Here is a 56612-nt window from a genome sequence, read left to right as displayed (position 1 = left end):
GCGATGCCACTCTTGTTCATGAAGGTCGCGGGCTTGAGCAGCCAGATGGTCTCGCCACCGAGGCGTAGCTTGCAGGTCTCGCCATGCAGCTTGCCGTCGAAGGTCCAACGCTCTCCCTGATCCATCGCCAGGGCGTCGACACACCAGAACCCGGCGTTATGCCGGGTCCTGACGTATTCGGCCCCGGGGTTACCGAGGCCGACGATGAGACGTAGTGTTGCCATTGCTTGAATCAGACTTGTGTGGGAGCCGCTTCAGCGGCGATGGGGCCTCCGGCTAAACCGCTCCGTTGGCTTTTCGCCGATGAATCGGCTCCTACAACAGCTTGATTACTTCTTGTCGGCCGACTTGTCGTCGGCGGCCGGCGCTTCAGCGCCCGCAGCCGGTTCCGGATCGACTTCTTCCTGGACCGAGGCGACGGTCACGACGGCGACGTCGTGTTCCTTACCAAGGCCGAGCTCCGGGATTTCCACACCGGCCGGCAGCTTGAGGTCGGACAGGTGGACGATGTCGCCGGCGGACAGCTTGGCGAGGTCGAGTTCGATGAACTCCGGGAGGTCCTTCGGCAGGCACGAGACGGTGACTTCCGTCAGGTTGTGCGAAATGACCAGACCGGCGGTCTTGCCGGCGGGCGACTTTTCCTGGTTCAGGAAGTGCACCGGAACGGCGACCTTCAGGACTTCGTTCTCGTTAACGCGCAGGAAGTCCATGTGCAGCATGAGCTGCTTGAACGGGTGCTTCTGCCAGTCCTTGATCAGGACCTTCTGCTTCTTGCCGTCGACGGTGAGGTCGATGACCGAGGAGTAGAACGACTCGAAACGCGAGCCGAGCAGGACGTCGTTGTGCAGGACCTGGATGGCCTGCGGCGCGTCGCCCGCGCCGTAGACGATACCCGGCACGTAACCGGCAAGACGCAGGCGGCGGCTCGCACCCTTCCCCTCGATCTTGCGGCTGGTAGCCGTGAGCTGATGATTCGTTGCCATTGGTGTTGCCTCAGTGTTGAAAGCCGCCTTCCGGCGACTGGTAAAGGGCTCCTCCGCGACCAGGGGAGCCCGAAAAGCGATACGTCAGTCGATGTAGAGCGAGCTCACCGACTCGCCAAAGGCGATGCGGCGGATCGTCTCCGCGAGCAGTTCCGCAACCGACAACTGGCGGATTTTCGCACAGTCGCGGGCGTTGTCGCGCAACGGCAGCGTATTGGTGACTACCAGCTGGTCGAGCTGGGAGCCTTCGATGTTCTGGATTGCGGCACCCGAAAGCACCGGATGGACGCAATACGCGACGACCTTGCGGGCGCCCTTTTCCTTCAGCGCCGCGGCGGCGGCGCAGAGCGTGCCAGCGGTGTCGACGATGTCGTCCACCAGCACGCAGGTCTTGCCTTCCACGTCGCCGATGATGTTCATGACCGTGGCCACGTTCGCCTTCGGGCGGCGCTTGTCGATGATCGCCAGGTCCGCGTCGTCGAGGCGCTTGGCCAGCGCGCGGGCGCGCACCACGCCACCGACGTCGGGGCTGACCACGATCAGGTCATCCATGCTGTGGTGACGCCAGATGTCGGCCAGGAGCACCGGCGAGGCGTACACGTTGTCGACCGGGATGTCGAAAAAGCCCTGGATCTGATCGGCGTGCAGATCGATCGTCAGGACGCGGTCGGCACCGGCCGTCGCGATCATCTTGGCGGCCAGCTTCGCCGTGATCGGCACACGCGCCGAGCGCGGGCGACGATCCTGGCGGGCATAGCCGAAATACGGCATCACCGCGGTCACACTGCCGGCCGATGCGCGCTTGAGCGCGTCGATCAGCACCAGCAGGTCGAACAGGTTCTCTGCGCTAGGGGCGCCCGTCGGCTGAATGACGAAGACCTCCTGCTTGCGAACATTTTCCTCGATCTCGATCTGGGCCTCGCCATCGCTGAACCGGCCGATGAGAGCCTTACCGAGCGGAATACCGAGGCGGGCGGCGACATCGTCGGCAAGCAGGCGGTGCGCATTGCCACTGAACAGCATCGGGGTGGACGTATCCACGTAGGAACTCCTGGCGTGAGAGAGGGATGGATCGGCTCTGCCACCGCGAACGGTGGCTGGGGCGGCAGGATTCGAACCTGCGTATGCGGGAATCAAAATCCCGTGCCTTAACCAGCTTGGCGACGCCCCAACAGTACATTTTGCCGCAGCCCGCGGCCCTTCCCGTCCTTTACGACACGATCCCCGAAGCTTCGAACCGTTGCCGCGCGACATGCAGCGGCGAGGGGTCGATACCCGCTGCCACATGGGCCCTGAAGCCCCTGGGACAGCGCGAGGCGACCGCAAGGGCCGCCTCGTGGGTTCTCGTTTCCAGAAAAATACAGCCACCGCTACCGGACAGGCGCGCCTGGCCGAAGCCACCTAGCCAGTCCAGTGCAGCCGCTACCTGCGGGTGACGCGCGCGAACCACAGGCTCGAAGGCGTTCTCCGCAGAATCCCCGGAAACAAAGGATGAAATTGTCGCCCGCGGGGCATTTCGTGTCAATTCGGTGGCTTTGAAAAGCGCCGCCGTAGGCACGTTTTCACGCGGGTCCACGACCACGTACCAGCGCCGGGGCAGGCGCATCGGGGTCAGTTGCTCCCCCACGCCCTCGGCCCAGGCGGACCGCCCACGGACGAAGACCGGCACATCGGCACCGAGCCGGAGGCCGAGGGCGGCCAGCGCGTCTTCGTCCAGGCCAGTGCGCCACAGCAGGTTCAGGCCGACCAGGACGGACGCGGCATCGGAGCTGCCGCCGCCCAGGCCACCCCCCATGGGAATGCGCTTGGCGACCGCGATGTCCGCACCCAGTTCGGTCCGTGTCTCAGCCGCAAGGAGACGCGCCGCCCGGATGGTCAGGTCGGCATCCTCGGGCACCCCGCTGATTGGGTTGGGCCGGGCAACGACACCGTCGCCACGAATCCGCAGGCGTACTTCGTCGCCCCAGTCGAGCAGGCGAAAAACGGTCTGCAGCTCGTGGTAACCATCGTCGCGACGCCCGACGATGCGAAGGAACAGGTTGAGCTTGGCCGGCGCGGGCCACACGGTCCAGTCGCCGTCCTCCAGCGGTGCCAGGGAACGGCTCATGAAGACGCGCAGGTGGTCGGGGAAGCCGTTTTCACGATCCCGCTCGAGGGCCCGGGCGAAGGCCGGCGCATGCTTATCGACCACGCTGAAGCCATGCTTTGCGTAGAACGGGGCGTTCCAGGGCACGTCGATCAGGGTGCCGAGGTCGACCCGGCGATACCCTGCTTCGCGCGCCCACTGGCAGGCATGCTCGAGCAGCGCGGCGCCGATGCCCTTGCCACCGAACGCTGGGAGAACGTCGATTTCGGCCACCCCGATCGCACCGGGCACGCCGTCCGTATCGAGGCAGACGAAGCCCACGATGTCATCGTCGACCGAGGCGACCCACACCAGCCCGCGGACAATCAGCCCACGGACGATATCGCTTGGCAGGGCCATCGATGAATAGGCACGCCACGCCTCGTGTCCGCGGAACAGTTCGACGGCCGCCCGCTCGATGGCGCAGAGGCGCTCGGCGTCATCCGCGTGGGCGCGGGAGATCTGGAAGTTCATCGGGGACCGGGGTGCCACAGAGGAGCGGAGTATAGCGGCGAGCTATCGCCCGAATGACCAGTTCTCGACGGAAAGCCTGACTTTGTAAGGCGCTTTCTCGGCGAAAACCCGTGTCGGCATCGCGGGTTGCCGTGTGACATCCCACTGCTTGTAGTCGACGGTCCAGCCATCCTGAACCAGGCGCGACGGTAGCCGGTCGGCACCGAACGCGATGTCCGCGGGCCCGGTGTCGGCACGCAGGCCAAGCGCCCAGCGCTTGAGCTCCGCGAGGGGAATCTGCCAGCCCACCGTGCTCGCCATCAGCGACTCCGCATCGGCGCCGTGACGCGGGCCGCCGTCCAGGCCTTCCAGTTCGGCACCGTTCGGACCACCGGTCAGCCGGAACGTACGGCCGGTGATCGGCCCGCGCACAGTGAATTCGTAACGGTCGCCGTCCTGCCGCCAGGTCAACGAGCCGGAGTTGTTGTCCTTGCCATCACTGACCGACAGCTTGCCTTCGAGGGTCCAGTGGTCGGTATCGGCGAGGCCGCGTTCGCGCTGTTCCTGCAGACCGAGGGTCGCGGCGTCGCCCTGCAGGCGCACCGGGGCCCGGGTCGTGGCGCAGCCGGCAAGCGCGAGGACAGCAAGGCCGATGGCGGCTTTTTGTAGGAGCCGATTCATCGGCGATCGCCACCTGACATGGCGCCCATAGCTGGCCTGCTCGCGAGCACCCATGGCCGATGAATCGGCTCCTACAACTGCGAAAGACGAGACACTGCCTGGGCGCATCAAGGCCTCAGCTTCCGCTCGGTCCGCTCCAGGGAAGCGTTCTTCGGATCGATGCGACGCACCTCGTTGAGAACCTTGCGGGCTTCGTCATGCTCGCCGCGATCCCAGAGCACTTCGGCGAGATGGACGCCGATGTCGGCATCCTTGCGCTTGAGCCAGGCGTTACGCAGGGTGCTTTCGGCCTGATCGAGCTGGCCCTGGCGGAATTTCAGCCAACCCCAGGAATCGGCCACGGACGGGTCGTCCGGGCGGGCACTGCGGGCCGCCTCGATCAGGTTTTGCGCCTCGCCGAGGTCGCGGTCGTTATCGGCCAGCGTGTAGCCGAGCGCATTGCTCGCCTCGATATCGCCCGGCTTGATCTCGAGCACCCGGCGGAAATCGGCGACCGAAAGATCGATCTTTCCGGCTTCCGCATAGGCAAGACCGCGCCCGTAGAGCATGTCGGTGTCGTCGGGCTTGACGCGTAGCGCCTTGTCATACGACGCAGCGGCGGCGTCGAATTGGTGGGCATCCATGTACAGCTCACCGTCGAGCGCGAAAGCCTTGAGCAACTGCTCGGGGCGATCGGCATAGGTGGTCTGCAGTTCGGCGACGATCTCGTGCGCGTCGTCGTCCTTGCCCTGCATGTGCAGCACGACCGCGCTGCGGACCGAGGCGTCGTAGATGTGTGGATCGTCATCGCCGACCGCGGCGTACCAGTCGAGTGCGTCTTCCTGCTTGCCGAGCAGCTCGGCCAGCTGACCCAGGGTGAAGGCGTTATCGGACTGGACCTCGTCGGAGCGGTGACGGATTTCGTCGTAGAGCCGCCCCACCGCCGCCTTGTCGTTGGCGCGGGCGGCAAGCGTCATCCGCATCGTATAGGTGTCGTTGTCCTGGGGGCCGGTCGCGAGCAGCTTCGCGGCGCTCTTCTCGTCGCCATCCTGCGCCAGCACGCTGGCGTAGGCCAGGCGCAGGCGGGTGTTCTTCGGATCCTTCGCGACGGCTTTGGCGAACAACGCCTTCGCCGCGGCCTTGTCGCCGGCGCGAAACTTCTGCTGGGCCGCCCAGGCGTAGGTCGTGCCATCGTGAAAGCGCGCCATGGCGCCGTCGCCGACGGTTTTGGCGTAGTCGTGGCGCCCCAGGTTCTCGCCAAGCTCACTCATGGCCAGCCACGCGCTGGAATCGTTGGGCAGACGCTGCGGCGTGGCGATCTTCTCCAGCAGCACACCGGCCTGGGCCGCATCGCGCGCGCTCATCAGGGTGCGGCCGATCTCACGCCAGGCGTCCGGGTCGCCGGTGGCGATCATGGCATCGAGCTGGCGCTCGGCTTCCACCGTGTCGCCGCGATCCAGCGCCGCCCGCGCCCTGGCTTCGGCCAACTCGAGCGGCTTGCCATGAAGCACCGCCCAGCGGTCGATGGCCCGGGTAGTGGCCGCCTGGTCATGCACGGCCAGGGCGAGCTCGGTCGCCCGCCCGGCCACGCGGGGGTCGTCGCTGAGCTGGGCCGCCTGGCCATAAGCCGTGGCGGCAGCCTTGAGATCGTTGCCGGCCAACGCAAAGTCACCTGCCATGAGCTGGGCCTGGACATCGCGCTCGGGCGGCAAGATAGCCACCTGGAGCCGGTCGAGGGGCTGGACGCCGGTTCGGGTCGCCTTGGGTGCCTCGTGAGGTGCTACGGCGCACCCGGTCGCGGCGGCCATCAGACTGGCCAGGACCACAAAATGCCGCAGTTGCTTGAACTTGGACCGACCGCTCAGCACACTAGTCTCCGTCATAATCGATAGGGCGCTGCAAGAGCCACACGCCTTGTTAGCGCACAATGCGCCCTTAGCTTAGCCGACGCCACCGAAGCCGACTCACGCCCGTCATGCCACTCATCGCCCTCGGGCTCAATCACCTCACCGCGCCGGTCAGCCTGCGCGAACAGGTGGCATTCGATGCCGCGGTGGCGCCGCAGGCGCTGGACGACCTTGTCCGTCAGCCGGGTGTCGAAGAGGCCATGATCCTCTCCACCTGCAATCGCACCGAGCTCTACTGCAGCGTCACGGAAGGTTTCGAGGCCATACCGGGCCAGTGGTTGTCGCGTCAGCACCGATTGACCCCACAACGGCTGGACGAGTTCCTTTACCGGCACGATGAGCAGGACGCCGTGCGCCACATGTTCCGCGTCGCCACGGGCCTGGATTCCATGGTGCTGGGCGAGCCGCAGATCCTCGGCCAGGTGAAGGACGCCTACCAGCAGGCCCGTTCGGCGCAGAGCCTGCGCGCGCCGATGGAACGCCTGCTCCAGCATACGTTCGCCGTGGCCAAGCGGGTCCGCACCGACACCCGCATCGGCGCGCATACGGTGTCCGTGGCCTATACCGCGGTGCGGCTGGCCGAGCAGGTCTTTACCGACCTGCGCCAGGCCTGCGTCCTGCTGATCGGTGCCGGCGAGACGATCGAACTGGCGGCCCGGCACCTGACCGACAAGAAAGTGCGCCGCCTGATCGTGGCCAATCGCACCCTCGAAAACGCGCAGGAGCTGGCCGTCCGCCACGGCGGCTATGCCATCGCGCTGGCCGACCTGCCCCGGCACCTCGCCGAAGCGGACATCGTGATCACCTCCACGGCCTCGCGCCTGCCCGTGGTCACGAAACAGATGGTGGCCGACGCCATCGCCGCCCGTCGCCGCCGCCCGATGTTCATGGTGGACATCGCCGTGCCGCGCGATATCGAGCCCGAGGTGGCCCATCTCGACGACGTGTACCTCTATGGTATCGACGACCTCAAGCAGGTGATCGACGAGAACCGCCGCTCACGCGAGCTGGCCGCCCGCGAAGCCGATGCCATCATCGATCTCCAGGTGGATCGCTACATGGCGTGGCGCCGGGCGCTGAGCCTGCGCAACCCCGCCGTAGACATGCGCGTGGCCGCCGAGGCGCAACGCGACGAGGTGCTGGCCAAGGCCCAGGCCATGGTGGCCAAGGGAAGATCGGCTGACGAAGCGCTCGCCTTCCTCGCCAATACGCTGACCAACAAGCTGCTTCACGCACCCAGTGCACGCTTGCGGGATGCCGCGCTATCGGGTGATCTCGACCTCCTCCACGCGGCCGGCCGGCTTTACGGACTGGACCCGGACGACGACGTTTCCGCATGATGTGCGGCTCCTGCCACACCTCGTGCCCCGAATGACCCCCTCGATCCGCCGCAAACTCGAAGCCCTGGCCGAACGGCACGAAGAAATCGGCCTGCTGCTCGCCCAGCCGGACGTTCTCGCCGACGGCCAGCGTTTCCGCGACCTCTCGCGCGAATACGCGCAGCTGGAACCGGTGACGCTGTCTTTGAAGGAACACGACACGGCCGAGCGCGAACTGGCCGAGTCCAAGGCCATGCTCGACGACGCCGAGATGCGCGAGATGGCCGCCGACGACATCGCCCGGATCGAAAGCCGCCTACGCGATCTGGATGCCGACCTGCAGGTGCTGCTGCTACCTACGGATCCACGCGACGAGGGCAATCTCTTCCTCGAAGTCCGCGCGGGAACGGGCGGTGACGAGGCGGCGATCTTCGCCGGCGACCTTTTCCGCATGTACGCCCGCTACGCCGAGCGGCAGCGCTGGAACGTCGAGATCCTGCATGCCAACGAAGGCGAGCACGGTGGGTACAAGGAAGTGGTCGCCCGCGTCGAAGGCCGTGGCGCCTACTCCAAGCTGAAGTTCGAATCGGGCACGCACCGCGTGCAGCGCGTACCGGAAACCGAATCGCAGGGGCGCATCCACACCTCGGCGGCAACGGTCGCGATCCTGCCCGAGCAGGACGAGGTCGGGGACATCGAGATCCGCGACGGCGACCTCAAGGTCGACACCTTCCGTGCCTCCGGCGCCGGCGGCCAGCACGTGAACAAGACGGACTCGGCGATTCGCATCACCCACTTGCCCACGGGCACCGTCGTGGAGTGCCAGGACGAGCGCAGCCAGCACAAGAATCGCGCCCGCGCGATGAGCCTGCTCAAGGCACGCCTGCTCGATGCGGAGCGCAGCAAGCAGAGCGCCGCCCAGGCCGAATCCCGTCGCCTGCAGGTGGGCTCGGGCGACCGCAGCCAGCGTATCCGCACGTACAGCTATCCGCAGGGCCGCATCACCGATCACCGCATCAACCTCACCCTCTACCGCCTCCTCGAGACGATGCAGGGCGACCTGGACGAGCTGATCGATACGCTGACCCGCGAACACCAGGCCGACGAGCTACAGAACCTGATCGGCGGCGGCTGAGAGCATCGCCGCTGAAGCGCCTCCCACAGGGATGCAAGATCTTGTAGGAGCCGATTCATCGGCGATGCGTGCTCGCACCAAACTGACATCTCCTGCCCCACAATGCCGGTCACCTCCCCGTAAAACGGACGCTAACCGATGGGCAAGAAAAAGAAGAAAGCCTACGAACACGATCTCGAGGCATTGCAGATCGAACTGGTCGGCCTCACGCGCTGGCTCCGCGCCACCGGTAAACGCATGCTGGTGATCCTCGAAGGACGCGATGCCGCCGGCAAGGGCGGCACCATCAAGGCCATCACCGACAAGCTCGACACCCGCGCCGCGCGCGTGGTCGCCCTGGGCAAGCCGTCGCACACCGAGGAAGGCCAGTGGTACTTCCAGCGCTACGTCACGCAGCTGCCGGCGGCTGGCGAGCTCGTGTTGTTCGATCGCAGCTGGTACAACCGGGCCGTGGTCGAGCCTGCGATGGGCTTCTGCACCGACGAACAGTACGACGCCTTCATGAAGGCGTGTCCGTCCTTCGAGAAACTGTTGACCGACGACGGCATCATCCTGGTCAAGTATTGGTTGTCGGTCGACCAGGAGCCGCAGGAAAAGCGCTTCGCCGAACGCGCGGCCGATCCCCTCAAACGATGGAAACTCTCGCCCGTCGACCTCAAGGCCCGCGAAAAGTACGCCGAGATGGGTGACTTGCGTGACGCGATGATCCAGCACACGCATACCGCCGATGCGCCGTGGTTCGTCGCCGACTTCAACGACCAGAAAGAAGGTCGTCTGAACCTTATCCGCCACCTGCTCGACCAGGTACCCGACAAGCTCACACCGGACAAGGAGTTCGACCTGCCCCCGCTGAAGGGCAAGCCGAAGAAGGACAAGGTCACCGCCAAGGCGGAGAAGGTGCCGAAGGTCTACTGACGCACGGCGGCACGTCGCACGGGCGCCCTGCGTGGCAGGCGCCCACTGCGCGACAGCCTCAGCCACTGGCGCAAGGCCAGCAGGCCACCGGCCGATTCGATCATCGCCGCCGGCACCCACATGATGACCCCACCGATGAGCTGGCCGGTGAGCACGTTGAGAGTGAAAGCGCGGCCGCATATCTCGAAGATGGGGTACAGGTCGGTCTTCGAGAACGTCACGATCGCGCCGGCCACGATCTGCGGCGTCATGGTGATCGCCGGAGACAGCACACGGATACCCGGCGACATCCTTCCCGGCGGTTTCGGCCGGTGGTCCAGCACGATCCACCAGTACGCGAGGCCCGAGAGCACCATCGACCAGTTCATCGCGCGATAGATCCGCCAGTCCAGCATCGCCATGGTCTGCATGTCGGGAATGAGCCAGACCAGGATCAGCGCGACGAAGAACAGGGTAACGAAGGCGGGGTTGAACAGGCATCCGGCGGCGATGCGCCACGCAAGCGACTGTCCTGCGCGTCGCAGGTGAACGCGCAGCCCCAGTGGCAGGCCCGCGCGCAACACCGTGCCCGGGTACGCCGCAATCAGCAGCAATGGCGCGAGGTGATGCAGCAACACCTGCTGGATGCGATGCATGAAGAACTCATGCTCGGCGTAGTAATCGAAATACGTATGCAGCGCGACATACACGATCGCCATGCCAGCCCAGAACGCGGCCTGGCGCAACGGCGTGACGCGCAGGCGCCGGGTCCCCGCGACGTACGCCGCCGCCGTGGCGAGAAAGACGATGAGGAACACCCAGGAGAACTCCCAGGGCACGATCCACTTCATGACGCCGGCACCCATCCGCTCAGACGACGCGACGGGCGCGACGCGTGCGCCGCCAGCCGTAGATCAGGCCGAGCAGGGCCACCAGGCCCGGCACCAGCACGATGTTGATGAACTTCAGACGCAGGCCCAGGGCATCGATCTCGGCATTGAGCTGGTGCTGTACCTCCCGCAGTTCCTTGCCGATGGCCAGCTTGCGCTGCAGGTACTGCTCCACTTCCCGGCGCTGCTCTGCCGTCGCGGTCGTCGGCGCCGCCGCGCCCTTCGCCGGCTGCAGTTCGGCGAGTCGCCGCTGGGTTTCGTAGAGCTCGTTCTCGAGCTCGCGCTTCTTGACCAGGAACTTGCGATCGGCCGCCGCCTGCAATGCCTTGACCCGCGTGAAGGGCCGCTGCGAGTTCACCCGCCCACGGATCGACAGCAGGGCCGACGAGCCACCCAGGTTATCGACGAGGTTGGCGACGAAGTCGCCGTTGTTGGCGAACGGCGTGAGTTGTTGCTGGCCAAGCAGGGGCTGCACGTCGATCCACAGGCGATCCGACAGCAGGTCCGTGTCGGCGACCAGCACCACTTCGCCCGGACCACTGGCAACGGCGAGGTGACCCTTCTCGCGACGCTCCGGGAACGCCGTATGGAAGGTGTCACGCAGGCGCGCAGCCAGCAGATAACGGTCGTGGGTCGGCTCGTAGTTCTCGAGCAGGCTGGTCGGATCGCTGGCCGAATCGCGCACGCGCTGCGCCGGCACGATGGCGGCCTCGTCCGACGTCTGCACCAACGGAATCAGGCGGGCTTTCGTATCCGGCGCGAGTTCGAAGAAGCCCGCCGTCGAAAAATTGATTCGCTGCAGGCTGGCCGTGACCACGTCGTCATGATTGAGGTCCTGTGCACCCAGACCGAGCATGGCCGGGTGGCCAATGCTGTTGCCGTTGAGCTCGATGGTCAGTGCCTGCGAGCGGTCGAGCACGACACGGGTCGGGTCGAACACCACGCCCCATGCCTGAAACAGCCGCGGCAGGTTCGAATCGTGATCGTCGACCGTGCCCTGCGAATCGATCAGTGGTGCCGTGTCCATCTCCGCATCGGGATCGACAAAGACGACCAGATGGCCCCCACGCAGGACGAACTGATCGATCGCGTACTGCGCATCCTCCGACAGGTGCTTCGGATGAATGAGGAGCAGTACGCTGATCGCCGGGTCGATATGGGTCACGCTGTCCGGGTCGATCGTGGTGACGTCGGCCAGCTGGTCCAGCTGCCGCATCAGCGTCCACGGCGCCTCGCCGATCACCAGGTTCCCCTCCAGTGGCAAGGAACTCATCACACCGAGTCGTGGCTTCTTCGGCATGCCCAGCTCGTACAGCAGCTTGGCGATGTCGTACTCGACGAAGGCCTCGCGTGCCGGATCGAAGAAGGGAATGGCCTGCGGTGCCGTGTCACCGGGACCCGCACTGCCGACCAGGCCGAAGAACACGCGCTCACCGTTGCTGCCACCACTGGCAGGCGTGAGCCCGTAACTTTCGGCGGCGTCCTCGTCATCCGAATAGGGCACGGGATCGATCACGCGAAGGCGGATCCGGCCATGGGCCCTTACGGCGATCTCTCGCAGCATCTCGTGTACGCGCTGCTCGTAACTACGCAGCTGTGCGAGGTCGCGCGTGGCGTGATCGGAGAAGTAGAGGGTCAGCGTGAGTGGCTTGCGCAGGCCATCGACGATATCCAGGGTGCCGGGTGTGAGGGTATAGATGCGATCCGACGTGAGATCGACGCGCGCCGTGCGCAGCGACAACGAGCTGATCGCGATCACCACCAGGAACAGGACGGCGATGCCGAGCAACGAGAGCCGCAGCAGGAAGGTACGGGACAGGTGCAGGTGACGCGAGATGCTCATCGCGTCCTCTTCAGGTCGAGGACCACGACACTGGCAGCCAGCCAGGCCACGATGGTGGCGAAGAAGTACACCAGGTCGCGAAGATCGAGCACGCCGCGCGCGATCGCGTTGGCGTGCCGGGCGATACTCAGCTGACCCAGCGCGCCGATGATCCTCGGCGGCACCGCATCCTGGAAGAAGTCCAGCACCTGGGGCTGGCCCGAGAGCAGCAGGAGGAAACACACGGCGGCCGTGAGGATGAACGCGATGATCTGGCTACGCGTCGCCGTGGACATGCATGTGCCGATGGCGATGAACGCGCCGGCCATCAACCAGCTGCCGACGTAGCCGGCAAGGATCACGCCGTTGTCCGGATCGCCGAGATAATTCACGGTGATCCAGATCGGGAAGGTCAGGCACAGACAGATGCCGATGAAGGCCCAGGCGGCGAGGAACTTGCCGAGCACGGCCTGCGAGATCGATACCGGCAGGGAAAACAGCAATTCCAGCGTGCCGGAGGCGCGCTCCTCGGCCCACATGGACATGGTCACGGCGGGGACCAGCACCAGGTAGAGCCAGGGATGCATGTCGAAGAACGGCTGGAGGTCGGCCAGGCCACGGTCGTAGAAGTCGCCCGAGTAGAACGTCAGCACGCCGGCCATGACCAGGAAGATCACCATGAAGACATAGGCCACGGGGGTGACGAAATAGCTCCACAACTCGCGACGCAGGATCGCCGTCACGCCGCTCATGCCTGGGCTCCGCGCGGCTGCGTGGTGATCTGGCGAAACACCTCGTCCAGGCGTCCCTGCTCGAGCTGGATCTCCGAGACCTCGAGGTTCTGCGTGCGCAAGAGGGCCTGTACCTCGTCGAGAATGGGCTGGCTGTTTCGCGGAAACACGGTGACGCGCCCGTCGAGCGGATCCACTTCCACCGACGCAACATGGGGAATACGCGCCAGCATCTCGCGCGACACACCACTACCCGGCGCACTGAACGACACCGCGCCGTGATAACGCGAGCGCGCCTCGAGCTCCGCGGGCGTCGCATCGGCAAGCAGGCGTCCGTTGGCGATGATCGCCACACGGTTGCAGAGCGCGTGCACTTCCTCGAGCAGGTGCGTCGAAATCAGGATCGTGCGTTCGCGCGCCATAGCGTCGATCAGCATGCGCACCGAGTGCTTCTGGTTCGGATCGAGGCCGTCCGTGGGCTCGTCGAGCATCAGCACGGGAGGATCGTGAAGGATCGCCTGCGCCAGGCCCACGCGCCGGCGCAGTCCTTTCGATAGCGTGCCGATGGTCTGCTCGAGCACGTCTTCCAGTTCGAGCCGCATCACGACTTCGTCGAATCGGCGGAAAGCGATGTCCCGGTCCAGGCCCCGCACGCGCACCATGAAGACGAGGAACTCCCGGATCGTCATCTCGCCGTAGCTGGGTGCCCCTTCCGGCAGGTAACCCAGGGCGCGCTTGGCGGCGAGCGGCTCCTTGCGCACGTCGTGGCCGCAGACCCGGGCCGTGCCCGAGGTGGGGGCAAGAAAGCCGGCGATCATGCGCATGGCCGTCGACTTGCCCGCGCCATTGGGCCCCAACAACCCAAGCACCTGCCCCGGCTCGGCGCGCAGGGTCAGGGCATCCACCGCGGTCAGCGGCCCATAACAACGAGTGAGTCGGTCGGTCTCGATCATTACTTCGCAGTGTAGCGAGGGGCTTCGGAAAAAGGCGGTGCGGTGAGGTGCGTCGCAAGAGCCGGCGGGTGCCACCCTCGGGGCCCCGAGGGCGATGCCCGCCGGCTCTTGCGACGCACATCGAGCGCAAAGCGAGGCCGCAGGCGAGCCCACCCAACAAAGCGCGCAAGAAAAAAGCCCCGCCGTTTCCGGCGGGGCTTTCGGGTATCGCTTTACGCGTGACTTACTTCGCGAGCGTCGGCGCGGAGGCCGCTTCGGCCGGAGCCGCGGCGGTGCCTGCCGGGGCCGGGGCCGTCGACGAACCGGCCGGGGCCGCGTCGTCCAGCGTCTGCGGCTTCAGGCCGGCTTCCTGCTCCGGGGTCTGCTCCGGGAGGTTGTCGCCCTGCAGCGGCAGGTAGATCTCGAACTTCTGCTCGTCGTAACCCTCGATGGTGCCGTGGTTATTGGTCGGAGCCTTGGTCTGGATGTCGTAAGCGCGGAACACCACGTCGTCGTACTTGTAGCCGTGGGTCTGCGAATACGCCTCGAGCATCTGACGCGTCTGCGGCAGGCCGGCACCCGTGCCGGCCCAGTCGGCCTTGAGGGCCTTGCCGCCGAAGGCCAGCACGGCCTTGACGTTGCCGTCGACGACCACGCGACCGAGCTTGTCCTTGCTGCCCGGTGCCGCGCTTTCGGCAGCAGCCGGCGCGGCCGCGGTCGAGGCTTCGGCCGGATCCAGCGAAGGACGCTGGGCAGCGGTGATCTCGACATCCTGGCCATTGATCTTCAGCGTGGTGGCATCGATCTCGGCGGCCACGTCGAAGGTGTAGTTCTGATCACCCCAGTTCGTGGTGATGGTGATGCGCGGGCTGGTGATGTTCACGCCCAGCTTCTTGGCGGTCGCCTGGATCTCGGCCATCGCCTTATCCGACGCGGTATCGACATCGTCGAGGGTGCGCGGGGCGGTGGTGGAGACGAACAGGATCGGCTTGGCCGGCTGCTCGACGATCGACGGAACCATCTTGCTGTAGTCGATGTTGGGGATCGACGCCATCAGGTTCTGCAGATTGGACAGGCTGAACTGGATCAGCGCGTCCGGATCGCCGTGGATGTAGAGGTTCGAGAAGCGGTTGACCAGGTTGAAACCGTACGAGACATCGTAGGCCCAGTTGACCTTGACCAGCTTCTGGCTGCGACCGGTGCGCTCCAGCGTGATCGTGAACTTCTTGTCGGTACCGCGCCAGCCGTTGTCCAGGTTCCAGACAATGGTGCCCTTGCCGGCATCGGAGATCTGGGCGAAGCCCGGATCGATAGAGGCGATCTCGAGGGCGCCATCGCCGACCTTCGGGTCGGAAGCCTTCCACGCGATCTTTGCACCCGGGCCGTACGCCTTGCCCGACAGCTCGAACTGCACCTTCGAATCGAAGGAGCGCAGCACGGTGTAGTCGGGGAAGCGACGGAAGTTGCTGAAAACGTCGTAAACCTGACGCAGATCCTTGCTGATCAGCATTTCGCGCTCAACGTGTCCAGTTGAGGGCATAGCAACGCCGACCACGACACCGAGTACGGCGACGATGACGAGGGCGACAATAAATTCTAACAGACGCGTCATTCCACGGTTCTCCGAACGTCTTACGAACGGGTTTTACGCACAGCTACGGACGCCGTACGCTCACCCCTGAAGAATCGGCCCGTGGCAGGGGTTCGCCCGCGCCGAAAGAGCCGATGGTACTTGCTCGCGGCGGGGAACGCCATTGGGTGCCCTGCCCTTTTTCGCAAGCGGGTACAAGGCGATTTTCGGCCGCCAGGGCCCAACCGGGCCTGGCGGTCAGCGCCGGGTCAGACGATACCCAGCTCCAGAGCCTTCAGGACGGCCCGCGTGCGGTCGCGCACGCCCAGTTTGGACAGGATGTTGGAGACGTGGTTTTTCACCGTGCCTTCGGCCACGCGCAGCGAATTGGCGATCTCCTTGTTGCTGTAGCCGCCCGAGAGCAGGCGCAGGATCTCGGTTTCACGCTCGGTGAGGGGATCGGGCTGCTCGAGGCTGGAAAACTGATTCTGGATGCGGCCCACGCCAGCCAGGAGCCGCTGGGTCACCATCGGGGCCACCAGCGAGCCGCCCGCGGCCACGGTGCGTACCGCTTCCACCAACTGGTCCAGCGAGACGTCCTTGAGCAGGTAACCGCGCGCGCCGGCCTTGAGTCCGGCCAGCACCAGTTGGTCGTCATCGAAGGTGGTCAGGATGATGGTGGGCGGTAGTTCGTTACGTCCGCCGAGGGCCTGGAGCACGTCCAGGCCGCTCATATTGGGCATCCGCAGGTCGAGCAGTACCACATCGGGGCGGATCTGCGGAATGGTCTGCACGGCCTGGGCGCCATCCGCGCACTCGGCAACGACGCGGATATCCCCCGCAAGGTCGAGCAGCGAGCGAATGCCCTGGCGAACCAGGTTCTGATCGTCAACGAGACAGACGGAGATCATGAATGACCCTCGGAAGGAAGAGGAATTGTGGCACGGGGCGTGAGGTCCGGATCGTCGACCAGCCCCTGTTCCAGCGCGGGACGCGCCGGCGCGTGGGCCAGGGTCGGCTCCTCGCCCAGTGGCAGCCGCGCGATCAGGGCGAAGCCGCCTTCTGCGCCGGTCCGGAAGGTTACGGTGCCACCGAACTCGGCGAGGCGCTCACGCATGCCATTGAGGCCGTTACCCGGGCGGACCGCGCCGCTGCCGTCGCCGCGACCGTCGTCGCGTGCCTCCAGGCAGAGCTCGTCAGGACCGGTGTGGCGGAAGGTCAGCCACAGGTTCCGGGCATGCGCGTGGCGCACCGTATTGGTAAGGATTTCCTGTACACAGCGCAGCAGCATCTGCGCCCGACGAGGGTCTTCGACGCCGAAGCGCGGCGGCACGCTCAACGCCACCTGAAGCCCCGGTACGCCCTCGATCAGGCTCCGCACCGCCTGCGTGAGGTCGATCGCATCGTCCTGGCGCAGCTCGCTGACCACCTCGCGCACGTCGGCCAGGAGTTGCTTGGCGGTGCGCTGGGCCTTGAGGACGTGCTCCCGGGCGGTGTCATTGGTGAGATGGCTGGCCACTTCCAGGTTGAGACTCAACGCCGTGAGGTGATGACCGACCAGATCGTGCAGATCGCGCGCGATGCGCATGCGCTCGGCGATGCGGGTCGATTCGGCCAGCAGGGCGCGTGTGGCACGTAGCTCGGAATTGAGTTGTCGCAGCTCTTCTCGCTCATCGGCCTGCTGGCTCGCCACCATCGAGGCGATGAAGACCAGGGCCGAGAAGCCGAAATACAGGCAGGCCTGCATCGTCGAGGCGATCAGGGTGAATGGAATCTCAAGGAACACCGGGATCAAGAGCAGATGGGCGAGCACCATCCAGGCGATGCCGATGGGCAAGGTGACCAGCCAGGGCACCACCGTCGCCACGATGATCAGCAGCAGCGCGGCGACGCCACTCTTGCTGAACACGCCCACCGCGAGCGCCGTACCGGTAAGGATGAGCAGCACCGCGATGCGGGTGAAGCCGTCTACGCGAAGGCCGAGATTGCGGGTGAGCAGCCAGTACACCAGGCCGAACACCAGGTAGCTACCCGTCCAGCCCAGTAATGCCATGTCCCCGATCGTTCCCGGGCCACCCCCCACCCGCTGCATGGAAAGAGGCAGGCCGACGCACAGGAAAACGAAGTACGTGGCGTACTTGAGGAGGCGGACATTATTGAACTGAACCTTCGACATGGCCGCATCATAGGGCTTCGCGCCCGCCGCACCACCTGATAGAAGTCACGCTCCGGCAACGCGGCAAGCGTCGGCTTTACAACGGTTTTACATACGCGATGGCGCGCCGTTGAGGTGGCCGGCATGCCATAATGCCGCGCATTCGGCGGCCCGGGGGTCGCCCGTTTCAGAACCCCTCATTCCAGAACCACAGCGGAGCAACGAATGGCCCTTGCCATCCGCGACGTGCGCGAGCACGACCTGGATGCCGTGCTGGCACTCAATAACGAGGCAGGCACCGGTATCCTCGCCACGGACCGCAGCCGCCTGCGCCACCTGTACGAGATCGCGCACTATTTTCGCGTCGCCGAACAGGATGGCCGGATCCTCGGCTTTCTTATCGCCATGCGCCCGGACGCCGAATACAGCAGTCCGAATTTCCGCTGGTTCCAGGCCCATTACGAAAGCTTCGTGTACATCGATCGCATCGTGATCGCGTCCGAATCGCGTGGCCACGGGCTGGGCCGAATCTTTTATTGCGATGTGCAGAGTTATGCCGAGGTACGCGTGCCGCTTTTGACCTGTGAAGTTTTTCTCGAACCACGTAACGACCAGACCGTGCTGTTCCACGGCACCATGGGCTTCCAGGAAGTCGGCCAGCAGACGATGGGCGAGACCGGCCCGAAGGTGAGCCTGCTCGCCCGTGAGTTGCCGAGCTTCCCGTTCGTGCGTGAGCGCTATATCGAGCAGGACGGCCTGCCTGCGGTGGCTTGGCTCAGCGAGCGTCAGCGCCCCATCGACGGCCCCAAGGTGAGCGCATGAACGCCCGCGCCGAACCCCTCGAAGCCGCCTGCGACCTCCGTTTCGGCCAGGTCGGCATTGCCTGCGTGCGCCTTCGCCGCGTGGACGCCGCCGCCCTTGTCGAGGAACTCGAGCGCCGCGTGCGCTCGGCACCGCAGATGTTCGCCCGTGCGGCGGTCGTGCTCGATCTCTCGCACCTGCCCAAGCTGCCCGACGACGGCATGGTCGATGCCTTGCTCGAAGCCATTCGCAGCGCCGGCATGCTGCCGGTCGGCATCGCCTATGGCACGCCGGAGACCGAAGCACTCGCCGAACGGATGAACCTGCCGCTGATCGCCAAGTTCCGCGCGCAGTACGAACCCGGCCAGGTCGCGACCGCGCCGGGTGCCGCTGCACCGGCGCGCAGCGAACCGGTGGCCGCGATGGCCCCGATGGACCAGGACCATGAACCGGGCAGCAGCACGACAGCCCAGCACCACACCGGCAGCGCCGTGCGCTCCGGCCAGCAGGTCTACGCGCGTGACCGCGACCTCGTCGTCACCGCCGCCGTCGCCAATGGCGCGGAAGTCATCGCCGATGGCTCGATCCACATCTACGGCAGCCTTCGCGGCCGCGCCATGGCTGGCGCGCAGGGCGACGAATCCGCACGCATCTTCTGCTCCGACTTCCGCGCCGAACTGGTCGCGATCGCCGGGCATTACCGCGTGTTCGAAGACATGCCAAAGGAATTCGAGGGCCAGGCCGTGCAATGCTGGCTCGATAATGGAAAACTCATGATCGCGCGCCTGTGACGCGCGGTCCCACGCTTATTCGCGGAGACATCTCTTGACAGAAATCATCGTCGTCACCTCCGGCAAGGGCGGAGTCGGCAAGACCACCACCAGCGCCTCCCTCGCCACCGGTCTTGCTCTCGAAGGCAAGAAAGTCGCCGTCATCGATTTCGACGTCGGCCTGCGCAACCTGGACCTCATCATGGGCTGCGAGCGGCGCGTGGTGTACGACTTCGTCAACGTCGTACATGGCGAAGCCACGCTCAAGCAGGCCCTGATCAAGGACAAGCGCCACGAGACGCTGTTCGTGCTCGCCGCGTCGCAGACGCGCGACAAGGACGCACTCACCCAGGAAGGTGTCGAGAAGGTCCTCGACGAGCTGACCAAGGAAGGCTTCGACTTCGTCGTCTGCGATTCGCCGGCCGGCATCGAGAAGGGTGCGCACCTGGCCATGTACTTCGCCGATCACGCCGTCGTCGTCGTCAACCCGGAAGTCTCGTCCGTGCGCGACTCCGACCGCATCCTCGGCCTGCTCGCCAGCAAGACCCGCCGCGCCGAAAAGGGCGAAACGCCGATCAAGCAGCACCTGCTGCTCACGCGCTACAACCCCAATCGCGTCGAAGCCGGCGAGATGCTCAGCGTCAAGGACGTCGAGGACATCCTCGGCATCAGCGTCGTCGGTGTGATTCCCGAATCGGAGAACGTGCTCGCGGCATCGAACGCCGGCGTTCCCGTGATCCTCAACGATGACTCCAACGCCGGTCTCGCCTACAAGGATACGGTCGCCCGCATCCTCGGTCGCGAGCTTCCGCTGCGTTTCATCGAGCCGGTCAAGAAGGGCTTCCTCAAGCGCGTCTTCGGAGGTTGAGCATGGGTATTCTCGATTTCCTGAAGCGCAAACCCGAAGCGAGTGCGGGCGTGGCCAAGGAACGGCTGCGCATCATCGTGGCCCAGGAGCGTTCGGCGCGCGGCGGCCCCGACTACCTGCCGCTGCTGCGTAACGAGCTGCTCGAAGTCATCCGCAAGTACGTCAACGTCGATGTCGACGCGGTGAACGTCACCCTCGACCGCGACAGCGGCCACGAAGTGCTCGAACTCTCGGTCGCCCTTCCCGACGGCAAGCCTGCTACCTCGGCATGAACGCACCCGATTCCGCCGACGCGGTCCTCCGCGTCGGCGCCATCGGCTTCGACGAACCGCGCACCCTCCTCGCCCGTTACGGCCTCACGCTCATCGAGGTCGCCGACGGCGAAGCCATTCCCGGTAGTTTCTGGGGCGACACCGAGGCCGGCATCATCGGCACGACGGTCTACGCCCGCGCCGACACGCCTGTGCACTCGCTGCTCCACGAAGCCTGCCACCTCATCGTGCTTCCCGAGGACAAGCGCGCGCTCGTACACACCGACGCTACCGATTCGATCGAGGAAGAAGACGCCACCTGCTACCTGCAGATCGTCCTCGCCGGCGAACTGCCGTCGGTCGGCTCTGCTCGCCTGATGGAGGACATGGACCGCTGGGGGTACACCTATCGCCTTGGCTCCACGCGTGCCTGGTTTGAACAGGATGCTCCGGAAGCGCAGGCTTTCCTGCGCGAGCGTGGATTGCCTATTGGCTGAGGCACGCGGTTCGGACTCGGGCCCGGGCTCGCCTCATCACTATCCGGCCTCACTCGTTTGCACGATGCCCTGAGGGTTCGCCGACACAGTCGGCTCCTACCCAAGATCTGCGTTGCGCCGGTGCGGGATCTGCATTGCGTGGGCGCGACATCTGCGTTGCACGCGAGCGTCGCGCTTGGCGCTCTACCGGCCATTCGCCTCACCGTGGGGAAGAGCCCAACGCGAGGCCGAAGGCGAGCCTCTATCCCGGCTCGTTGCGCTCGATCTGCGAGACGACGCTCGATGCGGCGGCGGCTTGCGTACGTGCCAGTCGACGGCGTTCGAGCGTGCCATAAGTCAGCCATGCGCCAAGGCCGATCAGGCACATCACGGTCGTGCCGATAGCCAGGGTGAGCATGCTGCCCGATAGCGCCGGCGAGAGTACGCCGGCGACGATGGCGGTGAAGATCAGGCTACCGAACGCCTGCACCGACGACACGCCGCCGCGCTGCTCGGGGAAACGATCGAGCAGGAGCAGGGTCAGGGTCGGGAAGGCCAGCTGGACGCCGCAGCCGTAAAGCGCCAGCGGCAGGGTCGACCAGGGCACGCGGGGATGATCCAGCGTCAGCGCGAGGATCAGGTTCAGGGCGCACGACGACAGCATCGCCGCGTAGCCCCAGTTCACCGTGCGCGCCGCACTCGCCCGACCGGCGACGCGGCCCGAAACGAAGGCACCGAAGACCATGCCGCTGACCACCGGCACGAACAGCCAAGGGAAACCGTCGGCGCCCAGGTGCAGTAGATCGCGGATGAGCTGCGGCGCCGAGGCGATATAAAGGAACAGGCCGGCGAAGTTGATCGAACTGGCGATCGCCAGCGGCCAGAACGGCAGGTCGCGCAGGATCGTCAGGTAACCGTGCATCAGCGGGCGGGGCCGGAAGACCGTGCGCTTTTCTTTCGGATGGGACTCGACCAGCAGCCGCGCCACGCTGACGGTGAGGGCTACCGTGAAAGCGGCCAGGGCCCAGAAGATGCCACGCCAGCCATCGATGCCGAGCAGCCATGCGCCGATGATCGGGGCGATGGCCGGCGCGATACCGAAGATCATCATGACCTTGGACATCATCCGCTGGGCTTCTTCGCCCTGCATCGTGTCGCGCACGACGGCGCGGCCGATGACGATGCCGGCACCGCCGCACATGCCCTGGACGATGCGACAGCCGAGCAGGAAGGCAAAGCTCGGTGCCATCGCGGCGCCTACCGAGGCGACGGCGTAGATCGCCATGCCCACCACGATGACCGGCTTGCGGCCATAAGCGTCCGACAATGCCCCGTGGAACAGGCTCATCACCGCATACGCCAGCAGGTAGACGCTGAGCAACTGCTGCAAGGCCACTTCGCCCACGCCGAAGTCATGCCCGATATCCGGAAAGCCCGGAAAGATGGCATCGATCGAAAACGGCCCGATCATGGACAGGGCCGCCAGCAGGTACGGCAGGTAGCGCCGCAGGTCGCGGGTCGCGGAGGTCATGGACCTTCAAGGCGTTGGCAAGGGAACTGAGCGAGTATAGCCACAAGGTTTCGGTCCATAATCGTGCCAACGAACCGCATGGGAGTTGTCGTGGGCTATACCGGTTTTGTGGCCGTCGGCGTGGGCGGTGTACTCGGGTGCTGGCTGCGCTGGTGGCTGGCGGTCGCTTTCAACCCGCTGTTCCCGAACCTGCCGCTGGGCACACTCGCCGCCAATCTCGTCGGTGGCCTGCTCATGGGCGTCGCCCTGGGTGTGTTCGACCACTTCACCACCTTGCCGGTGGAAGCGCGGCTGCTGGTCGCCACGGGATTCCTCGGCGGGTTGACCACCTTCTCGACCTTCTCGGCCGAGACCACCGGGCTGCTCCTCCGCGAACAGTACGGCTGGTTCGCCGCGCACGTCGGGTCGCACCTGGTCGGCTCCATCGTCATGACGATCGCCGGCCTGTTCATCACACGCGGAGTACTGAAGCATTTCTAAGCGCCACGCCGCGCGGGGCGGCGGAGGGATCACCAGGGGTCACGACGATGAGCCACGATTCTTCTTCTCTCAAGGCACGGGCACAGGCCCTGCTGGAACAGGCCGGCATCACCCTCGGCGGTAACCGGCCCACCGACCTGGTCGTGCACGACGAACGCACCTATCCCCGTGTCTTCGCCCACGGATCGCTTGGCCTGGGCGAGGCCTATATGGAAGGCTGGTGGGATGTCGGCGACCTGCCCGCCTTCTTCGCCCGCGTCCTCGCCTCCCATGTCGACGACTCGCTGCGCACGCTGGACACCCTCGTCGCGCACCTCAAGGCCCGCTTCCTCAACCTGCAACGCGGTGAGCACGCCTGGGACGTAGGCCGGCAACATTACGACCTGGGTAACGACCTGTTCGAGGCCATGCTCGGCAAGCGCCTGGTCTATTCCTGCGGCTACTGGGCCCAGGCGAGCAACCTGGACGATGCCCAGGAAGCCAAGCTCGACCTGATCTGCCGCAAGCTGCAGCTGCGGCCCGGCCAGCGCCTGCTCGACATTGGTTGCGGCTGGGGAGAGGCGCTGAAGTTCGCGGCGGAGCGCTACGGCGTGAGCGGCGTCGGCGTGACCATCTCCAAGGAACAGGCCGAGTACGCACGCGAGCTGTGCAAGGGCCTGCCGATCGAGATCCGCCTGCAGGATTACCGCGATCTCGACGAACGCTTCGACGCCATCCTTTCGGTCGGCATGTTCGAGCACGTGGGTGGCAAGAACTACCGCACCTGGTTCGAGGTGGCACGACGTTGCCTCGCGCCCCAGGGCCTCGCCGTCCTTCACACCATCGGCAGCAACGAGCAGCCGGGCCGGCCCGATCCCTGGATCGAGAAGTACATCTTTCCCAACTCGGTGATCCCCGCGATGAGCCAGGTGGCGACCGCCCTGGAAGGCTTGTTCGTGGTCGAGGACTGGCACAACTTCGGCACCGATTACGACCGGACGCTCACCGCGTGGCTGGCCAACTTCAACGAGGCGTGGCCCCACCTGGCCGGACGCTACGACGAACGCTTCCGGCGCATGTGGCAGTTCTACCTGGGCTGCTCGGCGGGCATCTTCCGTAGTCGTCGTGACCAGCTGTGGCAACTGACCCTGTCACCCAGAGGCGTGCCGGGCGGCGTTCGCGTGCCACGCTGACGCCGTGACGACTTCGTGCCCCGTACGGTCGGGGCATGAACGATCAGGCGAGGACCCGCGACGGCGTCGTTGAGACCGATGTACCAGCCCGACTGGACCGGCTGACCTGGGGCCGCTTCCACACGCTCGTCGCCGTGGCCCTCGGCATCACCTGGGTGCTCGACGGACTCGAGGTCACCATCACGGGCTCGATCGCCGGAGCGCTGAAGTCCAGTCCGGTATTGCATCTGAGCGACACCCAGGTCGGCCTGGCCGGCAGCCTGTACCTGGTCGGCGCCGTGGCAGGCGCCTTGTACTTCGGCTGGCTGACCGACCGCCTCGGCCGCAAGAAGCTCTTCACGATCACGCTCGGCCTGTACCTCGTCGCCACCGCGGCCACGGCGTTCTCGCCGAACTTCGTCACCTTCGTGCTGTTCCGCATGCTGACCGGCGCCGGCATCGGCGGCGAGTACGCGGCGATCAACTCGGCCATCCAGGAGCTGATCCCCGCCCGGTACCGCGGACACACCGATCTCGTCATCAACGGCAGCTTCTGGATCGGTGCGGCGATGGGCGCGCTCGGCGCCGTCGCCCTGCTCGACGGCGGCTGGGTCTCGGCCGAACTCGGCTGGCGGCTCACCTTCGGCCTGGGCGCCGTCCTCGGCCTGGGCGTGCTGGTGCTTCGACAGTGGATACCGGAAAGTCCACGCTGGTTGATGCTGCACGGACGCATCGACGAAGCCGAGGCCATCGTCGCCCAGATCGAACAACGGCTGGGCGTGCCGCCGCCGACGGAGCCCCTGCCACGGCTGCGGCTGCGACCGCGCCGACTCACGCTGGGTACCGTCGCCACCACACTGTTTCGCGACTATCCCAGGCGCACCCTGCTCGGCCTGATCCTCATGGCGACGCAGGCCTTTTTCTACAACGCGATCTTCTTCACCTATGCCCTGGTCCTCGGGCGCTTCTACGGCGTTTCCGACGCCGACGTCGGCTTCTACCTGCTGCCCTTCGCCGCCGGCAATTTCCTGGGCCCGCTCCTGCTCGGGCGCCTGTTCGACACGGTCGGGCGCAAGCCGATGATTGCGATCACCTATGCGATGTCCGGCCTGCTGCTGTTCGCCACGGCATGGCTGTTCGTCCACGGCATGCTCGACGCCCGCACGCAGACGGTTGCCTGGAGCATCGTGTTTTTCTTTGCTTCCGCCGCGGCGAGCTCGGCCTACCTGACGGTGAGCGAGAGCTTCCCGCTGGAACTTCGTGCCCTGGCCATCGCCTTGTTCTATGCCTTCGGCACGGCGCTCGGTGGCGTCGTCGGTCCCTGGCTGTTCGGTACGCTGATCGGCAGCGGCGAGCGCGCCGCCATCGGCTGGGGTTACGCGATCGGTGCCTGCCTCATGCTGTTGGGCGCTGCCGCCGCGCTAGGCCTTGGGATCGCCGCCGAGCGACGCCCCCTGGAGGACATCGCCGCGCCGCTCGGGCGCGCCGACTGAGCGCAGGAAGCGTTTGCGCGCGATGCCGCGCACGAAGCCCAGCGCGGGCCGTGGATCGTCCCAGCGAAAGGTGTGCAGTTGCGCCCTCGCCCACTGTGCCAGCACGGGCAACCACGGCAGCCGTTCGCGCTTGCGCAGGGCAAGTACGGTCGGGATATCGTGGTAGAGGTCGACGCACGCCACGCCTTCGGGATAGTCGCGCGCCGCACGCGTCACCGGCAGCCCCTGCGCGTCCTGCCAGGCCATCTCGCACACGTTCATGCCGCAGCGCGCAGCGAACTCCACCTAGGTCCAGGCGCGCGTGTTCACCTCGATGATGCGATACACGCCGTCGCGCGGATCGCGTTTGAATTCGGCGCTGAAAATGCCGCGGTAGTCCAGGCCATCCAGCAGGCGACGCAGATGGCGAACAGCCTCCGAAAGGATCGCCAGCGGCACCGAGTGACAGCATGAGCTGTTGCCGAAATCCGGTGGCGACATGCGCAGGCGCCGTCGCGCGAAGAGGCCGGCATACGCGCCGTTCCTGTCGCGAAAACCGTCGACGAAGAAATGCTCGCTGGCCGGACCCGGAACGTATTCCTGCGCCATGACGCTGAAGCCCTGCGCATGCAGGCGCGCCCACGTCTCGCGAAGCGCTTCCGGCCGGTCGACCCAGAGGCCCTTCACACCCGTGACGTCACTGAATCGCTGGGAGTTGACCGGCTTGACGAAGACGCGATCCATCGACGCGAACGGAATGGCGTCGATGTCTTCCCGGCAGGCGATGCGATACGTGCGCGGATGCGGAATATGCGCGGCCGCCAGGTAGCCGGCAAAGACGGCCTTGTCCTGCAGCAGTTCCTGAGCGTCTCGGCTCGATGTGCTGGCCAGGAAGCGATGGCCGAGATCGGACGACGGCAGGTCGGCCAGCCAGAGCGCGGCGTCGTCCGCGCCGGGAATGATGACCGCCCGGTCCAGGGGCATGGCGCGCAAGGCGGCAAGTGCCTGCTCGCCAGGTTGGCCGTCCCACGGGACGTTACCGGGCGCCGGCCGGTACCAGCGCGAATGGGTGACGATATCGCCCGGCGGGCATGCCACGTAGGCAGGAATGCCGGCGAGCTGAAGACTACGAAGGATACCCAGCGCGGTCGGTCCGCGCCCCATCACGATCGCGGGTACGCGCTCGTCGCCGCACCTAGCCATACCGCCCCCAGTGACGGGTTCCAACGCCGGAGTGGCGTTACCCTGCAAGGACAATGTGACATCGGTTCGGGCGACCGGCCAGATCGCCACACGGCCTATGCCCTATCGGGGATCGCCGCGTTGTTCGGCGAGGGCGGCATCGATGGCCGCGTCCATCGCCAGGGCGCTGGCGCGAAGCGATGCGCCATCGATCAGCTCGAGCACGTCGGCCACCCCGGTCGACGGCGGGGCGACGGCGCGGGGCACGGCATGTTCGTCGGCGGCTACCGGCGAGGGTGATCCCCCGAGGGCGTCCGCACTCATCTCCGTGGCGTACTTCACGATCTTCACCGGACGACCGTTGGCATCGAAGATCGGGTTGTAGGTCGCCTGGATCCAGACCACGACCTTGCCCTTGGCGACGCGCCGATAGAGCCCGGCGTCGTGAAGGCCCGACCGCAGGCGCCGCCAGAAACCGATATAGGCATCCGAACGACTTTCGTCCTGATCGACGAAAAGGCTGTGGTGCTTGCCGACGATCTCATCGAGACGGTAGCCGGTGAAGCCGAGGAAGACCTCGTTGGCGTCCAGGATCATCCCGTCGAGCGAGAACTCGACCACGCCCTGGGTGCGATCGGCGATATCGACACGCTGCTCGCGCAGGGCCACCGTCGCCCGTTCGTCGGAGATATCGCAGGCATAAAGGAGCACGGACGAGATCCTTCCTCCCCGGCCGGCCAGCGGAATGTAGACGGCCTGGAACCAGACCTCGCGACCGGGCGCGCCGGTGGCCCGGTACGTGCCGGCCACCTGCTCGCCACGGGCGAGAGCACGCCAGAGGTGTTCGGCGTCGTCGACGGGGAAGAACCGGCTATGGGGCTGGCCGACCACGGCCTCGGCACGGCAGCCAAGCGCCGCGAGAAAACGCTCGTTGACCGAGCGCACGACGCCGTCGATGCCGAACTCCACGACCGACTGGCTGCGCGAGAGCGCGGCGATGATCGCGCGCTCCGTGCGGGCGCTGCGCATGCCGCGCGCCCATCCGAACATACCCATCGTCGCGCCCCGTACTGCAATGTGATTCGAACTGGCTTATCGGCCGGAGGCGGTCCGGGCTTTAGGCGAACGATACCAGTTTCGTCAATTCACATCTGTCCGTCAGCCACGGCGAAAGGGACGACGCCGGGCTCGCGGGCTTCACCGGCCTGGCGGCGGCTCGGCGGTGCCGGACGCGGCACCGAGGGTGAGGTCCGCCCCAGGGTGATGTTCTTCGAGGCGCGGACTTCGCGGTTGGCGAAGGTCCATATCTCGCCGGTTTCCGTAACGAAAACCGTCCAGTACAGATCCGACTCGGGGCCGTAATCGATCAGGAAATGGGCGAAGCCTTCACCCTTGGGGGTGTTCATGGGCAGCGGCGGATTGAGTTGCAGCATGGCGTCCTCCTCGTGGCCCGATTAGCGCCAAAGCCACGTGCGGCCGGAGTGAACGTGCCGTCGATCACGCATCACCGGACACAGACACCACTTTTCGTCGCGGGTGGGTAACATGGCCTCATCCGGAACACGGTTCACCAGGGGATTCAGGGCGTGCAGGCACGTAATTTCGCGGTATCGGTTGTCCAGCCCGGTGGCAAGGTCGCCATCGAAATCGAATTCAACGAAAAAATCCACGGGCTTTCCGGCGACACGCTGTGGCTGTCCCTGGAGGACGATGCCAGCCTGGCAGACGCGGAGGCGCTACGTGCGCTGCTCGAGCGTGTGGGTCACCGTCTTACGGTAACGAACGTACGCGCCTGACCGGGACCGTCGCGGCGTCCGACACCGTAGTCACCGCGACAGCCAGCGGCACCACCACGGGCGTCAGCCGATGGTTGACGCCATGAACCTTGCGGCAGCCCAGGCAATGCCGGGTCATGCCCAGCCCACGTCGGGACCCACGCGGCGTGCTCAGCAGGCAGCCGCACACGTAACAGCTCGCCACCGCGCCGCGCTCCCATAGCTTCACGCGAACGGCCTGCACAGTGACCCAGGCTACCGCTGCGGTCACCGATCCGGCGACGATCCAGCCCGGCAGGTTGGAATACAGAGAAAGAATGCCCAGGTCGCCGGGCATCTGCTGGACGGCCTTCATCGCCGCCGCGGCAAGGGCACCCACACCGAGGACCATCAGGCCCGGCGAAAACATCCGAAAGTACATCCGTCCGGCGTATGACATGGTGGTCCCCTGACCCAGCCGGATGCTCCCGGCAAGGTCAGGTTGGCGCCTGTGGGGTCTACCCGCCGTGAACAGGCGGGCACCGACGCAAGAACTTGCTACTACCCGGCGACTGCCCCGAACGAGGGCGGCCGGTCGGCCCTGGCCTTGCCGAAGGCCTCGTTCGGCGTATCGCCCATGACGAAGCTCAACGTCCCGCCTGCCGCCAGTTCCTTATGGCTGATCCAGCTCTTCGACCAAGGCTGGCCGTTCCAGCTGACCGACTGGATGTAAGCCCGGCCCGGGCCGTTGTCCTTCGCCTCGATCACCAGCGTGCGGCCACCGCCGACCTGCACTTCCGCGCGATCGAGCAGCGGGCTGCCGAACACGTAGTTCGTGCTGACCGGATCGACGGCGTACAGGCCCATCGCGCTGATCACGTACCACGCACTCATCTGCCCGCAATCCTCGTTGCCGGGAAGGCCATCGGGCTCGGGCAGGTACATCGATTCCAGGATCATGCGCACGCGCGCCTGGGTCTTGTGGTGCGAGCCGGCGTACGCATAGAGGTAGGGCATGTGGTGGCCCGGCTCGTTGCCGAACGCGTACTGGCCGATCATGCCGGCGATGTCCGGCGGCGCGTTGTCCGGCAGGGCCGGGTCCGCGTTGAACAGGCCGTCGAGCTTGGCCTCGAAGGCCGTCTCGCCACCGAAGAGCGCCATGTAGTTGTACACGTCGTGCTGGTTGAGGAAGGTGGCCTGCCAGGCGTTCGATTCGGTGAAGTCGCGCCAGCGCTTCGAGTGACCGATATTGATCGGGTCGAAGGGCAGCAGCCAGCTGCCGTCGTCCGCACGCGGGCGGACGAACTGGGTGTCCTTGTCGAACACGTTGCGGTAGTTCTGCGACTGCGTGCGCAGGAGCGCCGCATCGTCGGCATGACCCAGCGCATCGGCCATGTGTGCCACGGCCCAGGCGTCGTACGCGTACTCGAGGGTCTTGCTGGCTGCCTCGCCTTCCTTGTCGCTGGGGATGTACCCCTTCGCACGGAACGCCGGCAAGCCGAAGTAGTCGTCCTGCAGGGCACGACGGCGAAGCACCGGCCAGGCCTTCGCGTAGTCGATGCCGGTAAAGCCCTTGGCCTGCGCTTCGGCGATCACCGGCGCGCAGTGGTAACCGATCATGCATACCGTCTCGATACCCTGCAGGGGCCACACCGGCGCGCCACTCGGGCTTTCCACGGCAAGGCGCACCAGGCCGTCGACCAGGTCCGGCACCCGCTCGGACTGATACAGCGTGAACAACGGATGCTCCGCACGGTAGGTGTCCCACAGTGAATACGTGCTGTAGTTGTGCCGGCCTTCGGGCAGCGTGTGCACCGCCTTGTCCATGCCGCGATAGCGTCCGTCGAAGTCGCTGAACACCGTCGGTGCGAGCATGGTGTGGTACAGCGAGCTGTAGAACGTGCGCTTGATCTTGTCCGACGACGATTCGATACGGATGCGCGAGAGCTCGTGCTCCCATTCGGCTTCCGCGGAAGCGCGCACGCCATCGAAATCCCAGGCGGGAATCTCGTTGTCCAGGTTACGCATGGCGCCATCGATGTCGACGCCGGAGATGCCGACCTTGACGAGCAGGGGCTCGCTCGAGGCCTTGTCGAACTGCAGCGCCGCCTTCAGCTGGTCGCCCTTGATCGTGGTCGTCCCCGCAGGCAGCGCCTTGTCGTCGTTATAGAGCGTGGCGCTGACGATCGGTCGCGAGAGCTTCATGGCGAAGTAGATCACCCGGCCGGTCGCCCACTGGTAGACGCGACGCCCGCCGACAACGGTGTCATTGCCGACGAGGGTCAGCTCGACATCGCTGAGTCGCGTGGGGGTTTCGATGTTGTCCTGGTAGCCATGCGCGAGATCGAGCAGCAGGTGCGCGTCGCCGTCCTTCGCGAAGGTATAGCGATGCATGCCCGCACGCAGGGTCGCGGTCAGCTCGGCGAAGATGTCGTGATCGGTCAGCTTGACGCGATAGTAACCGGGGTGGGCCTGCTCGCCCGTGTAGTGCGACCGGTAACCCTTGACGTGTGTGCGATGCGCTTTCTCCGGCTTCTGTCCACCCTTGTGCTTGGCGTCGAAGCGCGACACGTAGTTCACGCCGTCGTAGTCGCGATCGCCCGGCTGCAGCCGTACCGCGCCCATCGCCGGCATGACCAGGAAGTCGAGCATGTCCGCTGCGCCGGTGCCGGACAAATGCGTGTGCGAGAAGCCCATGATCGAGCCGTCGCCCTGGTGGTAACCGGACGAACCGTCCCACTCCGCATTGTTCGTGTCCGGGCTCAGCTGGACCATGCCGAACGGCCGCGTCGCACCCGGATAGGTGTGACCGTGGCCGCTCGAGCCAACAAAGACGTCGACGTAACGCAAGACGCCATCCCCAGCGGTGCCGCCGCTGGCGGGTGGCGCGGTCAGGCCTTTGTGTACCCCGTCGGCCAGCACGGTGAGGGAACCGAGCGGACCAACGACCGAAACAGCGGCCATGCCTTGCAGAAAACGTCGACGGGTAACCATGAATCGCTCCAGCTCAGTTGCGCGCGTCAGACGCGGCGCAGGGAATCGGGATGCTTGTCGGCAAGATGGACCACGAGCTCGCCGAACAAGGTATTGGCCCACGCGAACCACACGCGGGTGAACTGTTTCGGATCGTCCTGATCGAATGCCTCGTGCATGAAACCTGTGCCGGCATGCGTGGTCTTGAGCCAGTGCAGGCACTGCCGCTGCTCGGCCACGTCGTCCGTGGTGAACGCCTTCATCATGATCGACATCGGCCAGATCATGCGCAGGCCTTCGTGCGGGCCACCGATGCCTTCACCGGCACTGCCCTTGAAGAAATACGGGTTGTGCGTGCTCCACACCCGGTCGCGCGTGCGTTGGTAGCGGGCATCGTGCGGCGCGCTCTCCAGGTACGGCAACGCGAGCAGGCTCGGTACGTTGGCGTCGTCCATGAACAGCTGGTTGCCGTAACCGTCGACCTCGTAGGCCCAGTAGTCGCCCTGCGGATCCTTCACCACGCCGTATTGTTCGACGGCAGCGGCGATCTCGTCGGCCATGGCGTGGCATTCGTCAGCGAAGACCTGGTCGCCATAGAAGCTCGCATGCATTTGCGCGAGTCGGCGCAACGTGACCACGGCGAACAGGTTGCCCGGAATATTGAACGCGTAGACGGTGGCGTCGTCCGACGGACGGAACATCTGGTGGATCATGCCGACCGGACGGGTGGGCTGGCCGTAGCCGTGCAGGAACTGGCTCTCGGTCGGGTTCGGCGACGGGCGCTGGAAGTGGTACGGGCCGGGGCTCGTTTTGCGCTGCTGCTCGCGGAAGGTCGTGACGATCAGCCGCGTGGCCGCACGCCATGCATCGTCGAATGGCTCGCGGTCACCGGTGGTCTGCCAGTAACCGTGCGCGAGGCGCACCGGGTAGCAGAGCGAATCGACTTCCCACTTGCGCTCGGCCACGCCGGGGTGCATGTCGGTCTGGTCGGACTGCGCCCAGTCGAGCTTGCTCTTGCCCTTGGGGTCGGGAAGAAAGGCGTTCGCGTAAGGGTCGATCGCGATACAGCGGGCCTGGCGGCGGATCAGTCCGCGGAACAGCTTGCGCAACGCTTCGTCTTTCGGCGCCAGCGGCAGGTAAGGCCATACCTGGGCCGAGGAGTCGCGCAGCCACATCGCGTCGATGTCGCCGGTGACGACGAAGGTGTCTTCGTAACCATCCAGGCGACCGACTTCCACCGTCGTGTCGAGCGTATTGGGGAAGCAGTTCTCGAACAGCCACGCCAGCTCGGGATCGGCGATCTTCTTCTTCGTCGCGGCGATCAGTGCTTCGACGGCCGGACTGGTGAACTTGCGCTGGCCTACCGGCGGCCGTTTGCCGGGAAAGCGTGGCGCGGCGAACGCGCCTGCACTCATCCCGCCGACCATGGCGGCGCTGGGGACCAGTGACATCCATTTGATGAGGTTGCGACGGCTGGGATTCACGGCTGGCTTTCCTTCAGGGCATCGATCAGTGAGCGTACCGACAAAGCATGGCGAAGCGTGTCCGCATCGACGTGACCGTCGATCGCCACGTCGACACTTTCGCCGGGCAGCAGGTCGAAGGCGTTGTTGGACAGACGAACGTCGAGGTCGCCCGTGTCGATCCACACCGCGCGCGCCAGGCGCTTCGCGGAGACCGTCAGTACGAGGCCGTGTCCGCTGTCGCGAAGGCTCGTCGCCAGCTCCGGCTGGGGCAACGCGAGGGTCCGTGCCGCACCGAAGTACAGCAGGTGATGCGCAACGACCTTGCCCTGCTCGAGCAGGTCGAAGGCGACCACCGTGCGTCGCGGATCGGCGCCCTTGAGCAGGGTGGCATCATCCAGACGTGCGAGGCTCGTGCTGCTGAGCGCGGCAGCCCGCAGGGGACGGCTCTCTTCGCGCAGGAGCTTGCCAGCCATGTCGTAGATACGCGTGCGCAGCACGGCGTCGAAGTCGGTCGTGCGGTCGGAAACGGCAAACACCTCGGTCGTGCCGTCGCGCCGCAGCGGCACGACATCCACCGGCGCATAGAAGCGCTTTGCGTGGAACTGCAAGGCCTTCCAGCGGTTGAAATAGTCCACGCTCGCCCACGATGCGCCCGGCCAGACGTCGTTGAGCTGCCAGTACAGCGAGCCCATGTTGCGTGGGCGCGCACTGCGCAGGTGCTCGGCGGCCAGTTCGATGCCTTCGGCCTGCATCACCTGACTCAGGTAGACGAACGAAGGAAAGTCCTTCGGCTCACCGTATTCCTGGCGGATATACAGCAGCAGACGCTGGTTGCCGTCGCCGTTGGCGAACTTCTGGTGGGCGCGCATCACCTTCGATTCCGGCTGCATGTCGCCGGCTTCGGCGAAGGCCTTGATGGTGGCCATCACCGGGAACGACTGCAGGCCGTATTCGGACTGAAAGCGCGGCGTGACATCGAGGTAGTGCGAAATCGGCTCCGAACCGGACCATACCTTCCAGTAGTGGAAATCACCGTCGTTCTCCACATTGGCTTCGCCGTCGAAATCGGTGCTCGGTGAGCTCGCCCAGTAAGGCGTCTGCGGGGAGAGGTCGCCGACGACCTTGCGCAAGGTCTTGCCGAAGAGCTCGCGCATGCCGTCATCGAGGCGGCGTACTTCGTCGGCATTGATGAACTTGCGGAAGTCCTCGCGATCGGGCCAGGACTCCCAGCCGGTCTGCACTTCGTTGTTGCCGGCCCAGAGCACGATGGATGGGTGGTCGCGGAGGCGGGTGACCTGCTCGACGGCTTCGATGCGCGAGGTTTCGCGGAACGCCGGGTCGTAAGGCGTGATGGCGCCGCCGAACATGAAATCCTGCCAGATCATCAGGCCCATGCGGTCGGCTGCGACGTAGAACGCGTCGTCCTGGTAGGTGCCACCGCCCCACATGCGCAGCATGTTCATGTTGGCATCCCGCGCCGAACGCAGGATGGCCTCCATGCGCGCCGTGGTCACCCGGGCGGGGAAGCTGTCGAACGGGATCAGGTTGGCGCCCTTGGCGAAGATGGGCACGCCGTTGACCACGAAGGCAAAGCCCCTGCCCCACTGGTCCTTGTCGCGGCGCAGCTCCACGCTGCGCAGGCCGGTCTCGCGATCGGCCTGGGCGACCGTTGCGCCACCCGTGCTCACGGTGGTGTGGAAGCGGTACAGGTTCGGATCGCCGTAACCGACCGGCCACCAGCGTTGCGGATGATCGATGTCGATGGGCACGGCGACATGGTTTTCGCCGGCGACCAGGGTCACCTCGCGTTCCTGCGTGCCATGCGTGCCGTTCGGCGCGGTCCATTCGACGGCGACCTTGACCGTGCCGGCCTTATCGGCCTGCAAGGCGAGCTGCGCATCGACGTGCGCATCGGCTTCGTCGACCTTCGCCTGGGCGATGTGGAAGTCCGCCAGCCGCAGGTCGTCCCAGCTTTCCAGACGCACCGGCCGCCAGATGCCGGCGGCGAGGTAACGCGGACCCCAGTCCCAGCCGTAGTGGTAGTTGGCCTTACGGACGTAGTTGGAGGTCTGCTTGCCCTTCGGCTCATCGCCGAAGGACGAATCGAATTCACCCGGCAGCGCGTACGGCTGCTTGAGCAGCCAGGGCTGCAGGCGGGCAATAGGGGATTGGAAATGCACCCGCAGGCTGTTGCTGCCGGCGTGAAGCGCGCCCTTCACCGGCAGGCGCCAGCGGCGGAACATATTGTCCGCGGCGAGCAGCTTCTTGCCGTTGAGGCTGACCTCGGCAAACGTATCGAGGCCGTCGAAAACGAGATCGACGTGGCCACGCTTGAGCGCGGCCGCGTCGACGTCGAAAGAAAGCTGGTAGTCCCAGTCCGCGAGGCCGATCCATTGCAGGCCGGCCTCGTTGTCGCGCCAGAACGGATCGCCGATCCGTCCCAGCGCCAGAAGATCCGTCTGGACGGCACCCGGCACGATGGCCGGCTGCCAGTCCGTCGGAGCCTTTTGCGCGATCGCTGGCGCCGCCCCGGGAGCGAGGCGGAACTGCCAGCCGGTGGAGAGGTCCCTCTCCACCGGCGTGGCGGCCGTGGCGGCGCCGGCGACGAGCCAGGCCACCACCACCAGCGACGCGCGGCGCATCACAGCTTGAAGCCCAGCGTCAGCGTGTACGTCCGGCCGTTCTTGTAAGCATTGAGCGGCTCGGCGGGCGTGTTGTTGTACACGTAGTAGGTTTCGTCGAGCAGGTTGGTGCCGTCGAGCGAAATGCGCATGTGGTCGTTTACCTGATAGCCGATCGACGCATCCAGTTCACGGAAGATACCGGTGATCTGCGCCGACTCCAACTGGGCGATCTGCGTGAAGTACGCCGAGCGCCAGCTGTAGGTGATCCGCGCATCCCAGGGACCCTTCTCGTAGTACGGGCTGAGGTTGAACGCGTTCTTCGAGTTGTACGGCAGCGGGAAGTCGTTGCTCGTGCTCGCGTCGGAGTACGTGTAGTTGGCCAGCATGCCGAAGCCGTACTTGAACACCTGCTGGTAGGTCAGCGAGATGCCCTTGACCTTGGCCACACCGGCGTTCACCGGCACTTCCATGTCGTACACGTCGTCGCGCAGGTTGGTCAGGTTGTAATGCGTCTGCTTGACGTTGGTGTTGAGGATATAGCCCGAGATGCGACGGAAGAAGAACTCCGCGGACAGCACGCTGTTCTCCGAGAAGTACCACTCGGCCGAGGCATCGTAGTTGGTCGACTTGTACGGCTTGAGGTCGGTATTGCCACCCGAGCCGGTCAGCGTACGGTCGTCCAGCGCGATGTACGGGGTCATTTCCTGGTAGCGCGGACGGGCCATGGTCTGTGCCGCGGCGAAACGCAGGGTCACGTCTTCGATCGGGTCGTAAGCGATGTTGAACGACGGCAGCCAGTCGTGATACGCGCTGCGCTTGTTCACCGGGGCGTACTGGTCCGGACCGATGCTGTTGTATCCGTTGACCGTGTCACGCGTGCGGTAGTAGCGCACGCCGAGGTTGCCGCGGTAGGAGTCGCCCGAGAAGTCGCCCTGGATGTAGAAGGCGCGGTTCTGCTCGGCGATGCTGTAGGTGGCCTTCGGATCGAGCGGGACGCTGGTGACGAGGCTGTTGACGTAGTCCTTCAGGCCGCCTGCGCTGATCGTGCTCCAGTTGGCCATGCTGCTCGTGCCGTCGAGGCCACCGAGATAGCCGCTCGGGGTGCCGCCGCCCAGGACATCGGACAGCGAGACGCCGCTGCCGTCCGGCGACGGAATACGTGCCGCATAGGCGTCCTGACCGTTGAGGTGGTTCGTCGCCTTGATGCCGACCTCGATCTGGTTCAGCGGGCCCCACGACACGTCGTGGCGGAAGTCGGTCTGGAAGTAACGCTCACGATCGTAGCTCGGCGCGTAGCTGAAACCCGCACCGTGGGCGAGCATCGCTCCCGGGTTGTCCGCGCTGTTGAAATTGATCTGCGGGTGCTGGCCGTCAAGGTTCCAGTTGTAGCCGCCGAAGCCCTGGAACTGCGCGTTCCAGATGCCTTCCGAGCCACCGGTCGAACCGGTGTAGCCGACCTGGCTCGTCGCCGACCAGCCGTCACCGTACCAATCGGCGCGCAGCTGCGCGGTGCCGGTGTTGACCTTGGACTCGCGCTCGTAGCCGTCGAGGTAGGTCGACGCGCCCGGGCCATAGGAGCCGCTGGTGGCGACGCCGTTCTGGAAGCCGAGGGCCGTGGCCTGCGGCGCACTGCCCGACCAGTCGCCGTAATGGCTCTGGTTGAAGTTGTCGAACTTCTCGGTGACGTACAGGCCGGTGAAGTTCAGCTCGAACGCATCGTTCGGCTTCCACTGCAGGTCGGTCGACACACCGTCGCGCTTGCGCTGCTGCTGGAACCACGCGGTGTTGATCGCGGTCGGGTACACGCCCTTGGTACCCGGCGCGACGACGTTGGGATTGAACTGGTGGTTCGGATCCGTATCGGTCGGATCGTTGGCACGCTGGTAACCGAAGACCTCGGTGCCCTGGCGATCGATGATGCGGTCGGAATGCATGACCGAACCGAGCACGCCGAAGGTGGAGTCGTTGTTCTTCCAGCTGTACAGCATGGAGGCGTTCGGCTTGCCGGTGTCGGCGCGATCGTTATAGCCGTAGCTGACGTTGCCGGTGAGCGTGTTCGCCTTGAGGTCCAGCGGCTTGCGCGTATTGACGATGACCGTGCCGCCGATGCTGCCCTCGTCGATGTTCGCCTGCGGGGTCTTGTAGACCTGGGCGTTACCGATGATTTCCGAGGTGAGCAGGCTGTAATCGAACGAGCGGCTGTCCGGGTTGTTCGGATCCGAGGTCCAGTTGGTCGATGCCAGGGTCTGGCCGTTGAGCAGAAGGCGGTTGAGCGCCGGGTCGGTACCCAGGATGCTGACCTTATCGCCTTCGCCGAAGTTGCGATCGACGCTGATGCCCGGCAGGTGCGAGAGCGATTCGGCCACGTTGCGATCCGGGAACTTGCCCACGTCTTCGGCCGAGATGGCCTCGACGATGGAGTCGGAGTTGCGCTTGAGGTCGAGCGACTTCTGCAGGCTGGCGCGGATGCCGGTGACGGTCACGCCCTCGAGGTTGGCCGCGTTCTGTGCATTGGCATCCGTGGCCGGTGCCGATGCGGGCTCAGCCTTCTTGGCGGTCGTGGCGGGCGGGGGCGTGGCGCCGGCGTCTTGCGCCATGGCGGTACCCGTGGCGAACAGCCCGGCCATGATGGCCATGGAAAGGGCGCTGATCCGGTAATTCACTGCTATCTCCTGGGGATGAGAATGTTTTTTCGGGACGAACGACACCGCGCAAGCTTTCGCCTGCGTTCGTCGTTCGTTCCGTTTGAATGTGTCGCTTGCCCTGCCGCTGGGGGGACCGCAGCGTGTTGCTGTTGCAACCTTGTTACGCAGCGGATTTTTAGTGTCCGGTGACAACGTTGTCAACCGATTTTTTAACTCGATCTAAAGTCAGACAAATGAATGCAACTAACTGTAATTGCTAGGTTTAGTGAAATAACGAAAATACTGCAATGCGGAATTTCTCATGAGGCATTTGGATCGATCCATGCGCGGGCAGGACATTCGATGGCCGGTCGTAAATAGCTGTCTCAGATAGATTTTCCTGAAGGTCCTCAAACAACATGAAGTGAGGCATCAGTCAGACACCTGCTTTGCTGCGGTGCAGCGTAAAAAGAGACCGATTCGATCCCAACGGGGCGATGAACGACATCGGCAAGTCCTTGCGGAATGGCATTTCAGACAGCGATCAGTCACCTCGGCTCGTCGAAGCTGAACGCAACACGGCCCTACCCTCGCGTAAAGGAACTCATGGTGAGCAAGCGATTCGCACTGGATATCTCGATGATGTCCGTCCTGTCCGTATCACTCATCGGCGCCCTCGCGGGTTGCCAGCGCCAGGCACCGGCCGACCCTCAGGCACCGGTCGCCGCCACGAGCGCTATCGCGCCGGCGCCCGCCACGGCCCCGGCACCGGCACCGGCGTATCAGCCGCCGACGGCCGAACAACTCTTCGCCCTCGTAGCACCTGTTGCCCTGTTCCCCGACCGCCTTGTCGCGCAGACGCTGGCCGCATCGACGCATCCCGACGATGTCGCTGCCGCCCGCGATTTCCTGGAGCAGAATCGCAATCTCACCGGCAGCGCGCTCATCGAGGCCGCCGATGGCCAGCCCTGGGATCCCAGCGTGAAGTCGCTGGTCGCCTTTCCCGCCGTGCTCGATCAGCTCGCCAACAACACCGAATGGACCGCTGCGCTGGGCGCCGCCTACGCCAGCGAACCCACCGACGTGATGAATGCCATCCAGGTCATGCGCGGTCGCGCCCGCGCCCACGGCAACCTGCAGAACTCCGCCCAGCAGACCGTACAGATCGATCCGCGCGGGCCGTCCGACGACGAGACCGTCGCCGAGGACGGTGGCATCGTCGCGGCACCCGCGCAGACCATCCTCATCGAGCCCGCCGAGTCAGACGTGGTCTACGTGCCCGACTACGATCCCGATACGGTGTATGGCGAGCCGATCGTCACCCGCGTGTATTCGCAGGGCTGGTACGAGGCACCACCCCGCCGTGACGATCTCATCGCCACCGGGCTGGTCTCGTTCGGCGCGGGCATCCTGGTCGGCGAACTGTTCGCCTCGCACGGGCATCGCGAACCGCCGCGCTGGGGCTGGAATGCGTGGAACACGTCGTGGGGCGGTGGTCGCCCGGGTGGACCGCACTACGGTGGTCGTCCGGCGATCGTCTACGACAACCATCCCTACCCGGTGAATCGCACGACGGTGATCAACCGCACGGTCAACATCGATCGCTCGGTGCATATCGACCGCTCGAACCACATCGACAACCGGCACGACTTCAACAACACCACCAATAACGGCTTCGCCAACCATCCCATCGATCCTCGTCGACAGGCGGCACCGATCGCGAACGCCGCGCGCCCCTCGCCGCCCGATTACGCGCACATGCAGCGGCCGACGTTCACCGCTGGCATGACACATCCCACCGCACCCAATGCGCGGCCGGCCCTGCCACCTCCGCAGGCAGTCCATGCGGAAGGACAACGTGCCGACGGGCGCGGACCCGAGTTCGCCGGGCGTCCAGGCAATCCTGCCGATGTGCGCAACGCCAACGCCGGCCAGGCGTTCCGTCCTGGGCAGAACACGCCGGCGCAGAACGTCGCACGCGGCGAGCCCACGCGCTTCGATCCGCGCCAGCAGGTCGGCGGCCAGGTAGGCCAAGTGCCGCACGTGGATCCTCGCGAGCAGCAGCGTGGCGCACAGGCAGCCCGACAGGACGCTCGTCCCCTGCCCATTGCCCAGCCGCAACAGCCGCAACGTATCGACCCGCGCGCCGATGAAGCGGAGCACTCGCGCGCGGAAGCCCAACAGCGAGCCGCCGCGACGGCGCGACAGCAAGCCTTCCCGCAGCCGCAGTCGCAGCGTCAGCCGCCGGTCGAGCGCCCTGCCGCTCAGGAACGTCCAACGCAGCCCATGCCCCAACGCGTCGAGCAACCGCGACCGGAGCCGCAGCGCGCCGCGCCCCAGCGTCAGGAGCCCCAACGTCAGGAGCCTCAGCACGTCGAGCAGCCACGTCCCCAACCGCAGCAGCGTGCGGAACCGCAACGTGAGCCGCAACGGGCCGCGCCGCAACAACGTCCGGAACCACAGCACGAAAACCATGCGCCCGCGCCCAGGTCGGCGCCGCAACATCACGACAAGAAAGACGAGCACGGCGGTTGAATAGATACATGTAGGGGCCGATTCATCGGCGAATAGATACATGTAGGAGCCGATTCATCGGCGAGAAGCCAACGGAGCGGTGTAGCCATACCCCATCGCCGGCACAGCCAGCTCCCACAGCCATCACAACAAAAAGGGCCCGGCGCAAGCCGGGCCCTTTCATCGAACGAATGCGACGCCGTTACTTCTTGCGTGCGCGCTTGGCGACCGTCGTTTTCTTCACGGTGACCGATGCTTTCTTCACCGGTGCAGCCTTGCGAGCTGCCGCGACCTTCTTCACCGGCGCCTTCGTCACTGCGACCTTCCGGGCAGGCGCTTTCTTCGCAGCCGCCTTCTTCGCCACCGCTTTCTTCGCCGCCACCTTCTTCACTGCGGCCTTGCGTGCCGGTGCGGCCTTCGTCGCAGCGGCACGCGTCGACTTCCTGGCCGGCGCACGCTTGGTCGTCTTGCTCGCAGCGGCCTTCTTCTCAGCAGAAGCGGAAGCATCCACCTTGGGCTTCGCGGTACGGCGCGCGTTGAGTTCCGCGGCCGAATTCAGCGGACGCCACGAACGGCCACCGAGTGCCAGCAGTGTGTCAGCCGAGGCCGGACCCGCACTGCCCGAGGCGTAGTTCGGGAAATCGGCCGGGGTGCGCTGTGCCCAGTCGTCGAGGATAGGCTGCACGGCGCGCCAGCAGGCCTCGACCATGTCGGCACGCTGGAACAGCGTGGCGTCGCCGGTCATGCAATCGTAGAGCAGCGTTTCGTAGCCGACGTTGGGCTCGGCGCGGAACCAGTCGGCGTACTTGAAGTCCATGCGCACCGGCGCGAGTTCCACGCGCGGGCCAGGACGCTTCACGTCGAACTGCAGCGAGATGCCTTCGTCCGGCTGGATCTGCAGGACGAGCCAGTCCGGGCCGAACGCGTCCATGCCCGTGCCACGGAACGGGGCGAAGGGCGCGGACTTGAAGCGGATGGCGATTTCCGTCGTCCGGCGGCCCATGTGCTTGCCCGTGCGCAGGTAGAACGGCACGCCCGACCAGCGCCAGGTGTCGATCGACAGCTTCAGCGCGACGAAGGTCTCGGTGACCGAGTCCGGCGCCACATTCGGCTCGTCGCGGTACGACGTAGCCAGCTCGTTGTTCACCGCGCCCGGGCCGTACTGGCCGCGTACGGCGTCTTCGGGCTGGATGGGACGGATCGCCTCGATGGTCTCGGCCTTGCGCGTACGCACGGCTTCGGCATCGAACGAGGTGGGCGGCTCCATCGCCACCATCGCCAGCAGCTGGAACAGATGGTTGGGCACCATGTCGCGCAGCGCACCGGTCTGCTCGTAGAACGAGCCGCGGCGTTCGACACCCACGGTCTCGGCCACGGTGATCTGCACGTGGTCGATGCGGTCGCGGTTCCAGATCGGCTCGAACAGGCCGTTGGCGAAACGGAAAGCCATGATGTTCTGCACCGTTTCCTTACCCAGGAAATGGTCGATGCGGTAGATCTGGTCTTCGCGCAACACCTTGAGGATGCGCTCGTTCAACGCGTGGGCCGAGGCGAGATCGTGGCCGAACGGCTTCTCGATGATCACGCGGCGCCAGAAGCGACCTTCCGCGCCCCCATCGTCGACAAGACCCGCGTTCTTCAGCTGCTCGATCACGTCGCCGAAGAAACGCTCGGGCGTCGCCAGGTAAAACAGTACGTTGCCCTGGGTGCCGCGGCGGCGCTCGGCGTCCTTGAGCTTGGTGGCCAGGCTCTGGAAGGCGCTGAGGTCGTCGAAGTCGCCGGCGTGGTAGCTCATCTGGCTGCTCAGCCAGCCCCAAGCGTCGTCATCGAGCTTGGCGCCCGCGTTGCTTACGTAGCGCTCGAGCGCCGTGTGCAGGCTCTTCTTCCACGCGTTATCGGCCATCTTGCCGTGATTGAAACCGATCACGGAGAAATTGTCGGACAACAGGCCGGTGCGGCGCATGTTGTACAAGGCGGGTACGACCAGGCGGCTGGTGAGGTCACCGGCAGCGCCGAAAATCACGACGGTACACGGGTCGGCCGGGTGAGCGCGCGAGGTGACGCGCTTCGATTGGGCTTGGCTCATGCACGGGCTCCTTGGGGATCGGTGGTATGGGGGGAAGCGTGGCTGTCGGCAGTCGCGCTGTAACCATGCGCGAGACTGAAAGCGGCATTAACCAACGCTACGTGGGAAAAGGCTTGTGGGAAATTGCCCAGTAGTCGTTTCGACCGTGGATCGTACTCCTCCGCGAGCAATCCGAGGTCGTTCGATAGCCCGACCAGACGAGTGAAAAGTGTCCTCGCCTCGTCGAGGCGCCCCAGCAATACGTAGTTTTCCACCAGCCAGAAGCTGCATGGAAGGAATTCCCCCTCGCCCGGCGGCAGCCCGTCGACACCGCTGCGCGTGTCGTAACGGCGGACGAAACCTTCGACGAGGAGGTCGTCCTCGATGGCCCGGACCGTGGCGACGATGCGCGGATCGTCAGGGGGGAGGAAATCGGTGAGGGTCACCAGCAGCAGGCTGGCGTCGAGTTCGGTCGATCCGTAGGACTGGGTGAAGCAACCGCGCACAGGGTCCACGCCCTTGGCGAGGATATCGGCCTTGATCTCGTCGGCCACGCCACGCCAGCGGCGGGCGAAGCCCGGGTCGCGACCGTCGCGGTTCTGCTCGGCAGCACGCTGGAACGCCAGCCACGCCATGACCTTTGAGTGGACGAAATGACGCGGCTCGCCGCGGATTTCCCAGATACCCTCGTCCGGGTGACGCCAGATGCTCTCGAGGTGCTCGAGGAAGACCGACTGCACGTCGTCGGCATCGGGCTGCAAGGCCACGCCGTGGCGCAGCGCGTGGTCGAACGCGCCGACGAGTTCGCCGAAGATATCGAGCTGGAACTGGGCCGACGCCGCATTACCGACGCGAACGGGCTTGGCGCCCTCATAGCCCGAAAGCCAGGGCAGTTCGAACTCCTCGAGGCGGCGCTCGCCGGCCAGGCCATAGAGCACCTGTAACTGACCGGGCGACCCGGCCACGGCACGGCGCACCCACTCGCGCCAGGCGCTGGCTTCGTCGTGGTAGCCGGCATTGACCAGCGCCGAGAGTACGAAGGTGGCGTCGCGAGCCCAGCAGAAGCGGTAGTCCCAGTTGCGCTGGCCGCCGAGCTGTTCGGGCAACGAAGTCGTGGGAGCGGCGACGATGCCGCCGGTGGGCAGATAGCTCAAGCCCTTCAGTACGATCAGCGAGCGGCGCACGATATCGCTCCACTCACCGGAGTCGTTGCAGCGATCGGACCAGTTTTCCCAGAAGGCGAGCGAGTCCTTCAGTTCCTGCCGGGCATCCAGCGCCTCGGGCGGCGGCAGGTGCGAGGGCCCCCAGGCCATGACGAAGGGCACCGAGTCGCCCGCGCCGACGGCGAAGCGAGCGACGCTGTGCATGCCCTCGCCTTCGACGGCGATCGGACTGCGGACCACGAGCAGATCGGGCCCTGCCACGGCGGTGATCGTCTGCTCATCGAGACGACTCACCCAGGGCAAGGCACTGCCGTAGTCGAAGCGGATGGTGAGGACGCTTTCGAAATCCACCCGGCCTTCGATGCCCTCCACGATCCGGGTCACGCCGACCTGTTCGCCGGCGAAGGGCATGAACTCGATGACGCGTGCGCGGCCGGTGGCGCATCGCCACTCCGTTTCCAGCACCAGGCTGCCGTCGATGTATTTCCGCTGACAGGTCGCGTCTGGATCGGCGGGTGCGATGCGCCAGCGCCCGTTGCTTTCATCGCCGACGAGTGCCGCGAAACAGGCGGCTGAATCAAAGCGCGGTACGCATAGCCAATCAATCGAACCGTCGCGTGATACGAGGGCGGCGCTGCGGCAATTGCCGAGCATTGCGTAGTCTTCGATCCGGGATGCCATGGGGTCCTCGTCGTGGGCGCTATTCCGTTTACGGTAGTCGCCCGGACGTTAGGACCGCGTAGCGATCAGTGACCGGATGTCGCGACCGGCGACCGATCGCCGCGTGCGGCTTCGAACAGGCTATGCGCAAGTTCCTGCTCCCCGTAAATGACTTCGCTCGCACCGAGCCCGGCGAGGTGATCCATGCACTCCTGCGAATGCGCACGCGCCACGATCGGCAAGTCGTCGCGAAGCTGACGCGCGGCACGCACCACCTGTCCGGCCTCGAAGGGATCCGGCACGGCGACGATCAGCGCACGCGCACTGGAGAGATTGGCCTCGGCCAGGACCAGTGCCGCGGCGGCGTTGCCGATCACCACATCCGCCTCGCCCGAGTCGCGCAGGGTCCGCACGGCGTCCTCGTCGGTTTCGATGACCAGCACGCGCGCGCCAGCCTCGCGTAGCTCGGCGAACACGCGGCGTCCCACACGGCCGAAACCGACCAGCACGGTATGACCACCGACGGCCGCCGGATGCTGGTCGGGCGCGTCCGCATCGTGCTTGGCGATCCAGCGATCCAGCGCCACGAACAGCAGCGGGTTGACCAGGATCGAGACGATGGCGGCCGCGAGGATGACATCGCGCGCCTGTGCGCTGATCAGGCCGACCGAGACGCCGAGCGCCGCGAGGATGAACGAGAACTCGCCGATCTGCGCAAGGCTGGTGGCGATGGTCAGCGCCGTCTTCACCGGCCGGCCGAAGGCACGCACGATGACGAACGCCGCAGCCGATTTACCGACGATGATGATCAGGCAGGCAGCGAGCACGACCCACGGATGCTCGACGAGGATGTGCGGATTGAACAGCATGCCGATGGAGACGAAGAAGAGCACGGCGAAGGCGTCGCGCAACGGCAGGGTTTCCTCCGCGGCCTGCTGCGAGAGTTTCGATTCGCCCATCATCATGCCGGCGAAGAAAGCGCCCAGTTCGAACGAGACGTCAAACAGATGGGCCGCGCCGAAGGCGACGCCCAGGGCCATGGCCAGCACGGCGAGGCGGAACAGTTCGCGCGATCCCGTGGCCGAAACGGCCTGCAGCGTCCAGGGAATGACCCGCTTGCCGACGATGAGCATCAGGGCGACGAAGACCACGACCTTGCCGACTGTCCAGGCCACGGTCTCGAACAGCTCGCCCATCGCGGGCGCGGCACCGCCTTTCTCCGACCCGAGGAAGCCGCCGATAGCCGGCAGCAAGACCAGCGCCAGCACCATCGCGAGGTCTTCGACGATCAGCCAGCCGACCGCGATGCGACCGCGATCGCTGTCGAGCAACCGGCGCTCTTCCATGGCGCGCAACAGGACCACCGTGCTCGCCACCGACAGCGCCAGGCCGAAAACGAAACCCTGCGTGAGCGGCCAACCCAACCCCCAGCCCAGCAGCATGCCGAGCCCGGTGGCGACGCCCATCTGCACGGCCGCGCCGGGGATGGAGATCGCCTTGACCGAGAGCAGGTCCTTCAAGGAGAAATGCAGGCCCACCCCGAACATCAGCAGGATCACGCCGAGATCGGCCAGCTCCTGGGCGATGCCGGCATCGGCCACGTAGCCCGGGGTGAAAGGACCGGCGACGACACCGGCGACGAGATAGCCGGCGAGTACCGGCAATCGAAGGCGGTTGGCGATGGCCCCGAAGATGAAAGCGAGGACGAGTCCGCCGACGATGGTGGCGATGAGTGGCGTGGCGTCGTGCATGGCAGCTCCCTGATCAACCCTTCAAGATTGGGGACGACTAGCGGACCATGCAACCTGAGAAGATCCTCAAGCCCCGCTAGCGGTCAGCACCGCGAGAAAATCCTTGCCGTAGCGCTTGAGCTTGTTCTCACCCACGCCACTGATCGAACCCAGTTCGTCTTCGTTCGCCGGCAGCGCACGAAGCATCGCCAGCAAGGTGGCATCGTGGAAGATGACATACGCGGGCACGCCGTGCTGCTTGGCCAGTTCCGAGCGCACGCGGCGCAGTTCGCTCCATAGCGGCTGCTCGATCTCCTCGATGCCCAGCGAGCCGCCGGTGGTTGCCGGCGACGGCCGCGAGGTGCGGCGGCCCTTGGCCGGACGTGCGTCCTCGCGCAGCCAGACCTTGCGTTCGCTCTTCAGCACGGGGCCGCTGGTCGGTGACAGCCGCAGGGTGCCATAACCTTCGGGATCGGCTTCGATCAGGCCGGCCGCGAGCAACTGGCGGAACACCGACCGCCACTGCGTGGCATCCATGTCGGCGCCGACGCCGAACACGGTGAGCTGGTCGTGGCGAAGATCGCGGACGCGCTCGCCCGCTTCGCCACGCAGAATCTCGATGAGATGCCCCGCACCGTACCGCTGGCCGCTGCGATAAATGCAGGACATGGCCTTCTGCGCGGCAAGCGTGGCGTCCCATGTCGTCGGCGGCACCAGGCAGTTGTCGCAATTGCCGCAAGGCTGCGGATAGACCTCGGCGAAGGCCTCGAGCAACAACTGGCGACGGCAGCGCGTCGCCTCGGCAAAGCCGAGCAGGGAGTCGAGCTTGAGACGCTCGATGCGCTTGCGATCGTCGCCTGCCTCGGACTGCGAAATCATCTGGCTCATGGTGACGACATCGCCCAGGCCATAGACCATCCAGGCCTCCGCCGGCAGGCCATCGCGACCGGCACGACCGGTCTCCTGGTAATACCCTTCCATGCTGCGCGGAAGATCCAGGTGGGCGACGAAGCGCACGTCCGGCTTATCGATACCCATGCCGAAGGCGACGGTGGCCACCATCACCACCGCGTCCTCGCGGAGGAAGCGTTGCTGGTGACGCGTGCGTGTGTCGCCGTCGAGGCCGGCGTGATACGGCAAGGCTTCGACGCCAGCCTCGACCAGCCATGCGGCCGTCTCGTCCACCTTGCGGCGGCTCAGGCAATACACGATGCCGGCTTCGCCCCGATGCGCGTCGAGGAAATCCAGCAGCTGCCGCCGTGCGTTCTGTCGCGGCGCCACGCGATAGCGGATGTTGGGCCGATCGAAACTGGAGACAAAGCGACGCGCCGCATGTAGGCCGAGCCTTTCAACGATTTCTTCGCGCGTACGATCGTCCGCCGTAGCGGTGAGGGCAATACGCGGCACTTCCGGAAAGCGCTCGTGAAGGATCGCCAGCTCACGGTATTCGGGACGGAAATCGTGTCCCCACTGCGAGACGCAATGCGCTTCGTCGATGGCGAACAGGGCGATGGGAATACGGTCGAGCAGGCCCAGGAAACGCCCGGTGAGCAGTCGTTCCGGCGCGACATAGAGCATGTCCAGGTCACCGGCGAGCAGGAGCTCCTCGACCTCGCGCTGCGTGGCCGAGTCCAGGCTGGAGTTGAGGTAACGGGCGCGTACGCCGGCCTCGGTCAGCGCGTCGACCTGATCCTGCATGAGGGCGATGAGTGGCGAAACGACGATGCCCGTGCCGTGGCGCATCAGCGCGGGAATCTGGAAACACAGCGACTTGCCGCCGCCGGTAGGCATCAGGACGAGAGCGTCGCCGCCGTTGGCGACCTCCTCGACAATGGCCTGTTGCTGGCCGCGGAACTCGGGGTAACCGAAAACGGAGTGAAGGAGGTCGTGGGCCTGGGACTGCATCCCGCCATGCTAACAAACCGGGGCCTTCATCCGTCATCTGCTGACAGCTGAACAGGCTGTAGGCCTACGCCGATTTGGGATGAAAGCGATGTTCTTTCGAGGCCTTCGAGCAGCTAATGGAGGCGAGCCGACCTCGCCGGCTCATCGGCTGTTCGTGTCCTTCGAAGGGGAAGGAAGATGAAGAATCCGTGCCTCACCGCCGCATGCCTCGCTTGTGCCTTCGTCGCGAGCGCCCCACCCCTGTATGCCGAGGGCGGTCGCATCGCCTTCACCGGCGATATCGTCGAGCCCGGCTGTCCACTGCGCGACGGCGCGCTCGATTGTCCGCCAGGTCGGCAGGCCCTTGCCGCCGTCCGGCCGCTCGACATCGCGTCCGCCCAGCGCGAGATCCGCGCCGAGCTCTTCGCCTACGCATTGCAGCGCGACCGTACGGCCGCCTGGCAAGTGGTCGACATCACGTATCGATGACGCCGTCCGACAATGACGCGCCCGGCGTCATCCCCAGATGGCCCGGTCGAGGTCGTGATCGAGCCCGAAGGCGCTCATCGGCACGCGGCCGTCCTTTACCGTGACGCCCTCGGCCTTGAGCCGGCGGCACTGTTCTCGAAACCCCTGGGTGCCTGCCGGTATGCCGATCCGGCCGTCGGCGCGGAGCACCCGATGCCAGGGAAGGTCGAGTCGGTTGGGCGCGTCGCCGAGCACGCGGCCGATCAGGCGGGCACGACCCGGATAACCGGCCCGTGCGGCAATCGCACCGTAGCTGGCCACCCGCCCGCGGGGGATGGCAGCCACCGCTTCGATGATCCGCGTCGCGCGGAGCGCGCGGGCCTCGTCGTCGTCGAGTTCATCCGTCATGATCGTTTCGTGCATGCCTGGAAACGGCAGGGAGCGTACCATCGACGCTCCCCAGTGACGGAACTTCCCACGGCGATGCGACACTTCGAGGCCATCCGCTCCCATGTCGGCGGCGTTCACAAGCTCCGCCAGAACGAGCCCTACCTCATCAGCTTCGACCTGGAGCTTCCCGACGGACGCCACCAGGGCATCTACCTGGCCGAGCTGGAAGATTCGGAAGGCCTGCGCTTCCTGCGCCTGTCGACCCCGATCGGCCCCCTGGCCGGCGTGGATGCGCGGCGTTGCCTTCGCTTCAACTGGGAACAGCGTACGGGCTACCTCGCCGAGGCGGACCTGGACGGCTCGCCCTATCTGCACCTTTGCGAGAACCGCCCCTATGACTATCTGGACGAGCGCGAACTCGCACGCCTGATCGAAGAACTGGGCGCCACCGGCGACCAGCTCGAACAAGTCGTCAACGGCGAGGCCGACGCCCTCTGAGTCAGAAGAACAGCCGGCTGAGCTTGACCAGGCCGTAGCCGATGCCTGCCGTGATCGGCAGGGTGAGGATCCACGCCCAGACCATCCGCTCGACCACGGACCAGCGGATGGCGTTCCAGCGCTTCGCGGCACCGACGCCCATGATCGACGCCGACACGTTGTGCGTCGTCGACACCGGTACGCCGAGGATGGACGCGGTGAGGATGACCGCCGCCGAGCTGCCCTCGGCCGCGAAGCCGTTGATCGGGTGCAGCTTGACCATCTTGTGGCCCAGCGTCTTGATGATGCGCCAGCCACCGCCTGCGGTACCCGCGGCCATGGTCAGCGCGCAGACGACCTTGACCCAGACCGGGATCGGGAAGCCACCGGGCGCAGCGGGGTCGTGCGGAATGCGCAGGAAATGCAGGATCGCGGGCAGATGGTCGAAGTGACCCGCCGCCGTGGCACCAGCCAGGGCGAGGGCGATGATGCCCATGCTTTTCTGCGCGTCGTTCATGCCATGGGACAGACCCATCGCGCTGGCCGAGACGATCTGTGCCTTGCCGAAAAAACTGTTGACGAACGGGGTGCGGCCGAAACGGCGTAGCGGACCCTTGCGGCTCGAGAAGAAGCCGAGCAGCGCATACAGGCTGCCCATCAACGCATAGCCGATGACGAAACCCAGGAAGGGCGAGACCATCATCGGCAGGATGACCTTGGGCATGACGCCCTTGCCCAGCCACCAGTGCGCCCCGCCCTGCCACCAGATGATCGAGTGCAGGTTGCCGTCGGACGCCGCCAGGGCCGCGCCGCACAAGCCACCGACCAGGGCGTGGCTGGAGCTCGACGGCAGACCCATCCACCAGGTGATCAGGTTCCAGATCGTCGCCCCGAGCAGTGCGCTGATCAGCAGCTGTGAGCCGACGTCCACCACCCCGGTGTCGATCAGGCCCGACGCGATCGTCGCCGCCACGGCCGTGCCCCACAGGGCGCCCGCCAGGTTGGTGACCGCCGCCAGAAGTACGGCCTGGCCCGGTGTGAGGACCTTGGTCGCGACCACGGTGGCGATGGAGTTCGCCGTGTCATGGAAGCCGTTGATATAGGTGAACGCGAGGGCGATCAGGACGACCGCGATGACCATGCTCATGGGACGGCCGCCCTCAGGAGTTCTTGAGCACGATGGCGTAAACGACGTTGCCGACATCGCGGCACTTGTCGACCGCCTTTTCCACCAGCTCGAAGAGATCCTTGGCGAGAATGGCCTTCAAGGGGTCGGAGCCTTCGGCGTAGAGCGTACGGTAGGGATCGAGCAGGAGACGGTCGGCCTCGGACTCCAGCGCCTGCAGCTGGTCGCGCAGCTTCTTCACCGGGTCGATCTTCAGACCGTTGCGCAGCTGGCCGATCATGGCGACGACCACCTCGGCCGACCGCTCGAGCAGGGCCGCGCGCTGGCTGAAATCGATGCCCTGGAGCCGCTCGGCGACGATCACGTAGCGCTCGGCGAACTTCTCGATGGTCTTGGGGATCTTGTACAGCGCGGAGTTCAGCGCCTCGATGTCTTCGCGATCCAGCGCGGTGACGAAGGTGTTGACCAGTTCCTCGCCAATCTGGCCGTGCAAGGCCTTCTCGCGGGCCCGTGCGGTGCTGAAGGCAGCCATGATCGGGGTCCGATCGGTCTGGGTGACCAGTTCGTGCATCGCCTTGGCGCTTTCGCGGGCGGCTTCGGCGCTCGCCTCGAGCAGGCCATAGAACTTGTCGCCCTTACCGAACATCGTCTGGAGTGAAAACATGGGGTCGCCTGGGGGAACCTGGGGGATTTATGACGCTAATGTTACCGGAAGAGACATGTGGGAGCCGATTCATCGGCGAAAAGCCAACGGAGCGGCGACGCCCCACCCCCACACGACCGATAACCCCCCAGTCTGATATATATCCCCCCAAATGCTCCCCGACATCCTGCTCGTCCTCTTCCTTTCCCTCGGCAACGCGTTCTTCGCGCTGTCCGAGATGTCCGTCGTGGCCTCTCGCAAGAGCCGCCTGAAGCAAATGGCGCGCACCAGCCGCCGGTCTGCGGCGGCGCTGCGCCTGGCCGAGTCCCCGGAGCGCTTCCTGTCGACCGTCCAGGTCGGCATGACCCTGATCATCCTGGTCACCGGTGCCGTGGCCGGCGACACGCTGGGCGAGCAGTTCACCGCCCTCATCCATCGCGGCGAACCCGCCTGGCTGGAGCCGTACGCGAAGATCGTCGGCTGGCTGCTCGGCTTCCTGCTGATGTCCCTGGTCCAGATCGTCATCGGCGAACTGGTGCCCAAGCGCGCCGCGCTGACCGCGCCCGAGCGCATCGCTTCGCAGATCGCCATGCCCATGCTGGTGATCTCGCGGATCACCCTGCCCATGGTCTGGCTGCTCAACCACCTGTCCAGCGGCATCCTGCACGTGCTTCGCCTGCGCCGTGGCGACGCCTCGGCCGCCACCGAAGAGGAGATCCGCCTGCTCGTCGCCGAGAGCGCCGAGCAAGGCATCCTCGACCTGGACGAGCGCAACATGGTCAACCGCGTGCTCCGCCTCGGCGACCGGACCGTCGGTTCGGTCATGACCCCGCGGATGAAGATCGCCTGGCTCGATACCAACGCGTCACAGGAAGACAACCTCGAAGTGCTGCGCGAGACCCCCTTCTCGCGCTACCCGGTCTACCGCGGCGACGAAAGCGAGGTCGTCGGTACGGTCGAGGTGAAATCGCTCTTCGGCAGCTTGCAGCGCGGTGAGGTGGACCTGTTCAAGCACATCTCGCGCCCCCTCTTCGTCCCCGCGACCGCGCGCGCGCTGGACCTGCTCGAGTCCTTCCGCGACGCCGACACCCAGCTGGCCCTGGCCGTCGACGAATACGGCGACATCGAAGGCCTGGTCACCCTCAACGACTTGCTGTCGGCCGTGGTCGGCGCCACCGCACCGTCGACCGACGACACGACCCACGATGGCCCGATTGTTCGCCGCGAGGACGGCAGCTGGCTGGTCGACGGCGCCCTCCCGGCCGACGATTTGCGCGAACTCTTGCAGCTCGACCGCCTGCCGAACGAAGAGGAACACGACTTCCGCACGGCGGCCGGCATGGTCACGACGAATTTCGGCCATATCCCGCGCGCGGGTGAATCGTTTGTCTGGCAGGGCATCCGTTTCGAGGTGCTGGATATGGACGGCGCCCGCATCGACAAGCTGCTGGTCAGCATGGCGGGCGAGAGTGAGGCCGTCGCCGAAGACGGCGCGTAAAGCCGGGGTTCAAGCGCCGCCCGTGATCGTCCCCTCATGACCGCCGCCCCCGAGCCTCGTGAGGACAAGACCACCGCCCTCCTTCGACGGGTGTTGCTTGACGCCCCCGACGACCGTATTGAAGTCGCGGCACTCCTTGAACCACTGAAGCGCCGCGCCTTCGGTTTCCTGCTGCTCCTGCTCGCCATCCCCAATTTCATCCCGGTACCGCTGGGCATCGGGGGGATCATGGGCGTGATGGTGATCGCGCTGGGCCTGGAAATGCTGATCGGCCTCGAGCACCCCTGGATCCCGGGGTTTCTGAGACGACGCACGCTGTCGCGCGAGGGCCTGTTGCGCTTCCTCGATCGCGCGGAGCCGATCACGCGACGCCTCGAAACGGTGTGCAGGCCCCGCCTGCAGCGGCTGACGCGCCGCCCGTTCACCCTGCTCTCCGGCGGGGTCATGATCCTGATCGGCGTCCTGCTCGCACTGCCGATCCCCTTCACCAACTACCTGTTCGGCGGCATGCTGATCGCGTTCGCCTTCGCGCTGGTGGAGCGCGATGGGGCGCTGCTGATCGGCGTATGGACGGCGACTCTCGCCATCGTCATCGCATCGGCCACGTTCAGCCGCGCGCTGGCGGGACTGGTGCGCGACCTGTTCTGAGCCTCAGGAACCGGGGGAGACCCGGTCAATCCTTCTTGTGCGCGATCTCGGCCATGCGCTGGGCATCGGCGAGGATGCCGTGGAGGATGCGAAGTTCGCGCAGTTCGGGGCGGGCACGCAGGAACAGCTTGCGCAGCTTCAGCATGATCGTCACGGGCGAGCGGCCCTTATGGAATTCGATGTCGTCGAGCATCTGGCCCAGGTGGGTGAAGAACCGTTCGAGCTGCTCGGCGTCGGCCGGGACTTCATCGGGGTCGGGGACCGCTTCCGGGCTCTTCGCGTCGGTCACCTCGTCGGCCAGCAGGGCCGAACGAAGCTCGTAGGCCACCACCTGCACCGCCTGCGAGAGATTCAGCGAGCTGAAGTCATCCACGCTGGGAATGCGGATCATCGCGTGGCAGCGGGACAGTTCGTCATTCTCCAGGCCGGTACGCTCGTTGCCGAAGACCAGGGCCACCTGCTCGCCCCGACGGGCGGCGGCGATGGCCTGGGCCACGCCCTCACGGGGATCCAGCTCGGGAATGTTCACCCCGCGACGCCGCGCCGAGAGGCCGAGAGCGAAGGTCGTACCCGCCAGGCCAGCGACCACATCCTCCTGGATGGACGCCTTAGCGAGCACATCGTCCGCGCCGGCCGCCAGGGCGGTAGCCTCCGGATCGGGGAAGCGCTGCGGGGCGACCAGGGTCAGCCGGTCGAACCCCATGGTGCGCATGGCGCGGGCCGCCGAGCCGATGTTCCCCGAATGCGAGGTGCGGACAAGGACGAAACGGAGGCGGTCGTTGAGCTCGGAAAGGGCCATGGCGTCGAGGGGCTGAACGGGAGGACCGGAAAGTCTACAACGGCAATGACTTGGGTGAGCCGCAAGGCGGTGTTAAACTGCCCGACCGACGCGGCCTGACCGCGCTCACCTGTTCTTTTACCAAGTCGATCCCCATGCCCAGACCCGCCGTCAACGTTGCGGCGCGCGCCGCGCGCTCCGCAGGAAACATCATCCTGCGCTACATGAATCGCCTCGAGGGCCTCGCGGTCGTCGAAAAGCAGCGCATGGACTTCGCTTCCGAAGTCGATCGCCTCGCCGAAGCCGAGATCGTGAAGGAGCTTCGTCGTGCCTACCCCACCCACGCCATTCTTGGCGAAGAGTCGGGGCAGATCGGCAAGGGGCCGCTGACCTGGGTCATCGATCCGCTCGACGGCACGCACAATTACTTGCGCGGCATCCCCCATTTCTGCGTCTCCATCGCCCTCGTCGAAAAGGGCGAGCCGGTGTACGGCGTGGTCTTCGACCCGCTGCGCGATGAACTGTTCACCGCCAGCAAGGGCGATGGCGCCTACCTCAACGATCGCCGCATCCGCGTAGGCAAGCGCGAAGGCCTGTCGGGTGCGCTGATCGCCACCGGCTATCCATATCGCGCCCGCAACCACCTGGAACCGCAGCTGGCGATGACGGCGGCCCTGCTCGCCGAAGCCGAAGACATCCGTCGCATGGGGTCGGCGGCGCTGGACCTGGCCTACGTGGCATCCGGTCGCGTCGACGGCTTCTTCGAGCCGGCGCTGAACATCTGGGACATCGCCGCCGGCGCCCTGCTGGTTCGCGAGGCCGGTGGTGTCTACAACGACTTCGGCGGCCGCGAAGGCCTGCCCGAGAGTGGCAACATCGTCGCCGGCAACCACAAGGTCGCCGCGGCGATGACGGACGTGATCAAGGCCAACGCCACGGCCCGCTTGCTCGGGGTCTGATCCGAGCGACGATGTCGGCGAAGTACCCGGAATCGTCTCCGGTAACTTCCGAACGATGCGCTCCCCAAAACGCGCGCCCCTGACGGGGTGCGCGTTTTGCATGTGGGGCGCCAGGAAAGCAACCCGGGCGAACGCCGCGACCCAACGTCGTCTTTCAGCTGAAACACTACCTGCCGACCACCTACAGTCGCCGGCTTGCCATCGGTCTACCCTGTCGCTGCGAACCGGACGTTCGCATGCATCCGCACCGACACAAGGACGATAGGCCGTGCCAAGAAAAACCTTCACCCACCCTGCCCTGACCCTGGCGCTCGCCCTCGCCGGCGTCGGTTTCGCCGCGAACGCGGTCGCCGGCATCCAGACGATGATCGTGACCTCCGATCCGCAATACCCCTGGACGGACCTGACCGACCGTGGTTCCCCGGAGAGTGACAACGAACGCGACCGTCGTTCCGAAGCCCTGATCACCGAGCAGTACCGGAGCATCGCCGCCTATCGCGCGGCACGACCCGGCGAAGATATCCCGGTATTCATCAACGGCGACCTGACCGCCTATGGTCACGGCAACCAGCGCAGCGTCATGGCGCGACTCCTGCCCATACTCGGCGACAACGTGCACCTGGGCCTGGGCAACCACGATTACGACAACAACATCCGGAAGGAAAATGGCTCGGGCTGCTACAACAACGGTTGCGCGAGAGACAGCATCGGCGACCTCGTCAGGCACGTCACCGCCAAAGCCGGCAAGATCGCGTTCGACTACTCCGTCACACCCGGCGTGTTCACGACCCTCCATCGGGGCAGCCTCGCCTACGCCGTCAACGCGCGCGGGCTCGATCGCGTGCTCAACATCCAGCTCAACAACTATCCGGACTACCGGGTGACGTTCGAGACGACCGAAGGCATCGGCAAGGAGCGCTACGACATCGACTCATCCCTGGCGTGGCTCGGCCATCTGATCCAGACCCGGCTCGATAAGCCCACGTTCGGCGACTGGAACGACCGCAAGTACGACTTCGGCATCATCCACATGCACGACCCGACGATGTTCGACGGCGATTTCGCACGGCTGGTCATGAACGCCGACATCGCCGCCATCTTCGCGGGGCACCTGCATGGGACCATGGCCGCTATGGCAGCCTCGGCAACGTTCCCGTCTTCCTCAGTGGTTCGGCCTCGCAGCGCACCTACCTGATCGTCGAACACGATACGGGCGCCGAGGTGCTGCGGGTTTATGGCGTGCGCGAGAACAAGCCCGAGCAGAAGCAGCTGATCGACACCGTGCCAGCTCACGGCAATCGTTGAGCTGGAGAGCCGATTGACTGTGGGAGCCGATTCATCGGCGATGCTCTTAGGCTTCACCGCTCCGTTGGCTTTTCGCCGCTGAAGCGGCTCCCACATTTACCTATTCTTTTCTGAGCAGGTTGCGCAGGAAGGGCACGGTGACGCGTCGCTGGGCGGCCAGCGACGCGCGGTCGAGCGTGTCGAGGAGGTCGAGCAAGGCACCGAGGTCGCGTGCATGGTGGGCGAACAGCCAGTCGAGCACGGTGTCGTCGAGCTCGATGCCACGGCCGGCCGCATGGTCGCGCAGGACCTGGCGACGTTCGACG

The 56612-nt window shown here is 65.7% G+C and carries 51 protein-coding genes and 1 tRNA gene (2 of these 52 cut by a window edge); 19 read left to right on the top strand and 33 right to left on the bottom strand.

Annotated features, from left to right (window positions below; genetic code table 11):
- The 7 genes from pth to BJI69_RS11970 form a co-directional block, all read right to left on the bottom strand.
- On the bottom strand, positions 1 to 224 hold the 5' portion of the coding sequence (pth, locus tag BJI69_RS12000; RefSeq protein ID WP_046979302.1) for an aminoacyl-tRNA hydrolase. It extends 355 nt beyond the left edge of the window; 224 of the gene's 579 nt are visible here — the first part of the coding sequence; the start codon lies at positions 222 to 224; its stop codon lies off the left edge, out of view.
- A gap of 105 nt (positions 225 to 329) precedes the next feature.
- On the bottom strand, positions 330 to 983 hold the full coding sequence (locus BJI69_RS11995; protein ID WP_071924945.1) for a 50S ribosomal protein L25/general stress protein Ctc: 654 nt from the start codon (positions 981 to 983) through the stop codon (positions 330 to 332).
- An 84-nt stretch (positions 984 to 1067) separates the two neighbouring features.
- The gene (locus tag BJI69_RS11990; RefSeq protein WP_071924944.1) at positions 1068 to 2006 is read right to left on the bottom strand and encodes a ribose-phosphate diphosphokinase; all 939 of its coding nucleotides are present in this window, start codon (positions 2004 to 2006) and stop codon (positions 1068 to 1070) included.
- Positions 2007 to 2077: 71 nt separating this feature from the next.
- A tRNA-Gln gene (locus BJI69_RS11985) sits at positions 2078 to 2154 on the bottom strand.
- A 39-nt stretch (positions 2155 to 2193) separates the two neighbouring features.
- Positions 2194 to 3582, bottom strand: a complete 1389-nt coding sequence (ispE, locus tag BJI69_RS11980) for a 4-(cytidine 5'-diphospho)-2-C-methyl-D-erythritol kinase (RefSeq protein WP_046980103.1) — start codon at positions 3580 to 3582, stop codon at positions 2194 to 2196.
- A 42-nt stretch (positions 3583 to 3624) separates the two neighbouring features.
- Complete coding sequence (gene lolB, locus BJI69_RS11975) at positions 3625 to 4242, bottom strand: lipoprotein insertase outer membrane protein LolB (protein WP_046980102.1); 618 nt, start codon at positions 4240 to 4242, stop codon at positions 3625 to 3627.
- 107 nt (positions 4243 to 4349) lie between these two features.
- The gene (locus BJI69_RS11970) at positions 4350 to 5942 is read right to left on the bottom strand and encodes a tetratricopeptide repeat protein (protein WP_244890685.1); all 1593 of its coding nucleotides are present in this window, start codon (positions 5940 to 5942) and stop codon (positions 4350 to 4352) included.
- 254 nt (positions 5943 to 6196) lie between these two features.
- On the opposite strand from BJI69_RS11970, the gene hemA reads away from it, so the two are divergent.
- The 3 genes from hemA (at position 6197) to ppk2 (ending at position 9497) form a co-directional block, all read left to right on the top strand.
- Positions 6197 to 7468, top strand: a complete 1272-nt coding sequence (hemA, locus tag BJI69_RS11965) for a glutamyl-tRNA reductase (RefSeq protein ID WP_046980101.1) — start codon at positions 6197 to 6199, stop codon at positions 7466 to 7468.
- A gap of 31 nt (positions 7469 to 7499) precedes the next feature.
- On the top strand, positions 7500 to 8582 hold the full coding sequence (gene prfA, locus BJI69_RS11960; RefSeq protein ID WP_046980100.1) for a peptide chain release factor 1: 1083 nt from the start codon (positions 7500 to 7502) through the stop codon (positions 8580 to 8582).
- A gap of 138 nt (positions 8583 to 8720) precedes the next feature.
- Complete coding sequence (gene ppk2, locus BJI69_RS11955; protein ID WP_046980099.1) at positions 8721 to 9497, top strand: polyphosphate kinase 2; 777 nt, start codon at positions 8721 to 8723, stop codon at positions 9495 to 9497.
- Here ppk2 and BJI69_RS11950 read toward each other — a convergent pair.
- The 7 genes from BJI69_RS11950 to BJI69_RS11920 form a co-directional block, all read right to left on the bottom strand.
- Positions 9491 to 10342: a cytochrome c oxidase assembly protein gene (locus BJI69_RS11950; RefSeq protein ID WP_046980098.1), complete on the bottom strand. Its 852-nt coding sequence runs from the start codon at positions 10340 to 10342 to the stop codon at positions 9491 to 9493. The two genes, ppk2 and BJI69_RS11950, sit on opposite strands and share 7 nt — an antisense overlap.
- A 4-nt stretch (positions 10343 to 10346) precedes the next feature.
- The gene (locus BJI69_RS11945; RefSeq protein ID WP_078023162.1) at positions 10347 to 12209 is read right to left on the bottom strand and encodes a GldG family protein; all 1863 of its coding nucleotides are present in this window, start codon (positions 12207 to 12209) and stop codon (positions 10347 to 10349) included.
- Entirely contained in the window at positions 12206 to 12940 is a 735-nt protein-coding gene (locus BJI69_RS11940; protein ID WP_046981871.1) for an ABC transporter permease subunit, read from the bottom strand. Before BJI69_RS11940 ends, BJI69_RS11945 begins: the two co-directional genes overlap by 4 nt.
- Positions 12937 to 13872 carry an ABC transporter ATP-binding protein gene (locus BJI69_RS11935; RefSeq protein ID WP_071924943.1) on the bottom strand — a complete coding sequence of 312 codons (936 nt, stop codon included), beginning with the start codon at positions 13870 to 13872 and terminating at the stop codon, positions 12937 to 12939. The genes BJI69_RS11940 and BJI69_RS11935 overlap by 4 nt, the downstream gene beginning before the upstream one ends.
- Before the next feature lie 223 nt (positions 13873 to 14095).
- Complete coding sequence (locus BJI69_RS11930; RefSeq protein WP_046980036.1) at positions 14096 to 15463, bottom strand: SRPBCC family protein; 1368 nt, start codon at positions 15461 to 15463, stop codon at positions 14096 to 14098.
- Positions 15464 to 15690: 227 nt separating this feature from the next.
- On the bottom strand, positions 15691 to 16332 hold the full coding sequence (locus tag BJI69_RS11925) for a response regulator (protein ID WP_046980035.1): 642 nt from the start codon (positions 16330 to 16332) through the stop codon (positions 15691 to 15693).
- A complete protein-coding gene (locus BJI69_RS11920) occupies positions 16329 to 17597 on the bottom strand; it encodes a sensor histidine kinase (protein ID WP_071924942.1) in 1269 nt (422 codons plus the stop codon). The genes BJI69_RS11925 and BJI69_RS11920 overlap by 4 nt, the downstream gene beginning before the upstream one ends.
- Before the next feature lie 204 nt (positions 17598 to 17801).
- Between BJI69_RS11920 and BJI69_RS11915 the strand changes: the two genes are divergently transcribed.
- The 5 genes from BJI69_RS11915 to BJI69_RS11895 are packed head-to-tail and all read left to right on the top strand — an operon-like array spanning position 17802 to position 20763.
- A complete protein-coding gene (locus BJI69_RS11915) occupies positions 17802 to 18398 on the top strand; it encodes a GNAT family N-acetyltransferase (protein WP_046980033.1) in 597 nt (198 codons plus the stop codon).
- Positions 18395 to 19168 carry a septum site-determining protein MinC gene (gene minC / locus BJI69_RS11910; RefSeq protein ID WP_046980032.1) on the top strand — a complete coding sequence of 258 codons (774 nt, stop codon included), beginning with the start codon at positions 18395 to 18397 and terminating at the stop codon, positions 19166 to 19168. The genes BJI69_RS11915 and minC overlap by 4 nt, the downstream gene beginning before the upstream one ends.
- A 34-nt stretch (positions 19169 to 19202) precedes the next feature.
- A complete protein-coding gene (gene minD, locus BJI69_RS11905) occupies positions 19203 to 20015 on the top strand; it encodes a septum site-determining protein MinD (protein WP_046980031.1) in 813 nt (270 codons plus the stop codon).
- Positions 20016 to 20017: 2 nt separating this feature from the next.
- Positions 20018 to 20287: a cell division topological specificity factor MinE gene (minE, locus tag BJI69_RS11900; RefSeq protein ID WP_046980030.1), complete on the top strand. Its 270-nt coding sequence runs from the start codon at positions 20018 to 20020 to the stop codon at positions 20285 to 20287.
- Positions 20284 to 20763, top strand: coding sequence for a hypothetical protein (locus tag BJI69_RS11895; protein ID WP_046980029.1), 480 nt, complete (start codon positions 20284 to 20286; stop codon positions 20761 to 20763). The genes minE and BJI69_RS11895 overlap by 4 nt, the downstream gene beginning before the upstream one ends.
- Positions 20764 to 21004: 241 nt before the next feature.
- Here BJI69_RS11895 and BJI69_RS11890 read toward each other — a convergent pair whose 3' ends face one another.
- The gene (locus tag BJI69_RS11890; RefSeq protein ID WP_046980028.1) at positions 21005 to 22273 is read right to left on the bottom strand and encodes a multidrug effflux MFS transporter; all 1269 of its coding nucleotides are present in this window, start codon (positions 22271 to 22273) and stop codon (positions 21005 to 21007) included.
- Between the two features lie 90 nt (positions 22274 to 22363).
- Here BJI69_RS11890 and crcB point away from each other — a divergent pair, with 90 nt between their 5' ends.
- Genes crcB through BJI69_RS11875 form a run of 3 tightly spaced genes read left to right on the top strand, consistent with a single transcriptional unit; the run spans position 22364 to position 25397 of the window.
- Positions 22364 to 22753, top strand: a complete 390-nt coding sequence (gene crcB / locus BJI69_RS11885) for a fluoride efflux transporter CrcB (RefSeq protein ID WP_046980027.1) — start codon at positions 22364 to 22366, stop codon at positions 22751 to 22753.
- Between the two features lie 47 nt (positions 22754 to 22800).
- The gene (cfa, locus tag BJI69_RS11880; protein ID WP_046980026.1) at positions 22801 to 23925 is read left to right on the top strand and encodes a cyclopropane fatty acyl phospholipid synthase; all 1125 of its coding nucleotides are present in this window, start codon (positions 22801 to 22803) and stop codon (positions 23923 to 23925) included.
- 35 nt (positions 23926 to 23960) lie between these two features.
- On the top strand, positions 23961 to 25397 hold the full coding sequence (locus BJI69_RS11875) for an MFS transporter (protein ID WP_046980025.1): 1437 nt from the start codon (positions 23961 to 23963) through the stop codon (positions 25395 to 25397).
- Here BJI69_RS11875 and BJI69_RS11870 read toward each other — a convergent pair.
- From BJI69_RS11870 to BJI69_RS11855, 4 genes are all read right to left on the bottom strand, one after another.
- Complete coding sequence (locus BJI69_RS11870) at positions 25326 to 25658, bottom strand: hypothetical protein (protein ID WP_125903039.1); 333 nt, start codon at positions 25656 to 25658, stop codon at positions 25326 to 25328. The two genes, BJI69_RS11875 and BJI69_RS11870, sit on opposite strands and share 72 nt — an antisense overlap.
- Positions 25659 to 25682: 24 nt before the next feature.
- Positions 25683 to 26579 carry a hypothetical protein gene (locus tag BJI69_RS11865; protein ID WP_125903038.1) on the bottom strand — a complete coding sequence of 299 codons (897 nt, stop codon included), beginning with the start codon at positions 26577 to 26579 and terminating at the stop codon, positions 25683 to 25685.
- Positions 26580 to 26681: 102 nt separating this feature from the next.
- Positions 26682 to 27587: a PAS domain-containing protein gene (locus tag BJI69_RS11860; protein WP_181016713.1), complete on the bottom strand. Its 906-nt coding sequence runs from the start codon at positions 27585 to 27587 to the stop codon at positions 26682 to 26684.
- 116 nt (positions 27588 to 27703) lie between these two features.
- Positions 27704 to 27991, bottom strand: coding sequence for a hypothetical protein (locus BJI69_RS11855; RefSeq protein ID WP_046980022.1), 288 nt, complete (start codon positions 27989 to 27991; stop codon positions 27704 to 27706).
- A 153-nt stretch (positions 27992 to 28144) separates the two neighbouring features.
- Here BJI69_RS11855 and BJI69_RS11850 point away from each other — a divergent pair, with 153 nt between their 5' ends.
- Positions 28145 to 28354, top strand: a complete 210-nt coding sequence (locus BJI69_RS11850; RefSeq protein ID WP_046980021.1) for a hypothetical protein — start codon at positions 28145 to 28147, stop codon at positions 28352 to 28354.
- On the opposite strand, the gene BJI69_RS11845 is transcribed toward BJI69_RS11850, so the two are convergent.
- The 5 genes from BJI69_RS11845 to BJI69_RS11825 all read right to left on the bottom strand — a co-directional run bounded on the left by BJI69_RS11845 (position 28329) and on the right by BJI69_RS11825 (position 38002).
- Positions 28329 to 28772 (bottom strand): hypothetical protein, encoded by a 444-nt coding sequence (locus tag BJI69_RS11845; RefSeq protein WP_125903037.1) that lies wholly within the window; start codon positions 28770 to 28772, stop codon positions 28329 to 28331. The genes BJI69_RS11850 and BJI69_RS11845 overlap by 26 nt on opposite strands.
- A 101-nt stretch (positions 28773 to 28873) precedes the next feature.
- A complete protein-coding gene (locus tag BJI69_RS11840; RefSeq protein WP_046980019.1) occupies positions 28874 to 31306 on the bottom strand; it encodes a GH92 family glycosyl hydrolase in 2433 nt (810 codons plus the stop codon).
- Positions 31307 to 31332: 26 nt separating this feature from the next.
- Positions 31333 to 32736 (bottom strand): glycoside hydrolase family 125 protein, encoded by a 1404-nt coding sequence (locus BJI69_RS11835; RefSeq protein ID WP_046980037.1) that lies wholly within the window; start codon positions 32734 to 32736, stop codon positions 31333 to 31335.
- A gap of 29 nt (positions 32737 to 32765) precedes the next feature.
- Positions 32766 to 35393 carry a beta-mannosidase gene (locus BJI69_RS11830; RefSeq protein WP_046980018.1) on the bottom strand — a complete coding sequence of 876 codons (2628 nt, stop codon included), beginning with the start codon at positions 35391 to 35393 and terminating at the stop codon, positions 32766 to 32768.
- Complete coding sequence (locus tag BJI69_RS11825; RefSeq protein ID WP_125903190.1) at positions 35393 to 38002, bottom strand: TonB-dependent receptor; 2610 nt, start codon at positions 38000 to 38002, stop codon at positions 35393 to 35395. Before BJI69_RS11825 ends, BJI69_RS11830 begins: the two co-directional genes overlap by 1 nt.
- A 606-nt stretch (positions 38003 to 38608) precedes the next feature.
- Here BJI69_RS11825 and BJI69_RS11820 point away from each other — a divergent pair.
- Positions 38609 to 40534: a DUF3300 domain-containing protein gene (locus BJI69_RS11820; protein ID WP_181016712.1), complete on the top strand. Its 1926-nt coding sequence runs from the start codon at positions 38609 to 38611 to the stop codon at positions 40532 to 40534.
- Between the two features lie 181 nt (positions 40535 to 40715).
- Here the strand turns inward: BJI69_RS11820 and zwf are convergent, their stop codons facing one another.
- The 4 genes from zwf to recQ form a co-directional block, all read right to left on the bottom strand.
- Entirely contained in the window at positions 40716 to 42599 is a 1884-nt protein-coding gene (gene zwf / locus BJI69_RS11815; protein WP_046980015.1) for a glucose-6-phosphate dehydrogenase, read from the bottom strand.
- Entirely contained in the window at positions 42596 to 44422 is a 1827-nt protein-coding gene (locus BJI69_RS11810) for a glycoside hydrolase family 15 protein (RefSeq protein ID WP_046980014.1), read from the bottom strand. Before BJI69_RS11810 ends, zwf begins: the two co-directional genes overlap by 4 nt.
- Before the next feature lie 65 nt (positions 44423 to 44487).
- Positions 44488 to 46152: a cation:proton antiporter domain-containing protein gene (locus tag BJI69_RS11805; protein ID WP_046966980.1), complete on the bottom strand. Its 1665-nt coding sequence runs from the start codon at positions 46150 to 46152 to the stop codon at positions 44488 to 44490.
- A 66-nt stretch (positions 46153 to 46218) separates the two neighbouring features.
- A complete protein-coding gene (gene recQ, locus BJI69_RS11800; protein WP_046966981.1) occupies positions 46219 to 48036 on the bottom strand; it encodes a DNA helicase RecQ in 1818 nt (605 codons plus the stop codon).
- A 177-nt stretch (positions 48037 to 48213) separates the two neighbouring features.
- Here recQ and BJI69_RS11795 point away from each other — a divergent pair, with 177 nt between their 5' ends.
- Positions 48214 to 48504 (top strand): hypothetical protein, encoded by a 291-nt coding sequence (locus tag BJI69_RS11795; protein WP_046966982.1) that lies wholly within the window; start codon positions 48214 to 48216, stop codon positions 48502 to 48504.
- Between the two features lie 27 nt (positions 48505 to 48531).
- Here the strand turns inward: BJI69_RS11795 and BJI69_RS11790 are convergent, their stop codons facing one another.
- The gene (locus BJI69_RS11790) at positions 48532 to 48891 is read right to left on the bottom strand and encodes an MGMT family protein (protein ID WP_046967019.1); all 360 of its coding nucleotides are present in this window, start codon (positions 48889 to 48891) and stop codon (positions 48532 to 48534) included.
- A gap of 75 nt (positions 48892 to 48966) precedes the next feature.
- Here BJI69_RS11790 and BJI69_RS11785 point away from each other — a divergent pair, with 75 nt between their 5' ends.
- Positions 48967 to 49371 carry a hypothetical protein gene (locus BJI69_RS11785; RefSeq protein ID WP_046966983.1) on the top strand — a complete coding sequence of 135 codons (405 nt, stop codon included), beginning with the start codon at positions 48967 to 48969 and terminating at the stop codon, positions 49369 to 49371.
- A 1-nt stretch (position 49372) separates the two neighbouring features.
- Here the strand turns inward: BJI69_RS11785 and BJI69_RS11780 are convergent, their stop codons facing one another.
- Positions 49373 to 50497: an inorganic phosphate transporter gene (locus tag BJI69_RS11780; RefSeq protein WP_046966984.1), complete on the bottom strand. Its 1125-nt coding sequence runs from the start codon at positions 50495 to 50497 to the stop codon at positions 49373 to 49375.
- A 13-nt stretch (positions 50498 to 50510) separates the two neighbouring features.
- Positions 50511 to 51140, bottom strand: coding sequence for a DUF47 domain-containing protein (locus tag BJI69_RS11775; RefSeq protein WP_046966985.1), 630 nt, complete (start codon positions 51138 to 51140; stop codon positions 50511 to 50513).
- 151 nt (positions 51141 to 51291) lie between these two features.
- On the opposite strand from BJI69_RS11775, the gene BJI69_RS11770 reads away from it, so the two are divergent.
- Entirely contained in the window at positions 51292 to 52617 is a 1326-nt protein-coding gene (locus BJI69_RS11770) for a hemolysin family protein (protein ID WP_046966986.1), read from the top strand.
- A gap of 36 nt (positions 52618 to 52653) precedes the next feature.
- The gene (locus tag BJI69_RS11765) at positions 52654 to 53265 is read left to right on the top strand and encodes an exopolysaccharide biosynthesis protein (RefSeq protein WP_052767092.1); all 612 of its coding nucleotides are present in this window, start codon (positions 52654 to 52656) and stop codon (positions 53263 to 53265) included.
- Between the two features lie 25 nt (positions 53266 to 53290).
- Here BJI69_RS11765 and BJI69_RS11760 read toward each other — a convergent pair whose 3' ends face one another.
- Complete coding sequence (locus tag BJI69_RS11760) at positions 53291 to 54064, bottom strand: RNA methyltransferase (protein WP_046966987.1); 774 nt, start codon at positions 54062 to 54064, stop codon at positions 53291 to 53293.
- Between the two features lie 134 nt (positions 54065 to 54198).
- Between BJI69_RS11760 and BJI69_RS11755 the strand changes: the two genes are divergently transcribed.
- Both BJI69_RS11755 and BJI69_RS11750 read left to right on the top strand, forming a co-directional pair.
- Positions 54199 to 55002, top strand: a complete 804-nt coding sequence (locus BJI69_RS11755) for an inositol monophosphatase family protein (protein ID WP_046966988.1) — start codon at positions 54199 to 54201, stop codon at positions 55000 to 55002.
- A 268-nt stretch (positions 55003 to 55270) separates the two neighbouring features.
- Positions 55271 to 56197, top strand: coding sequence for a metallophosphoesterase (locus BJI69_RS11750; RefSeq protein ID WP_046966989.1), 927 nt, complete (start codon positions 55271 to 55273; stop codon positions 56195 to 56197).
- A 210-nt stretch (positions 56198 to 56407) separates the two neighbouring features.
- Here the strand turns inward: BJI69_RS11750 and hda are convergent, their stop codons facing one another.
- Positions 56408 to 56612 carry the 3' end of a DnaA regulatory inactivator Hda gene (gene hda, locus BJI69_RS11745; protein WP_046966990.1) on the bottom strand. 491 nt of this gene lie beyond the right edge of the window, so the window shows 205 of its 696 coding nt (coding positions 492–696); its start codon lies beyond the right edge, outside the window; the stop codon is at positions 56408 to 56410.

Origin of the sequence: Luteibacter rhizovicinus DSM 16549 (assembly GCF_001887595.1) — a bacterium.
Taxonomy (GTDB): domain Bacteria; phylum Pseudomonadota; class Gammaproteobacteria; order Xanthomonadales; family Rhodanobacteraceae; genus Luteibacter; species Luteibacter rhizovicinus.
The sequence above is the reverse complement of the archived record's forward strand: the minus strand, read 5'-3'. Positions and strand labels throughout refer to the sequence as shown.

Excerpts from the sequence above, each read along its gene's own strand:
- BJI69_RS11995 (WP_071924945.1), bottom strand. The coding sequence starts at position 983 with ATGGCAACGAATCATCAGCTCACGGCTACCAGCCGCAAGATCGAGGGG.
- BJI69_RS11990 (WP_071924944.1), bottom strand. The coding sequence starts at position 2,006 with ATGCTGTTCAGTGGCAATGCGCACCGCCTGCTTGCCGACGATGTCGCC.
- ispE (WP_046980103.1), bottom strand. The coding sequence starts at position 3,582 with ATGAACTTCCAGATCTCCCGCGCCCACGCGGATGACGCCGAGCGCCTC.
- lolB (WP_046980102.1), bottom strand. The coding sequence starts at position 4,242 with ATGAATCGGCTCCTACAAAAAGCCGCCATCGGCCTTGCTGTCCTCGCG.
- hemA (WP_046980101.1), top strand. The coding sequence starts at position 6,197 with ATGCCACTCATCGCCCTCGGGCTCAATCACCTCACCGCGCCGGTCAGC.
- prfA (WP_046980100.1), top strand. The coding sequence starts at position 7,500 with ATGACCCCCTCGATCCGCCGCAAACTCGAAGCCCTGGCCGAACGGCAC.
- ppk2 (WP_046980099.1), top strand. The coding sequence starts at position 8,721 with ATGGGCAAGAAAAAGAAGAAAGCCTACGAACACGATCTCGAGGCATTG.
- BJI69_RS11950 (WP_046980098.1), bottom strand. The coding sequence starts at position 10,342 with ATGGGTGCCGGCGTCATGAAGTGGATCGTGCCCTGGGAGTTCTCCTGG.
- BJI69_RS11945 (WP_078023162.1), bottom strand. The coding sequence starts at position 12,209 with ATGAGCATCTCGCGTCACCTGCACCTGTCCCGTACCTTCCTGCTGCGG.
- BJI69_RS11940 (WP_046981871.1), bottom strand. The coding sequence starts at position 12,940 with ATGAGCGGCGTGACGGCGATCCTGCGTCGCGAGTTGTGGAGCTATTTC.
- BJI69_RS11935 (WP_071924943.1), bottom strand. The coding sequence starts at position 13,872 with ATGATCGAGACCGACCGACTCACTCGTTGTTATGGGCCGCTGACCGCG.
- BJI69_RS11930 (WP_046980036.1), bottom strand. The coding sequence starts at position 15,463 with ATGACGCGTCTGTTAGAATTTATTGTCGCCCTCGTCATCGTCGCCGTA.
- BJI69_RS11925 (WP_046980035.1), bottom strand. The coding sequence starts at position 16,332 with ATGATCTCCGTCTGTCTCGTTGACGATCAGAACCTGGTTCGCCAGGGC.
- BJI69_RS11920 (WP_071924942.1), bottom strand. The coding sequence starts at position 17,597 with ATGTCGAAGGTTCAGTTCAATAATGTCCGCCTCCTCAAGTACGCCACG.
- BJI69_RS11915 (WP_046980033.1), top strand. The coding sequence starts at position 17,802 with ATGGCCCTTGCCATCCGCGACGTGCGCGAGCACGACCTGGATGCCGTG.
- minC (WP_046980032.1), top strand. The coding sequence starts at position 18,395 with ATGAACGCCCGCGCCGAACCCCTCGAAGCCGCCTGCGACCTCCGTTTC.
- minE (WP_046980030.1), top strand. The coding sequence starts at position 20,018 with ATGGGTATTCTCGATTTCCTGAAGCGCAAACCCGAAGCGAGTGCGGGC.
- BJI69_RS11895 (WP_046980029.1), top strand. The coding sequence starts at position 20,284 with ATGAACGCACCCGATTCCGCCGACGCGGTCCTCCGCGTCGGCGCCATC.
- BJI69_RS11890 (WP_046980028.1), bottom strand. The coding sequence starts at position 22,273 with ATGACCTCCGCGACCCGCGACCTGCGGCGCTACCTGCCGTACCTGCTG.
- cfa (WP_046980026.1), top strand. The coding sequence starts at position 22,801 with ATGAGCCACGATTCTTCTTCTCTCAAGGCACGGGCACAGGCCCTGCTG.
- BJI69_RS11875 (WP_046980025.1), top strand. The coding sequence starts at position 23,961 with ATGAACGATCAGGCGAGGACCCGCGACGGCGTCGTTGAGACCGATGTA.
- BJI69_RS11870 (WP_125903039.1), bottom strand. The coding sequence starts at position 25,658 with ATGAACGTGTGCGAGATGGCCTGGCAGGACGCGCAGGGGCTGCCGGTG.
- BJI69_RS11865 (WP_125903038.1), bottom strand. The coding sequence starts at position 26,579 with ATGGCTAGGTGCGGCGACGAGCGCGTACCCGCGATCGTGATGGGGCGC.
- BJI69_RS11860 (WP_181016713.1), bottom strand. The coding sequence starts at position 27,587 with ATGCGCAGCGCCCGCACGGAGCGCGCGATCATCGCCGCGCTCTCGCGC.
- BJI69_RS11855 (WP_046980022.1), bottom strand. The coding sequence starts at position 27,991 with ATGCTGCAACTCAATCCGCCGCTGCCCATGAACACCCCCAAGGGTGAA.
- BJI69_RS11845 (WP_125903037.1), bottom strand. The coding sequence starts at position 28,772 with ATGTCATACGCCGGACGGATGTACTTTCGGATGTTTTCGCCGGGCCTG.
- BJI69_RS11840 (WP_046980019.1), bottom strand. The coding sequence starts at position 31,306 with ATGGTTACCCGTCGACGTTTTCTGCAAGGCATGGCCGCTGTTTCGGTC.
- BJI69_RS11835 (WP_046980037.1), bottom strand. The coding sequence starts at position 32,736 with ATGTCACTGGTCCCCAGCGCCGCCATGGTCGGCGGGATGAGTGCAGGC.
- BJI69_RS11830 (WP_046980018.1), bottom strand. The coding sequence starts at position 35,393 with ATGCGCCGCGCGTCGCTGGTGGTGGTGGCCTGGCTCGTCGCCGGCGCC.
- BJI69_RS11825 (WP_125903190.1), bottom strand. The coding sequence starts at position 38,002 with ATGGCCGGGCTGTTCGCCACGGGTACCGCCATGGCGCAAGACGCCGGC.
- zwf (WP_046980015.1), bottom strand. The coding sequence starts at position 42,599 with ATGAGCCAAGCCCAATCGAAGCGCGTCACCTCGCGCGCTCACCCGGCC.
- BJI69_RS11810 (WP_046980014.1), bottom strand. The coding sequence starts at position 44,422 with ATGGCATCCCGGATCGAAGACTACGCAATGCTCGGCAATTGCCGCAGC.
- BJI69_RS11805 (WP_046966980.1), bottom strand. The coding sequence starts at position 46,152 with ATGCACGACGCCACGCCACTCATCGCCACCATCGTCGGCGGACTCGTC.
- recQ (WP_046966981.1), bottom strand. The coding sequence starts at position 48,036 with ATGCAGTCCCAGGCCCACGACCTCCTTCACTCCGTTTTCGGTTACCCC.
- BJI69_RS11795 (WP_046966982.1), top strand. The coding sequence starts at position 48,214 with ATGAAGAATCCGTGCCTCACCGCCGCATGCCTCGCTTGTGCCTTCGTC.
- BJI69_RS11790 (WP_046967019.1), bottom strand. The coding sequence starts at position 48,891 with ATGACGGATGAACTCGACGACGACGAGGCCCGCGCGCTCCGCGCGACG.
- BJI69_RS11785 (WP_046966983.1), top strand. The coding sequence starts at position 48,967 with ATGCGACACTTCGAGGCCATCCGCTCCCATGTCGGCGGCGTTCACAAG.
- BJI69_RS11780 (WP_046966984.1), bottom strand. The coding sequence starts at position 50,497 with ATGAGCATGGTCATCGCGGTCGTCCTGATCGCCCTCGCGTTCACCTAT.
- BJI69_RS11775 (WP_046966985.1), bottom strand. The coding sequence starts at position 51,140 with ATGTTTTCACTCCAGACGATGTTCGGTAAGGGCGACAAGTTCTATGGC.
- BJI69_RS11770 (WP_046966986.1), top strand. The coding sequence starts at position 51,292 with ATGCTCCCCGACATCCTGCTCGTCCTCTTCCTTTCCCTCGGCAACGCG.
- BJI69_RS11765 (WP_052767092.1), top strand. The coding sequence starts at position 52,654 with ATGACCGCCGCCCCCGAGCCTCGTGAGGACAAGACCACCGCCCTCCTT.
- BJI69_RS11760 (WP_046966987.1), bottom strand. The coding sequence starts at position 54,064 with ATGGCCCTTTCCGAGCTCAACGACCGCCTCCGTTTCGTCCTTGTCCGC.
- BJI69_RS11755 (WP_046966988.1), top strand. The coding sequence starts at position 54,199 with ATGCCCAGACCCGCCGTCAACGTTGCGGCGCGCGCCGCGCGCTCCGCA.